Consider the following 57,671-nt stretch of genomic DNA (forward strand, 5'->3'; position numbering starts at 1 on the left):
CAGATGGTTACCGAACCGGTCGCAGTCCTCCGCAAACGACATGATCGTCGCAACCTCTCGTTGAGAGTGTTGCGACGATCATGTGAACCCGCCCTGGTCCGGGGGCCTTTCCCGTAGGGGTGCGAGACCTCCTCGGCGGTCGTGCCTCCGGTGCGACGCTTGTGCGCCGGATGGCGAAGCCGCCTACGCCACCCACCAGGGCCGCAGAGGAACCTGTGGCTTCTTGTCGTCTCCCAGCTTGACCGCGAGTACCTGGTGCAATTGCACGATGTTGCGTTCGAAGCCGAGACGGGAGCCGGCCATGTACAGGCCCCACAGACGTGCCGTGGCCTCACCGACCTCGGCGACGCAGGACTCCCAGTTCGTCTCGAGGTACTCGCACCAACCCTTCAGCGTCAGGGCGTAGTGCTCGCGCAGGTTCTCCTCGTGCACCACCTCGAAGCCGATGTTCTGGGCCTCGGTGATGATGCGTCCCGAGCCGGTGAGTTCCCCGTCGGGGAAGATGTACCGGTCGATGAAACCGCCCGCCTTGACCCGGCCGCGGTTGGTCGGCCGTGTGATGCAGTGGTTGAGCAACATGCCGCCCGCACGCAGCTTCTCGTGCAGGAAACCGAAATAGGCCGGGTAGTTCGCGACGCCTATGTGCTCGGTCAGGCCGATCGACGAGATCGCGTCGAACCCGCCCTCGGAGACGTCGCGGTAGTCGGAGTGCCGAACCTCCGCCAGGTCGCCGAGGCCCTCGTCGAGGATCGCCTTCTGCGCCCACTCGGCCTGCTCACGCGAGAGTGTCACACCGAGCGACTTCACGCCCCGCCGTGCGGCGTAGCGCACCATTCCGCCCCAGCCGCAACCGATGTCGAGCAGGCGATCACCCGGCTTCAACCGCAGCTTCTCGAAGATCAGACGGTACTTGTTCTCCTGGGCGTCCTCGAGGCTGTGGTTCTCGGATTCGAAGACCGCGCAGGTGTACGTCATCGAAGGGCCGAGGACGTACTCGTAGAACTCGTTGGACACATCGTAGTGATGATGGATGACCTCGGCATCGCGTGCTTTCGAGTGCCGCAGGCCTTCGGCGATGCGCCGCCAGCGCGGCAGGTGTTCCTGCGGCGGCGGTGCGATCGGCTTGAGCAATTCCGTGCCCAGCGACTTGGCGATCTGCGCGAGGACACGTGCCGGGGGACGCTCGAAGTGCAGGTCGCCGAGCGACTCGAGCAACCGATAGGGGTTGCCGGGATGCACCCCTTTCACTTCGAGATCACCAGAAATATAGGCGCGCGCCATCCCCAGATCGCCGGGTGCCGTGGCGATATACGTAGCGCCCTTGGGAGTTGCGAGGTGCAGGCCGTAGGGGGCATCCTCCGGACCCGCCGCCGAACCGTCGTACGCGGTGAAGCGCATCGGCATGTCGCCACCGGTCACGATTTCGACGATCTCGGCGAGCGCGAGTTTGTCCTCGCTGGACCGCGTGTTCTCGGCTTTGAATGTAGTCACTTTCGTTGCACCGCCTTCGCGAAGAGGTCCAGTAGACGGGATCGAGGATCGTATTTTTGTTTGAGCGAGGGGTATTCGCCGCCTCCGTAATACAGCTTCTCGAACTCGTCCTTCGAATAATAGGAATCCGAGTAGAGCGATTTGTGCCCGTCGAGTTCGGCGACCTTGTTCTCGATCAACCGGTTGGCGGCACCCTCGGTGGCGCCTGGAACGATGGGAACGGACGACCAGAAACCGACGTTGACGTAGGCACGTTTGGGTTCCAGCGGATACAGCGGCCACGGACGCTGGGCGTCCCACGTATTCGGCCGCTGTGTGTCCGAGGAGGATTCGCCGTCGCGCAATTTCAAGGGGCACAACCAGATGGGCTCGATCGGGATCTCCTCGAGGAACCACTCGACGAATTTGCGGGTCCGTTCGAGCGGAACCTCGATATCCTGCACGACCCGCTCGCGGGGTGGATTGCCCTTGCGTGCCTCGAGCCGGTCGGCCACCGAATACTTGTGGTCGATGGCGATGAGTTTCCAGTAGAAACTGCTGCGCAGCAGACGCTTCGGCCAGAGTCGGCGAATTCTCGGATCCTGGGCGCCGAAAGCTCTCGAGCACCAGAACCAGTCGGTGTCCCAGCGCCACAGATAGTCGCGGATCGTGAGCCGATCATGCTTGGGATGGTTGACCGAGACATGCTGGATCGACCGATAGTAGACGTTCTGCCCGGTGTAGTCGCTGACGGGACCCGACTCGTCGGTCTGCGTGCCGAGGGTCAGGTAGCTCTCGGTCGCAGAGAAGACGACCCCGTCGAGATAGTCGACCGGCACTCCGCCCCATACACGTTCGTCGACGATCTGCGTGAGAGCGGATTGGAGGTCGGAGATCGTGTCGAATCGCAGGTGGCGTAGGGCGACGTACGGCTTCACCGGTTCGAGTTCGATACGCAGGCGCGTCGCGTACCCGAGCGAACCGTAGGAATTGGGGAAGCCGTGGAACAGGTCGGCATGTTCCCCTTCGGGGCGTGCCGTGACGATCTCGCCGGCACCTGTGAGGATGTCCATCTCGAGTACCGACTCGTGGGGGAGCCCGTTCCGGAAGGACGTCGATTCGATGCCGAGTCCGGTGACGGCACCGCCGAGGGTGATCGTCTTCAGTTGCGGAACGACCAGCGGAGCGAGGCCGTACGGCAGGGTGGCGTCGACGAGATCCTCGTAGGTGCACATACCGGCGACATCTGCGGTGCGGGCCTCGGGGTCGACGGAGATGACCCCGCCGAGGCCGGAGACGTCCAGGCCGGGTGCGTCGACCCGGGCACGGGCCCGGAACAGATTGGACGTCTTCTTTGCGAGCCGCACAGGCGCGTCGGCCGGAATCGCGCGGTACGAACGCAGCAGACGCTCGACACCTTCCCGGTGCACGGCCTCCCCGGACGAGTTCTTCACACCTGACGATCTCGGCATCTGCATTCGACTCCTCGGAGCGTGCGCATCGGTGGCACGTCCACAATAGACCCGGTGGTCGCATCCGTCCCGGTACAGGAAGGGCAGGATGGGACCCAGCCGTAACCGGCACATTCGAGTTCCGAAGATGCAGAAGGAGTCGTTCATGGCACAGGTCAGCGCAAGTAGTTCGCTCCAGTTGGGGGCCCCTCCCGAGACGGTGCTCACCGCACTGGCCGACTACGAGACCGTGCGGCCGCGCATCCTCACCGAGCACTACCGCGACTACCGTGTGATCTCCGGTGGTCGCGGTGACGGCACGGTGGTGCACTGGATCCTCCAGGCGACGGAGAAGCGTCAGCGGGACGTACAGGCCACGGTGTCGGTGAAGGGCAGTACCGTCACGGAGACCGATGCGAATTCCTCGCTCGTGACCACCTACAGCGTGGTGCCGAACGGAACGGGTTCGACGGTCGTCGTCCTCACGCAGTGGACGGGCGCCGGGGGTGTCAAGGGCTTCTTCGAGAAGACGTTCGCCCCCCTCGGACTGCGGAAGATCCAGAAGCAGATGCTCGAAAACCTGAAGAAGGAAGTCGACTGACCTCGACGTCGTCCGATTTCTGCGTCGGCACCGGCCACGATGCGTGGCGACTAGGCTGGCGTAAACACTTGCAGAAAGGATGTGCCGTGCAACCCGGTGGAATGCCCGACATGCAGCAACTCCTCGCCCAGGCCCAGCAGATGCAGCAGCAACTCGTCGCCGCGCAGAACGAGATGGCGCAGGCGGAGGTCACAGGTCAGGCCGGCGGCGGTCTCGTCACGGCGACGGTGAAGGGCACTGGCGAGGTCGTATCCGTGAACATCGATCCGAAGGTCGTCGACCCGGACGATGTCGAGACTCTCCAGGATCTCGTGGTCGGTGCGATCGCCGACGCTTCGGCGAAGGCACAGGAGATCGCCGCCGAGAAGCTCGGCCCGCTTGCGGGCGGACTTGGCGGCGGAATTCCCGGGCTGCCAGGTTTCTAGAGGTCGGCGTTGTACGAAGGACCGGTACAGGACCTCATCGACGAGCTGGGCAAGCTTCCGGGCGTCGGCCCGAAGAGTGCTCAGCGCATCGCATTCCACCTGCTCTCGGTGGAGCCGCCCGAGATCGATCGCCTGCAGGCGGCGCTGCAGAGGATCCGCGACGGTGTGCAGTTCTGCGAGGTCTGCGGAACGGTCTCCGATCAACAGCGATGCCGTATCTGCTCCGACCCGCGCCGCGACCGCACGGTGATCTGTGTGGTCGAGGAACCCAAGGACGTGCAGGCGATCGAGCGCACCCGTGAGTTCCGGGGGCGCTATCACGTTCTCGGTGGTGCGCTCGATCCGCTCAACGGGGTCGGACCGGACCAGTTGCACATCCGGGAACTGCTCACCCGGATCGGCAATCAGGAGGACGGTGTCGACGTCTCCGAGGTGATCATCGCGACCGATCCCAACACGGAGGGGGAAGCGACGGCCACCTATCTCGTGCGGATGCTCAGGGACTTCCCGGGCCTGAGCGTCACGCGCCTCGCGTCGGGTCTGCCTATGGGCGGCGACCTCGAGTTCGCGGACGAGCTGACCCTCGGGCGCGCGCTGTCGGGGAGGCGGGCAATGTGACGGTGCGCGGCGCGGACTCGACCGACGGGGGTGAGCCCGAGAAGCGTCGCCGGACCGCGGATGAAACCAGGAAACTGATCATCGATGCGGCCGGAAAGGCGTTCGCGACACGTCCCTACCGCGACATCACCCTCAAGGACATCGCAGAGGAAGCAGGGGTCAGTGCACCGCTGATCATCAAGTATTTCGGCTCGAAGGAGCAGTTGTACGAGGAGCTCGTCGACTTCCAGTACGGCGCGCAAGTGTTGTTCGAAGGGCCCCTCGAAAGTCTGGGGGAGCGCATGGTGGCGATGCTCGCCCGCCCGCTGGAGCCCTACAAGCCGTTGTCGATGAACATCCTGTTCATGAGTGGCGGCAGCGAGGAGAGCAACCGCATGCTCCGCGACAACTACTCCACGCAGATGATCGACGCTCTCGCCGCCCGCCTGTCCGGAACGGATGCCCGTCTGCGGGCGGAACTGGCCATGTCGGCGGTGATGGGTCTGGCGATCATGCGACGGCGCATGATGCAGGAGCGCGCGACCGGCACGATCGAAGAAGTGGTGGCGCTCTACGCACCTCTGGTGCAGGCTCTGCTCGACGGAGACGTCCCTCCGCAGAGCCAATGAGGTTCGTCACTTGCCTTGAGGGTAAATAGCCGTTCACCTAATGTGGTGAACGGCTATTTACCTATCGGAGGAGGGTGTCGGTGTCGATTTCGCTCCCTCTGCGCTTGTACGTACCGGGCAGGTCCGTCTCCGCTCCGGTACACCACGCCCCCGAGACGGCGAGGAAGACACCGCGCGATCTACGGCGCTTCGTCTTCCCTGTTCTCGCCGTCGGTGCCGTCTTCCAGGCCATCATGCAGACGGTCATGGTGCCGCTCCTGCCGAGCATGCCGGGCTTCACGGGGGCCGGCCCCACCGCGGTCTCGTGGCTGGTGACGAGCACCCTCCTCGTCGGTGCGGTGATGACGCCCATCTTCGGCCGTCTCGCCGACATGATCGGCAAGAAGCGCATGCTGCTCGTCGCGTTCGGGCTCATGACTCTCGGTTCGCTCATCTGCGCGCTGACCTCCGAGATCGGCCTGCTCATCCTCGCCCGCGGACTGCAGGGCGCCGGTGCTGCGGTACTGCCGATCGGCATGGCAATCCTCCGCGAGGTCCTGCCGCGCGAGAGCGTGGACCGCTCGATCGCGATACTCAGCTCCACCCTCGGCATCGGTACCGCGGTCGGAATACCGTTCGCGGCGGCCATCGTCCAGTTCGCCGACTGGCACCTGCTGTTCTGGGCGACCGCTGCCATCGGGGCCGGTGTGGCCTTCGGGGCATGGCTCGTCGTCCCGGAGTCGAAGACTCGCACCGGTGGACGTTTCGACACCGTGGGAGCAGCCGGGTTGTCGGCTGCGCTGGTGTGCCTGCTCGTGCCCATAACCCAGGGCAGCATGTGGGGCTGGACGAGTCCCGCCGTGCTCCTGACGTTCGGTGCATCCGTAGTGTTGTTCGCGCTCTGGGGCTTCCAGCAGCTGCGCAATCGCAACCCGCTCGTCGACCTTCGCATCTCGGCCCGTCGGTCGGTCCTGGCGCCGCATCTGTCGGCGCTCCTCGTCGGTTTCGCCTTCTACGGCAACACCCTCATCACCACCCAGTTGCTGCAGGCATCGTCGGCGCACGGGGCCGGATACGACCTGACCATCCTCGAGGCCGCCGCGTGCCAGCTCGCAGCGAGCTTCGCAATGATGATCTTCGCGATCGTGGCCTCCCGGATCACCGAACGATCCGGTCCGAAGATCACGATCATGGCCGGAGCGCTCTTCCTGCTCGCCGGTTACGCCGTTCACGCAGTGCCCGGTAAACCGTTGTGGGCCGTGGTGGTCGCCATCTTCGTCGCGGCAATCGGCACTTCGCTGGTGTACTGCACCCTTCCGGTACTTCTGCTCGGCGCGGTGCCGCTGTCTCAGAACGCCGCGGCGAACGGCGTCAACGTCCTGCTCCGCACCGTGGGCAGCACGGTGTGCAGCGCAGTGGTTGCTTCGGTACTCGCGGCCTACGCACTCGGAGGAGGATCGGGCATCGACACCGCAGGCTTTGTCGTCGCCTACCTGGTGTGCGCCGGTTGCGCCGTGGTGGTCTTCGTGTCGGCATTCGCGCTTCCTTCTCGGCAGTCCCCGCGACCGGTCGCGGACTGATTCTCCGACGGCTACTCGCACGACAGTCACGGCCCCGCATCTCCGGCGATGAACCGGAAATGCGGGGCCGTCCCTCCTGCCCCCCAGGTATCTGTCGTGGTCAGTGCTCCACGCCGAGATCGCTCGGACGGTAGCCGAGGGGGTAACCCGGATACGTCCTGTTCGTCGAATTACCGGCCGAGAGCGACACACGTCGCTTCGGCAGCCGCCGGACGAACGCCGACCGTGCCCGCAACGCTCCCTCGACCACCGCCGTCAACTGCGGTGAGCTCTTGGGGAAACCGAACGCCGAGGCCATACGGTCGTCGATCAGGGCGAAGACGACCTTCTCGATGCCCTTGTTCAGCGCCTTCGGATACCACGACTGGAACAGACGCAGCGTGTAGGTGCCGATCGCGTGATTGTCGTCGGTGTAGGTGAACTTCTCGCGCTCGTATTCGAGCTTGAAGCGATGGAACTCCTGGAACGACTCCGGAATGTCCTTGATACCCATTCGGATGCCGACCTGGCGGTAGAAATGGAAGGACGCCAGTCGCTCGTTCGGGTGCAGGCGGCGCCAGCCGTAGCGGTCGATCCAGTCGAGTGGGTCGTACACGAAGGTCGACAGCACGTACAGCATGTCGTCGTTGTCGATCGAGTACTTGCCGTGCATCCGGTTGATATTGCGCAGCGACTCCCGGCCCCGCTCGGAGTCGTATCCGTGCTCCACCAGCTCGGCCATGAGCAGAGCGGTGTCGTCGTACCGCTTCTGCGGACGCTTCTCGAACTCGCCGGTACGGGCGAGCAATGCCGAGACGGTCGGCACGCAATACGTCCGGAAGAGTGCGAACTCGAGCGATCGCTGGTAGTCCCAAGGAAATTCGTAGCCGGCAGTGATCCGCACGATGTCCTGGTGCCGAGTGACCGGGTCGAGTCCTTCGATGACCTCGACCCAGCCCATCCGTCCCCGCTTGGGGTGCGGATCCCGATTCGGTGGTGGGAACGATCCGGCCTTCTCGATGCGCGCTTCGGGCGCCGCGACGACAGCCGGTTTACGAGTGCGGGCCCGCGGGGGAGTTGTCGTCATCGGCTCACCTTCCGTGCATGAACTTCAACATGGCCTGCGAGATCTTCAGGTCGCGTTCCGGACGTTCGAGGCTCATGAGCTTGAGCGGCGAGCTGAACTTTGCCACCGTGACGGACTTGGGCCGGCTGAATTCGCGCAGACCGTCGGCGCCGTGGATCCGGCCGAAGCCCGATTCACCGATGCCGCCGAAGGGCAGTGATGCGATGGCAGCGAAACCGAGCACGGAGTTGACCGACACCATGCCGTTGCGCAGGCGCTCCGCGAGACGGCGGCCCTTCTTCTTGTCGCGCGTGAAGACGGATGCGCCGAGGCCGTAGTTCGTACCGTTGGCACGTTCGACCGCCTCGTCGAGATCGCGAACCTTGTTGACCACGACGGTGGGACCGAAGGTCTCTTCGCACACCGCGCTCGACGTCTCGGGCACATCGGTGAGGATGACCGGCTCGACGATGCGTTCCTGCACCGATTCGAGCCCGCCGAGCACGGCCGTACCGCCGGACGACAGGGCGTCCTCGATGTGGCTGCGCACGACGTCGACCTGACGCGGAAGAGTCATGGGGCCGTAGGTGGAATCCTCGCCGCCGCCCGGCTTCGCACGCCGGACGGTGGCGGTGAGCTTGTCGAGGAACTCGCGGTAGACAGGTTCTTCGACGTAGATGCGCTCCACGCCCGCGCATGTCTGGCCGGCATTGCCGAAGGCGCCGAAGGCTGCGAACTCGACGGCCTCATCGATGTTGGCGTCGGCTGCGACGATCATCGCGTCCTTGCCACCGCACTCGGCGACGAGCGGGGTGAGGGACTCGGCGCACACGGCCATGACCTTGCGTGCGGTCGGCCCGGAGCCGGTGAACGCGATCTTGTCGACGCCCGAGCGGACGAGGGCCGCACCCGTTTCACCGAGTCCGGTGATCACCTGGAAGACGGGCTGGGTGGGAGCGATCGAGTTCCACTTGTCCTCGAGCCACACGGCGACTCCGGGAGTGAGCTCACTCGGCTTGAACACGACGGCGTTTCCGGCGGCGAGGGAGTAGGCGATCGAGCCCATGGGCGTGTACACCGGGTAGTTCCACGGGCCGATGACGCCGATGACACCGAGCGGCTTGTACTCGAGAGTCGCGGCCTGGTTGAAGCTGGCGACACCCGAGGGCACTTTGCGGGGCTTGAGGACCTTCTTCGCATTCTTGGCAGCCCAGTCGAGGTGCTCGACGGCGAGCATGACTTCGAGAAAGGCGTCGCCGAACGGTTTTCCGGTTTCCTTCGACACCACCGACGCGAGTGAGGTCGCGTCGGATGCGATCGCCTTCTTGAACTCGAGCAGCCATTCCCGGCGGCCACGGAAGCCCTGTGCTTCCCACCAGCGGGCAGCGACGCGGGCGCGCTCGACGGCAGCACCCACAGCGGCTTCGTCGGCGATCGGGTATTCGGCGATCACCTCGCCGTTCCGTGGATCGAGGCTGGCGAACGTGTCGTCGGTCGTCGCGGAGGCCTTGCCCGAGGTGGTCTTCGACTTCGGGCTGGTGAGGTTCTGGGTCATGTTCGACACTTCCTGTGGACCACATCACATATATTTGATGTGATAACTGTAGTGGACATCACACTAGGCGTTCGCGGGCCAATTGGACAACCCCCGTGCGCAGTTGTCCGGATTCCTACAGGAGACATGATGGCGGCACCTACACCCGGTCCCGGGATCACAACCGATCCCGCTGCGGCATCCCGACGTTCGGAGGTGCCCATGCGGCGCCGTCCGCAGCTTTCCGACGAGGTGGCGGTGCACCTTCGCGGTTCGATCATGTCCGGTGCGCTGCGCCCGGGGGATTTCATCCGGCTCGACGAGACTGCTGTCGAACTCGGTGTCAGCGTCACCCCGGTGCGGGAGGCCCTGCTGACGCTGCGCGGCGAGGGGATGGTCGAGTCCGCCCCGAACCGCGGCTATCGCGTCGCACCACTCACGCGCGGCGATATCGACGACATCTTCTGGTTGCAGGGGCAGATCGCCGTCGAACTCGCCCTCCGGGCGGTGGATCGTGCTACGCCGGCCGATCTGGAGCGTCTGGCGGAACTCAACGAGCGGTTGCGCATGCTCGTGGTACTTCCGGAGGGAGTCAGGCCCGACATCGAACGAATCGCGGACGCCGAGTTCGACTTCCACAGAGAACTCAATCGCATCGCGGACAGCCCGAAGCTGGCGTGGTTCCTCAACACCGCCTCGCGCACGATCCCGTACCGCCTCTACGCGCGCGACACCGAGTGGGGCACATTGGCCGTCGAGTCGCACATCAAACTGATCGAGGCGATCGCTGCGCAGGATCACGGCGAGGTGATCACGCAAACGCTCGTGCAGTTCGAGGACGCGGCCGCACGGCTGGTCGCTCACCGTCAGCGAGCGGGGGTCGCCTCCGGCTAGCGGCTGTCCCCCGGAGGTCCGGGTGGGTCCGGTTCGGTACGGCTGCGAGAGCGGTGACGGTCCGCGGCATGATCGGACCAACTTGGGACTTGCCTATCTGAGTACGGGTGTGCACAATTTGAAGTGCAGTGTCGCACCCGTACTTTCGCTCTCAGGAGACTTCCACATGACGACCCACGCCGAAGACTTCGCGCCGAGCGTCGCCGGACACGCCCCGGATGTCGATGCCGACGAGCGTCCCTCGCGCATTGCTGTGCCTGCTCAGGCGGGGTCGGTCGACCTGGCCGCTTTCGTCGGGGAATCGATGCTCCTGCTCGGCGCAGGCGCTACGGTGCTCCTGCAGCTCGCATCACGCGGAGTGGGATACGGCGTCGCCGATCACAGCACCACCCTCCAGCGGCCGCTCGACCGGTTGCGCACCACGATGACCTACGTCTACGCGGTCACCCTCGGTACCCCCGAGGAAAAGAAACAGATCGTCCGCATGGTGAACAAGGCGCATGTTCCGGTGCGCTCGGAGAGCTACAACGCCTTCGACCCCGAACTCCAACTGTGGGTCGCCGCCACGCTGTACCGCAACGGTATCGAGATGTACCAGCGGATGTTCGGCCCGCTCACCGATGCCGAGATCGAACGGATCTACCGCCAGTCCGCGATATACGGCACCGCGCTGCAGGTCAAGGAAGACATGTGGCCCGCCACGCGGGAGGACTTCGACAAGTACTGGGACGAGATGATCGCGACCTTCGAGGTCGACGCGAAGGTGCGTTCCTTCACTCGGAACCTGCTCACCGGCGGTGATGCTCCGCTTCCGGTCCGGGCACTCATGCCCCTGCAGCGGTTCATGACCATCGGTCTGCTTCCGCAGCGCATGCGCGACGAGTTCGCGCTGCCTTGGACTCCGCGCGACCAGCGCCGGTTCGACCTGTTCTGGAAGGTGGTGCCGCCGATCTACCGCGCGGTGCCCAAGCCGATCCGTCAACTGTCGGCCACGTACTACCTGCGCGACATGCGTCGCCGGATGAAGGCCCAGAGGCATCTCATCTGACGCTGCGCAAGGACCGAAGTGGCCGGACCATGCGTCCGGCCACTTCCGCGTTGTCCGCCGCAGGTCCGGGTCACACGGCGGTGTCGCGCTCGAGGCCGAACCAGTAGTGCTCATCGTTGTCGAACACCAGTGAGCCCTTGCCGTTCATCACTCCGACGACCGTGTTGGCGTCGACCTTCTTGAAGTGGTCGAAGACCGGCATTCCGTCGTAGACCATCGTCGCCGTCACCTCACCGCGGAAGACGATCTCCCACAGGCTTGCTTCTCCCCGTCCGGTCTTCGTATCGGAGAACAGCCGGCCGTCCTCGTCGTAGCACACCAACGGCTGTACCTCCGAGGCGGAGACGAAGGTCTTTCCGTACCAACGGGATTTGCCGAGCAGCGTGTGGGTGCGGTGCCCGGTGTCGAAACTGAATCCCTTCCACCGATATCCGACGAGATCGCCGATTCCTGCGGGCGTGAGATGTTCCCACAGGGAATCCAGTTCGCGAGGATCGATCCGTTCGGTTCGAGCACGCAGATCTGCAAGTCGCTGGACGACGTCCATGTATCCCCCTAGATGTCGAAGGTGAGTACTGCCTTGACGACCTCGCCGGACGTGACGGCCGCGAGGGCATCGTCGAACTTCGTGAAGTCGAAGGTCTGCACGAGCTCGTCGACGGGAAAACGTCCGTCGCGCCACAGGGCAGCCAGCTCGGGAAGGAATCGATGGGGATCGATGCCGCCCTCGATGACTCCGGTCAGCGTTCGCCCGGACAACAGGTGTGTCTGGTCGATCGAGACGGGATTGCGCCCGGGACGCAACCCGAGCGTCGCGCAGACGCCGGGACTGGTGAGGGACGACAGGGCCTGGCGGATCACGGCCTCGGTGCCCACGGATTCGATCACGTAGTCGGCACCGCCGCCCGTGATCTCCCGAAGCCGTCGCCCGAGATTCTCCTCGTCCTGGGGAGAGATCACCTCGGTGGCACCGAGTCTGCGCGCCGGACCGTGTCGACGTGGGTTGGGATCGACCCCGATGATGTCCGCGCACTCGGCGATGTGCGCAGCCGTTACCGCGGCCATTCCCACCGCGCCGAGTCCGAAGACGACGACCGACGAGCCGGATTCGGGGCGCAACACGTGGAGTACCGTGCCGGCGCCCGTTGCGAAGCCGCATCCCAGCGGGCCGGCGATCGCCACCGGAACGTCGGCCGGAAGCCGCACGGCGTTGCGTTCGGTGGCCACGACGAGCGACGAGAACGACGACTGTCCGAACCAGTTGCCGTGCACCGGGGCGCCGTGGGCATCGCGAAGCACGGTCGTGCCGTCACCCCGCACTCCGCCGTAGTTGAGCCGGGCGAAATGCGTGCAGTAGGCGTGCCGGCCTCGTACACAGTTACGGCACCTGCGGCACGAGTCGAAGCCGAGGACGACCGGGTCGCCGACTCTGAGGCCGGTCACTGCGGAACCCACTTCGGCGACGACCCCGGCACCTTCGTGTCCCAGCACGGCGGGCGTCGGAAGGGGGACGCCTCCCGCTGCCGCGGTGAGGTCGGTGTGACAGATGCCCACTCCGTGGATCCGTACGAGCACCTCGTCGTCGCGAAGTTCGGGCACGGTGACCGTTTCGAGCCGTAGCGGCGAGCCGTACTCGCGGAGCACCGCCGCGGTCGCAGTGCGGGTCATCGTGCCTCCTCGGGGACGCCCGTCTCTCCGCGCAGGACCGAGAGCATCAACTGCTGCATCCGGCGCTGCCGGGACTCGGTGGGGTGGAAGTGCATCAGACTTCCCGTGTCTAGGACCAGATTGAGTGCCCCGTGGACGAGGAATCGGCATTCGACGGCGGACAGTTCGGGGCGGAGCTCGCCGACCAGCCGGGCCCACTCCTCGATGTTGAGCCGCTGGATGTTCCGGAGGTCGCTGCGGTGGTGCGCGGGAAGATTGCCGACCTCCGCAAAGTACACGGACATGAGTTCGCTGTGTTCGAACGACAGCCGGACGTAGACGTCGGTGAGGACTTCGAGAGCCTGCGCGGGAGTGGTGGACTCGGACAGTGCGGCTGCGATCGCCATCGCTACGCGGTCGCCCGCCCGGTGGAAGGCGGCCGCGAGCAGATCGGCCTTGCTCGCGAAGTGCCGGTAGACGCCGGACGCATTGATACCCGCTGCCGCACCGATCTCTTCGATGCTCACCTCGTGGTAACCGCGAGCATCGAACATCAGCACGGCTTCGTGGAGGAGGACCTCGCGCTTGTTCGCGACGGACAGCCCACGCCGTTCGGGGGTCGGTGCAGGCTCGCCGACGTCGGGTACCAGTTCGGTAGCTGCAACCGCCCTGCATGCCTCGAGGAGCAGTTGCTGCAGACGCCGGTTGGACAGTGGAGCGCGGTGGGTCGTGATCGAACCGATGACGCTGAGCATCGCGCTGCTGAGAAGAATGCAGTCGTCGTCGGTGAGATCGGGACGCAACCGCGAGAGCGTCCGGGCGAGATGGCGGTTGAGCGCTCTCATCTTCGTCCGGATCTCGCTGCGGTCCTCGCCGGTGAGATATCGGCGCTCCCAGCGGTACAGCCCGCCTGTCCGCCGGTTGTCGATGGTGGTGCGGATGAGCGCGAGCAGTTTGCGCTCGAGTTCATCCGCGGGGTCGAGATCGGTACCGTGCGTGACGTCGCTCTGCCGGCCGTGTTCGTCGAACTCGGCGAGAGCGCTTCCGAGCGCGTCGGCCAAGGTGACCACGGCGTGGTGGAACAGCGCGTACTTGTTCGGGAAGTGTCGGTACAGCGCCGGACCGGAGATGCCCACAGCTGTTGCGATCTCGTCGATGCTCACACCGTGATAACCGCGTTCACTGAAGGCTTCGGCCGCGACTGCCGCGATCTGCGCCTTGCGATTCTTCGGCCGGCGCCGCACGGCGGGGGCCGGGGAGTCGACTTTCGCGACGGTTCGAGCCCCGACCTGCGCTTGTTCGGGCACCCTGCCTCCTCGTCGTGCGTTCTGTTCCGGTCGCGATGACGCGGCGAATGTTCATCGGCGTCAAAGGTAACAGTCGAACCCCTTTCGAAGAAACACTACTTTTGAGTAAGAAAGAGCAAAACTGCAGGACAGAGTGTATTGACAAACCGGGTCTCAGCCCGCAAAGTTAACCCCAATTCTTCAGTTTCGTCACCATCGTCCGCATGCGGAACCGTCGCAACAGCGGCACTTTTCGAAGGACCGAGGAGGACTCGTGAGAACCCGATTCACCGAGATTTTCGGGGTCGAGCATCCCATCGTGCAGGGCGGCATGATGTGGGTCGGCCGAGCCGAACTCGTGGCCGCCGTGGCGGAGGCCGGGGCGCTCGGCTTCATCACCGCGCTGACTCAGCCCACACCCGAGGATCTCGTACGCGAGATCCAACGGACCCGCGAGCTCACCGACAAGCCGTTCGGCGTCAACCTCACGATCCTGCCCTCGATCAACCCGCCGCCGTACGCCGAGTACCGCCAGGCGATCATCGATTCGGGTGTGAAGATCGTCGAGACCGCCGGCTTCAATCCCGCCGATCACCTGCCGCATTTCAAGGATGCAGGCATCAAGGTGATCCACAAGTGCACGAGCGTGCGGCATGCGGTCAAAGCCGAGCGTATCGGTGTCGACGCGGTGAGCATCGACGGCTTCGAGTGCGCCGGTCATCCGGGGGAGGACGACGTTCCCGGCCTGATCCTCATCCCCGCCGCGACGAGCAAGCTCACCATCCCCGTCATCGCCTCGGGTGGTATTGCAGATTCCCGTGGGCTCGTCGCGGCACTCGCGCTCGGAGCGGACGGGGTCAACATGGGCACCCGATTCATGTGCACCGTCGAATCGCCCGTCGCCCAGGAGGTCAAGGAGCAGATCGTCCGCCACACCGAACGCGACACCAAGCTCATCTTCCGCACGCTGCGCAACACCGCTCGCGTCGCTACCAACGTGGTCAGTGAAGAAGTGGTCGAGATCGAATCGCGCGGAGCTCGATTCGAGGACATCGCTCATCTCGTCGCCGGTGCTCGGGGGCGGAAGGTGTTCGAGGAGGGCGACATCGACGCCGGCATCTGGACGGCCGGCCAGAGTCAGGGACTCATTCACGACATCCCGACCGTCGCCGAACTCGTCGAGCGCATGGTCACCGAGGCCGAAGCCGTCATCACCGGCCGTCTGAACGACATCGTCGGCGCAGACCGGGCGGTGCGGGCATGACCGCCACCACCACGGAGAGCCTGCGGTCCGAACTCGCCGACGGCATCCTGCGACTGACCATCACGCGTCCGCGCCGGATGAACGCGATCGATCTGCCGACGATGAAGACGCTGAGCGAGGCAGTGAAGGCGGGCGGTGCCGACGAGCGTGTCCGCACGATCGTTCTCACCGGCGAAGGGTCTGCATTCTGTACGGGAGCGGATCTCGTTGCGGGGGCGAAGGATCCTCAGGATCCCGGCGTCGTCATGGACACCGCCAACGAACTGATCCGCACGATCGCGTCGGTTCCCGTGCCCGTCATCGCGGCCGTGAACGGCCCCGCAGCGGGAGTCGGCGTCTCGATCGCCCTTGCCTCCGATCTGACCTACGCGGCGGAGAGTGCCTACTTCCTGCTTGCCTTCGTGAACATCGGGCTGATGCCGGACGGCGGTGCGAGCCTTCTCGTTCCCGCTGCCATCGGCCGTGCGCGCGCGGCAGAGATGGCACTCCTCGGCGAGCGAGTTTCTGCGCAGGACGCCGACCGGTTCGGACTGGTTGCGAGCACCGTGCCCGATGCGGAACTTGCCGCGCATGTCGATGCGATCGCGGCGCGAACGGCCGCAGGTCCGCGACGTGCCCTCGAATTGACCAAGCGAGCTCTCAATGCCTCGACGCTGGGGGAACTCGACGCTGCGCTCGCACGGGAGAAGGACGGTCAGGTCGAACTCCTCGCTTCTGTGGATTTCGCCGAAGGCGCCATGGCGATGCTGGAGAAGCGCCCTGCCCGCTTCGCTTGAGATCCAACCCTCTCCGGAGGATTGCGAATGCACTTCCCGGACGGGAGCAGGGGCCGGCATGCTTGTCGGAGCACACGCTCCCGTCCGGTGAACCCCACGCTCGAACAGTGCTTCTTGCTGTGCGGCACCCGGTTGCCGTCCTGCGGCCACACTGGATCTAGACACCCGGACTTCTCGGAATCTCCGTTAACAAAACCTCTGGTCTAAACCTGCCGCGGCCTGTAATGTGCCTCACACATCGAAGGCTCGGTATCGGCCGTGCCCGCACTCCCGCCCTGTCACGAGAGGATCATCGATGGTTCCCCCTTCTGTCGTTTCCGAAGCGGTCTCGACCGACGCATCCCGCTTCCGTAGCAACAACTGGAACAATCAGGTGGCTCGCCACGCCCTGATGATTCCCGATCGCACGGCCTTCCGATTCCGCGGTGAGAGCATCACGTGGTCGCAGTTGAACACCCGCGTCGAGCAGCTCGCGGACGCGTTGTCGCGTCGCGGCATCGGTTTCGGCGACCGCGTCATCGTCCTCATGCTCAACCGCCCCGAGTACGTCGAGATCGTCCTCGCGGCCAACGCTATCGGTGCCATCGCGGTACCGGTGAACTTCCGCCTCACCGCACCCGAGGTGGCCTTCCTCGTCGGTGACTCCGGTGCGAAAGCGATCGTCGCGGAGGGGCCGCTCGTGCCGCTCGCCGCCGCCGCTCGTGCACAGGCGGAAGGCATCGAATTGTTCGTCACCGTCGGGGCCGAGCCGGAAGGCGACGCGCTCGCGTACGAGGCTCTCGTCGCGGAAGACGGCGAACCGCATTCGCCCGTGGCGATCCCGAACGATACTCCCGCGCTCATCATGTACACCTCGGGCACCACGGGCCGGCCTAAGGGTGCCGTTCTCACCCATTCCAATCTGGAAGCCCAGTCGCTCACCTGTATCCGCGCTTTCCGCCTGTTCGACGAGTCGGGTATCGGCTTCTGCGCATCCCCGATGTTTCACATCGCGGCGCTCGGCTCGATCGCACCGAGCCTGATGCTCGGTACACCCACCGTCATTCACCCGGTCGGCGCATTCGACCCGGACGAACTGCTCGACGTGCTCGAGGCCGAGAACGTCACCAGCCTGTTCCTCGTGCCGGTGCAGTGGCAGATGATGTGTGCCGCGCAGCAGGCGAGGCCGCGGAACTTGAAGCTGCGCAACATCTCCTGGGGCGCTGCGCCGAGTTCCGATACCATCCTGCGCGCAATGGCGGAGACCTTCCCGGACGCCTTCAACGTGGCCGTCTTCGGTCAGACCGAGATGTCGCCCATCACGTGTGTTCTCGACGGTGAGGACGCCATCCGCAAACTCGGTTCCGTCGGCCGGGTAATCCCCACCATCCAGGCTCGCGTCGTCGACGACGAGATGAACGATGTCGCTCCGGGGGAGGTCGGCGAGATCGTCTACCGCGGCCCGACGATGATGCGCGAGTACTGGAACAACCCCACCGCCACGAGTGAAGCCTTCTACGGTGGATGGTTCCATTCCGGCGATCTCGTGCGTGTGGACGAGGAGGGCTTCGTCTACGTCGTCGACCGCAAGAAGGACATGATCATCTCCGGCGGCGAGAACATCTACTGCGCCGAGGTGGAGAACGTGCTCTTCGGCCATCCCAAGGTGCTCGAGGCCGCGGTCGTCGGCCGTCCGGACGCGAAGTGGGGTGAGGTGCCCGTCGCGGTTCTCGCGCTGAAGCCCGGCAACGACGATCTCACCATCGACGAGTTGCAGCCTTATCTCAACGAACACCTCGCCCGGTACAAGCATCCCAAGGAGATCGTGATCGTCGATGCCCTGCCGCGCAACGCGAGCGGCAAGGTCGTCAAGGGCGAACTCCGAGGCGGCCTGCCCGCCGTAACCCAGGGCTGATCTCCGGCGCCGCACCGTCTCCGACGGGGCCGGAACGTAGCAATGAGGTAGGAGGGTGGCAGTGACATTCGAACTGCCCAAGGCGAAGGGGCCGGTACACGACCTGGCGATCCAGGTCGGCGCCCTCGTCGGATTCTCCCTCGAAACCCTTGTGGCTGCGGTCCGCGTCCTCGTCCGGCGGCGGCTGTCGCTGGGCGAGACGATCACCCAGGCGCTGTTCATCGCGAAGGTGTGCAGCGGACCGGCGCTGCTGCTGATGCTTCCCGTGGGCGTGCTGATCGCGGTGTCGGTCGGTTCGCTTGCGGGACAGCTCGGAGCCGGCGCCTATTCGGGCGCGATCGTATCGTTCGTCGTGGTGGGGCAGGCCGCCGCACTGGTGTGTGCGCTCATGCTCGCGGGGGTGGGTGGATCGGCGATCTGCGCCGACCTCGGTTCGCGGACGATCCGCGAGGAGATCGAAGCGATGGAGGTCATGGGCCTCAATGTCGTCGAACGACTCGTCGTTCCCCGGTTGCTCGCGGCGGTCCTGGTCTCACTCATGCTCTGCTCGCTGGTGACCCTCGTCGGAGTCACGGCCTGCTATCTCTACGAGATCTATCTCAACGACGGTTCGGGAGGCGCGTTCCTCCGCACTCTCGGCGAGTACGGGCGCCTGTCCGACTTCGCCACCGCCATGGTCAAATCCGCGTGCTTCGGTATCACGTCGGCGCTCATCGCGTCCTTCAAGGGTCTACACGCGAAGGGCGGACCGAGTGGCGTCGCCGATGCCGTCAACGAAGGCGTGGTGCTCGCGTTCGTCATGGTCTTCGTCGTCAACACCGTGCTGTCCCAGCTCTACACGGTCATGGTTCCGGCGGTCGGCACCTACTGATGATCTCCTACACGGGTTTCGAACGCGCGCGCTCGATCACACGCCGGCCTCTCACCGCCACCGTCGACGGATTCGCCGCGATCGGCCGGCACGTCGTATTCGGGTGCAAAGCCGTCGCCGGAATTCCCACCGCGCTCCGGCGGTACTACAAGCACGTGATGTTCCACATCGGCGATGTGAGCTTCGGTTACGCGTCTCTGCTCGCCGGCGGTGGAACGATCGGCATCGTCTTCGCGATGTCCGCTGTCGCGGCGATGATGGTGGGTGTCGAGACGCAACGTGGGCTCGAACTGATCGGCATGACCTCTCTGTCGGGAATGCTGTCGGCGATCGCCAATACCCGCGAACTCGCTCCTGTCGTTGCCTCGATCGCTCTCGCCGCGAAGGTTGGTACGGGTTTCACCGCTCAACTCGGCGCCATGCGAATCTCGGACGAGATCGACGCGCTCGACGCCATGGCAGTGCGCTCCATTCCTTTCCTGGCGAGTACGAGACTCATCGCTTCCGCAGTGTGCGTGATCCCGATCTACATGGTCGGTCTGCTCGCCTCGTACGTCGCCACGCGCCTGATCGTCGTGAACTTTCAGGGCAACTCGGCAGGAACCTACGACTACTACTTCCATCTCGCGCTCTCACCTTCCGATCTGTGGTACTCGCTCACGAAAGCCGTGGTGTTCGCCATGATCGTCGCGGTCGTCCACTGCTCCTACGGATTCCACGCATCCGGCGGACCCGAGGGCGTAGGGCGCGCGGCCGGCCGGGCGCTGCGGACGAGCATCCTCGCGATCGGCGTCACCGACGTCGTGCTCACCTTCGCGCTGTGGGGTCTGGTTCCCACGATTCCTGGGGTCGGGTTGTCGTGAACACCACCTACCAGCAGCCCCCGCCCGTCGCCTCGCAGACCCGGCCCGGACGGACGAACCGTGGTTTCGGTCCGAGTCGTGCCGTACTAGCTCTGATCGGCGTGATGGCGACGGTCGTCATCGTCGTATCCGGGGGGCTGCTCGTGGCCTCCGGATCCGGCATGCTCTCCCGCGACCCGGAGATCACCGCGAATCTGCCCGCTTCCGCAGGTCTGATCTACGGAGCAGCCGGTGTGCAGTACCAGGGTGTCCACGTCGGCAGCCTGTCGAATCTCGAGGCCGGTGTCACCACCTCACGTCTGACCATGAAGCTCGATCCCGACGCGCTCGCCGAGATTCCCGCGTCGGTGAGTGTGCGCGTCGTGCCTCGCACTCTCTTCGGGGACGTCTTCCTCGAACTCGTGCCACCCGAGAACCCCGAATTCGGTCCCCGGCTCGCGCCGGGCGCCGAGGTTCCGGTCGACACCTCTGCCGCAGCTGCTCAGCTCGCCAATCTCTACTATCGTGCCGCCGAGCTGATGGAACAGCTGCGGCCCCAGCAACTGGCGGTCGCACTCGACGCGATGAGCCAAGCGCTGCAGGGGCGTGGTGCCGCACTTGGTGAGACCATCGATCGCGCCGCGATGCTGGCGCAAGACCTCGGTCCACTGGTCGATGCCGGAATCGTATCCGCGCCCGCGCTCGCCGCCGTCACCGAATCCTTGTCGGCGGCCACGGACGACGTCATCGCGGTTGTCGGGAACGCATCCGACCTGTCGCAGATCGCGCTCGGAAACGAGGACGGTATTCGCCGCCTGCTGACGGGTGGTGCGTCGCTCGGGCAGGAGGGCGCCGAGGTGCTCGCGGCGAACACCGGCAACATCATCTCCGTCGTACGCAACGGGGCGCCGGTGCTCGGCGCATTCGCGGCCGACACGACCGGGCTCGACGACACCCTGCGCTATCTGTCGATCTTCGGCGACGCGGGTGGACGCGTGTTCCAGACCGGACACTTCAACATCACTGCAGCAGTGGATTTCGCGGACCCGATGCCGTACACGTCCGCCGACTGCCCCCACTACGGCCCACTGGCGGGCTCCAACTGCGATGATCCGGTGCAGACCTCGGCCATCACTCGGCAGCCGGTCCTCGCCGCGGCTGCCGAACGCGGCCCGCTCGGATATCTCGAGCAGATCGCGACAGGAGCCGACCCCGACGATCCGGCGCGTCGCGGAGCCGACCCGTCGACCGCGGCGTCGATCCTGCTGGCACCGTTCGTCCGTGGGACGGAGGTCGGCATTCCGTGAATGCACTCACCCTGCAGGCCCTGCGACTCACGGCGTTCTGCGCCGTCGGCGTACTCGCTGCGTTCGTCGTGGGCAACACGCTCGACCAGCCGGTACGCGGGTCGACCCGCGACTACGCCGCGGAGTTTACAGACGTCGAAGGCCTGACGCCGGGCAGCGACGTGACTCTCGCGGGGGTCCGCGTCGGCCGGGTCTCCGGCGTGACCTTCCGGCCTCAGGACGACGGAACCTCCCGTGCCCGCGTCGAGTTCGAGGTGGAATCCGATCACGAACTGACCACCGATGTGACCGCGAAGATCAACTACGGTGACATGATCGGCGTGCGCTACGTTGCCCTGCGCCTGCCGGAGGACGCGACCGGGCAGGTGCTCGAGGAGGGGACGACGATCCCCGTCGAGCGGACGCAACCCCCGGTCGACCTCACTGCCCTCGTCAACGGATTCAAGCCGCTGTTCGAGTCGATCGATCCGGCTCGGGTCAACGCTCTCGCTGCATCCGTGGTCGCAGCATTCCAGGGGCAGGGTGGCACTCTCGAATCGCTTCTGCTGCACGTCGCTTCCGTCAGTACCGACCTCGTCGACCAGGAACAGGTGTTCAACGAGGTCATCGCGAACCTCGAACAACTCGTGACGGTCGTCGACCGCCGCAACGAGGATGTCGCATCGCTCATCTCGGGCCTGGGGGTGGTGAGCGAAGCGCTCGCCGGCGACTCCGCCAGGCTCGCCACGCTGGTCGAGCGCGGCAGCTCCGCGGTTCGTGCGACCGCCGCGCTCATGTCCGGAGCCACGGCGCCCCTCGAGACGGCTGTGTCGGACCTGCGCACGATGACGGATGCATGGATTCCGCAGACCGACCATTTCGACGAAGCGATGGCGAATCTGCCGCAGCTCGCGGACAGTATCAACCGCGTCGGTGACTACGGCGGGTGGCTCAACCTCTATATGTGCAACTTCACGGTCCTGGCCGGCGACTTCGAGGCGAATCTCTTCGGCTCGGCGTACTCGGAGGTGTGCAAGTGAACGTCGTGCGCAAGTCGAAGGAGGCCGTCGCAGCGATCTTCTCGGGTCGGCACGACCGCAATGCCGACCCGATCGTGCTCGGCCTCGTGGGCATGGTGCTCGTCGCCGTGATCATGCTGGTTGCGGTGTCTCTCCCGCGCGTGAGTTATCTGGTCCGAACCGACTCGTACACAGCCGAATTCACCAACGCAGCCGGATTGGCGCCGAACGATCCGGTATTTGTCGCCGGGGTTCCGGCCGGACGTGTCGAGGCCATGGAACTCGCGGGCGACCGCGTGCTCGTGAGCTTCCGGCTCGACCGAGGACAGGACCTCGGCGACCGCACCGGTGCCGAGGTCAAGCTCCGGACGATTCTCGGCAAGCGGTATCTGTCAGTGACTCCCGCAGGCGCAGGGGATCTCACCGACAACCGGATACCCCTGTCCCGCACCGCTGTTCCATACAGTCTGGACGAGCTGACGACCGACGCCCAGAAGATCGCAGACGGACTCGACGTCGAGTCGCTCGAGGCCATGATGAAGACGCTGACCGAGACGATGCCGTCCGATCCCGCACGGCTCTCCGACGCATTGGCGGGCGTCGAGGCCACCTCGCAGATGCTCGTCCGCAACGACGAACGGATCACGTCGCTGCTCCGGTCGGCGAAATCGCTCGGTTCGATCGTCGGCGAGCAGAGCGAGGATGTGGCCCGGCTCGTCGGCAACAGCACCACGGTCGTGTCCATACTCGCGGCCCGGAAGGAAACGCTGGTGCAGCTCGTCGACGACCTGCGGGAACTGCTCGCGACCGCGGAAGGCTTCCTCGCCGACAACTCGGCCGATATCGATGCGCTCCTCGTCAACCTCGAATCGGTGACGGCGACGCTCGAGGGTAACGCGGCCGACATCGACCAGGTTCTCGCGAAGTTCCCCGCAGCTCTTCGTGCCGCGGCCGATGCGTCCGGAAACGGCAACTGGGTCGATGTGCACGCGCCGGCCGGCCCGCTCCCCGACAATTTCCTGTGCTCCATCGGCGTGATGGAGGGATGCAATTGAGTGCCACCACGAAGACCTGGACGATCCGCGGACTCGCGATCCTCGTCGTGCTCGCACTCTGCGCGGCCGGGCTCTGGTACGTCGTGGGACCGGACCGCACGAGGACGGTCGTGGCGCAGTTCGTGTCGGTCAGCGGTATCTACCCCGGCAGCAACGTCGCGGTGCTGGGCATGCCGGTGGGCACCGTCGAGGAGGTGAAGCCCGCTGGTCGTTTCGTCGAGGTGCGCATGAGCATTCCGTCCGAGATCACCCTTCCTGCGGAGGTGTCGGCGTTCGTGATGAATCCCTCCGTCATCAGCGACCGGTTCATCGAGCTCGGCCCCGCCTACCGGGAGGGACCGACCTTCGGCGACGGCGACGTCATCCCCGTCGAACGCAGTCATGCACCGATCAACTGGGACGAACTCCTCGAGAACGTCGACGTGCTCGCCACCGCGCTCGGCCCGGAGGGCGGGGAGATCGGGCGCACGCTCGAGGTCGCCGCGGATGCGACCGCCGGGATGGGCGAGCAGATGAACCGTGCCATCACAGCTCTGAGCCAGGCCACCTCCGTGGTGGGGGTGAAGTCGGAGGACATCGGACAGGTCGTCGACGACCTCGCTGTCGCTCTGGCGGCGATCGAGTCGCGTGAAGGCGACCTGTCCGAACTCGTCCGCGGGATGGGCGAACTGGGAGAAGAGCTGCAGCGACAGAATCTCGATGTCGCCGGACCGGTCGACCAGCTCGCTGCGATCCTCGATCGGCTCGACGTCCTGCTCTCCGACCGCGGAGGCGACATCGACCGGATCATGGCGAACGCGCGGACTCTGACCGACACCTTCGCCGTGCACGTGACGGGACTCGCGGAGATCTTCGACGTCCTGCCGCTCGTCGGGCAGAACATCGACAACGCGATCGGCGAGAACGGGCGTGCGCGAATCCGTCTGAGCGTCTCGACACAGATCGGGCAGTTTCCCCGGGCGCGGGAACTGTGCGAGCGCGAACCACTTCCGCTGTGCACCGGTGCGGGCTTCACCAATCCGATCACGGTGCCGTTCGATCTGTCCGACCCCTACCAGGATCTCGTGCCGGAGTCGCTCGACCGAGCATTGAACGAGGGAGGCACGCGATGACCACCCGTGCCGGTGGTCTGCGCACGGTCGCCGTCCTGGCCGGTGTCGCGGCCTTTACCGCGGGTTGCGGGCTCAGCCTCCAGGAACTTCCCCTCGGACGCAGCGGCTCCGGCGAAACATACGAGGTGACAGCGGTCTTCGACAGTGCCGACCGCATCGATCCCGGTGCCGAGGTGCGCGCGGGCCAGGCGGTCGTCGGTCGCGTACGTTCCCTGCATACCGACGGAAGTCGCGCTTACCTGGAGTTGAGCATGTCGGGTGACGTGGAGTTTCCCGACAACGTCGGCGCGTCGGTCCGGTTGCCGTCCGCGCTCGGCAGTCCGTTCGTCCGGATCGACCTGCCGGAGGATCCGTCAGAAGAGTTGTTGTCGGACGGCGACACCATCGAGCGAACAGAGGTCGGCCCCGATATCGAGACGACCTTCGCGATGCTCGGGCAGGTCGTCAACGGCAGTGGCCTCGACCAATTGCGCACCATCACCACCGAACTCGACGCGGCTTTCAGCGGACGTGGCGAGAAGATCCGCGACATGCTCGTGCGCTTGAACACCACGATGGCGCTGGCCGACGAGAACAGCGAGAGCTTCGAACGTACCCTTGTCGCAGCCGACTCGGTCACCGAGCGGTTGGCGCAGCAGCAGGACCTGCTCGACCGCAGCATCGTCGACAGCGCCCGGATGGTGGACCTGCTTGCCGCACAGCAGCAGGACCTCGCCACGCTGGTCGCGAGCACTGCCACCGTCGTCGAGTCGGTCGACATCGTGATGGCCGAGCAGCAATCCACCATCGGCGGGAGCATCGACGATCTCGCGCAGATCACCGCCGGCATCCGGGATTTCAACAACACGGTGGAAGCGGCACTGGTCAACGTGAACAGGTTCGTGGACGGCTTCAACAGATCGGTCAGGGGCGACTATCTGTTGTTCGACGGGGCGCTCGACATTCCGGGTGCCATCGACCTGCTCGTCACCGGCGGTGTGCCCCTCGATGGAGGCTCACCGGTGAAGTTGCCGCAGGCCGACGTCGCGGCAGGGCTCGCCGACCTCCTCCTCGGAGGTACACGATGAAACGTGCCGTTCTCGTCCAGGTGATCGTGTTCGTCGTTCTCGGCATCGTCACCACCGTTGTCGGTGTGCGCTACGTGCTCGGTCCCCAGAGTCTCGGCGGCGCCATCCACCTGAACGCACATCTCGAGGATGCACGGGGCATCGGAGCAGGTACCTCGGTCACCTACCGGGGTGTCCAGATCGGCGAGGTCGCTTCCTTGTCGATCGCCCCGGGCGGGCGTGGATCCGATGCGGTTCTCTCGATCGATCCGGGGGTGCAGATCCCCGCCGGCAGCACCGGGAGGGTCGTCACCGCGACCGCGATCGGCATCCTCAGCGTCGATATCGAGCCCGATACCGATCAGGGGCCGTACCTCACCGAGGGTGACACGCTGCTCGTTCCCCAGGCGGACCAGGGTCTTCGCCTCGACCAGTTGCTCGTCAACATGACGGGCCTCATCGAGAGCCTGGACGCGGAGTCCCTCGTCACCCTCGGCGAGACGTGGGGGACAGCGCTCGACGGCACCGGCCCGGAACTGCAGGCGCTGCTCGAGAACGCCGACGCGCTCTCGCGCATGGTGGCCGATCGTGCTCCCGCCATCGCGACCCTGCTCGACGAGGGCCTCGGCCTCGTCGGTGCGATGGCGGACAACGCGGATACCTTCCCAGGATCGATGCGTGCGGTGCGAGACGTCTCCGATCAACTGGTGGGCAGCAGGGATTCGCTCGTGTATCTGATGGACCGGTCGCCCGAGGCGCTTGCGCGGACCGAGGAACTCTTCGCTGCGACGCGGGACGACTTCGGTGTCCTGCTGACCAATCTCGTCACGGTCGGGGAGGTGCTCGGTCCCCGCGCCCCGTCCCTGAGCACCGGGCTCGACTCGCTGCCCGCTGCGATGAAGGATCTCACCAGCGTCGTGGAGGGCGACCGCGGCAACTTCGCACTCGTCGCGACGCAGGGGCCGGTCTGTTATTACGACACGCAGCGACGCATGATCGGGGACGAGAGTCCTCGCGAAGCCGATCTGTCGCTCTACTGTCCGCCGGGTGAAGACCTCGCTCAGCGCGGTGCGTACACGGCACCGCGACCGGACGGAACCGGCCTGGCGAACTACACCACCCCGGGGAAGGTCACCGGCCCCGACATGGCAGAGGATCCCTTGCTCATCCCGACCGGGGTGGAAGCGTTGAACTACTGGCAGAAGTTGCTGGAAGGACTGGGCGGATGACTCCTACCGATGCACCGACCGAGAAGGACACCGAGGGTACCGAGTCGAACAGTGCGGAGCCGACCGGCGGTCGGCGCACCCGGGCGGGGCGGAGCCGGTGGATCACCGCCGGTTCGATCGTGGCGCTGCTCGCGGCCTCGGCCTTCTTGGGGTTCCGGTGGTGGCAGGCCGATCAGGATGCCACCTGGAGGGAGGAAGCGGTCACCAAGGCCCGTGAGTACGCCGTCACCCTCGGCACCTACGACTACCGCTCGTTCGACGAGAATCTCGCCGCTGTGTCCGCGAACTCCACCGAGGAATTCGCGGCCGAGTACGACGGGGTGGCAGGAGATCTCCGGGGTCTCGTCGAGAACGGCCGAGGCACCTCGACCGCCCGGGCCGATCATGCCGGTCTCGAGACCTTCGACGGCGATACCGCCACTGTGCTGGTCTTCCTCGACCAGGACGTGAAGAACGTCGTGGTCCCCGAGGGACGCACCGATGCCACACGTTTCGTCATCACGCTGAAACGAGTCGACGGTCGCTGGCTGCTGGACGGGGCCGAGGCACGTTAGACGGGCACCTCGCGGATCACCGTTGCATCTCGCGAGAATGGGACTATCTTTTATGGATAGTAATATTTTCGCGAGAGGTTGTTCCAAATGACTTTGCGGTTCATCTTCCACTACCCGGAGATCAACGGGCCCGACGGTGATGTGCTCGATCCCGGACCGGTCAGAGACGTGGCCGTGGCCGCCGAGAACGCGGGATTCGATGCGTTCGCGTTCAGTGAACATCCCGCGCCCGGCGCTCGGTGGCTCTCCGCCGGAGGGCACCAGACACTCGACCCGTTCGTTGCCCTCGGATACGTCGCGGGTGCAACCGAACGGCTTCGTCTGCTGACCTATCTGGCGGTTGCGCCCTATCGGAATCCGATGCTCCTTGCGAAGGCTGCCGCCACACTGGACAAGATCTCCGGGGGGCGCTTCGTACTCGGACTCGGGACGGGATATCAGAAGAGTGAGTTCCATGCGCTCGGCGTCGACTTCGGCGAACGCAATGCTCTGTTCGACGAAGCACTCGACGTGCTTCCGCTCCACTGGCGAGGAGAACCTTTCGATTATCAGGGACGCCACTTCAGTGCACGCGACATCATCGCCCGGCCGCGTCCCGTGCAGGACCCCATACCGATCTGGATCGGCGGAAACTCCAAGCTCACACGTCGGAGGGTCGCGCATCGTGCACAGGGATGGATGCCGATGTCGGGCGACGGGCAACTGAGTGCCACTGCCCGTACGAACACACTCGGCCCTGTCGAAGAATTGGGGAAGCAGATCGCGGACGTCCGGTCCGAAGCACTCGCGGCAGGCCGGACCGATCACATCGACGTCGTGTATTCGTACGGGAGCGAACTCATGTCCGCGACCGCGGCACCGGATCGACACCGTGAGGTGTTCGCCGATCTGGAGAAGGCCGGCGTGGATTGGGTCTCCGTTTCGTGCCGTATCGAAGGGCTCTCGGCCACAGTCGATTTCCTGGAGGCGTTCGGTGCGACCTATATTTCGTGAGGAGCCCTCGGTGGGATGGTTCGAGCAACGCGCAGGACTCGGTGGCAAGGTCGCCGTGATCACGGGCGGCGCAGGTGGACTCGGAGAGTCGATCGTCCGGGATCTGGCAGCCAACGGAGTGCTGCCGGCTGTGGTGGACATCGACGCGGATGCAGTGGAAGCCCTCCGGTCGGACCTCGCCACTGCCGGTATCGAAAGCATCGTCCGATGCGGTGACGTCCGCGATCCCGACGTCTTGACCGCTCTCTTCGGTGCCGTGGACGAGCGATGGGGGCGCGTCGATCTCCTGGTGAACATCGTCGGCGGAACCTTCCGGGCACCCTTCATCGATACGTCGCAGAAAGGGTGGGATGCACTCGTGCGGACCAATCTGTCGCACGTGCTGCAGGCGTGTTCGCTTGCGGTGCCTCGGATGAGGCAGGGCGGTCGCGGCGGGAGCATCGTGAACATCACGACCATCGAAGCTCATCGGGCGGCTCCTGGCTATGCGGTGTATTCCGCGGCGAAGGCTGCCGTCGAGCAGTTCGCGCGGACTCTCGCTGTCGAGGTGGCGCCCGATCGGATCCGTGTCAACAACGTCGCTCCCGACTTCGTGCCCACACCAGGCTTGGAGAAACTCGCCGTAGGAGAGCACGCCCTGGCCGACGAACGCAGCGCCCGGGTCGCGATCCCGATGGGGCGTGTCGGTCACGTCCATGATGTCTCCGGCTGCGTGGTCTTCCTCGCCTCCGAATTGTCGTCCTTTGTCACCGGCACGACGCTCCACCCCGACGGCGGTGTACTCGCGTCGTCGGGGTGGTTCAACTGGCCAGGTATCGGCTGGGCGAACTATGCGCCGGCGAGCGCCCTCGAAGGTGTTTCGTCGGCGCCGGCAGGCTGAGAGCGTGGAATGGTGAAGGTTGCCGTCACACAAGCGATTGCGATCACGAAGCACACCACGGCATACCAGAGATTGCCGATCGGATCGCCCGCTTCGGTGACTCCGTCGACCGCTGCGAACCAGTCGGGCAGGGCAGCAAACCACAGCACGGCCATCACGGCGAGATAGACGATCGAGTACCAGCGGACGAGGTTGTTCGAATAGGGCCGGTCGGCGGGCGTGCTTCGCAGCCGGGTCCATTGACGCGAGAGCACATAGATCGCGACAGCCGAGAGGATCACGAGTTCCGCGGCGTAGATCGTCGCACGCACGGTTGTGCTTCCCATGCCGATCACGGTCGCCGGCGCCGGGAGGATCACTGTGCCCACGGATGCGAGAAGACCGACCACTATCGTGCGCCAGGTCAACTCGACACCGCTGAATGTACGGCCGGCATCGATATGCCGGCCGACGAAGAACTGTACGCAGAACGCGAGGGACATCGGCCACAGTGCCGCGAAGACCACCACGCTCGGGAGGGGAACCGAATCGAAGAAGGGCTGGTTGATCGGATTGTCCAGAGACCACTCCCACCAACGCAATTGCGGACCGAGGTGATCGAAGATCTCGTAGAAGGCGTGGTGGACGAAGCCCACGCAGGCTGCTCCGACGAAGGTCCCGTACTGCCGGAAGACGCCGAGCATCCGGACGATCTCGAAAGCGATCGTCGCCATCAGCGGGTAGATGGCGATGATGTAGAGCGGCAGTCGTCCCCACATGAACTCCACGGTGAACACGTTGTGCGCGAACATCGTGTCGATGTACTCCTCGACACCGAAAGCGTCCGGGAAGTACAGCAGGGGTTCGATGATGAACAGGAACGCGAGCGTGCCGAGCCACACGACGAGATTGGTGGCGTCACCGGTGCGCCGCAGGCGGACGATCGCGTGCACCAGCATCAGCACGGCACCGAGCACGATGGTCGCCTCGAGGACGGGCAGTGTCCAATTCTCGAGCGCGAGAGGACTGCGCAACTCGAAGATCCCACCGGCCTCCTCACACGAGAATCCGAGGCGGGTCGCGAGGTCCTCGAAGGTGGGGGAGCACAGATCGGACATCAGTTGTTCCTCCCCGCACCGGTTTCCGCGGTGTACCAGTGCGAGACGTCGTAACCCTCGTCGAATCGCCGGAACCACACGTCGGCAAGTGCGGGCAACTTCTCGTGGTCGGGATTGTGCTTGGGCATCTGGCTGCGGACGACGCCCATCAGGGCAACGAGCTGTTCACCGAGAGGTAGGACGTCGAAAGCGCGCGGCATCGGGCCGTGATCCTCGTATCGCAGAAACGGCAGTATGCGTCGCAAGTTCTGCTTGCGCCGGTACGACGCGAACATCGACATTGCATCGATCTTCCGATCTTCGATCGGGATGTGCTCGTTGAATCCGTTGCATGCGATGGCGATGACGTCGAGCACGTGCCGGAAGACCGAGGGTGCCTGCCGCATCCGGTAGATGTCGCTCCCGACCACCGCATCGAAGATGATGAGGGCGGAACTGCGGTGCTCGACTTCCTCGACGAAGTGCCAGATGAACAGCGATGCGACGCGGTCGTCGCCCGGGCGGAACAGTGCGGCCTCGTTGTCGAGCATGAGTTTGAAGACCGGCGTGAAGGTCGCCTCGAGATCGGCGGTGTACGCGAGGCGGTATTCCGCCGACGTTTCCGCCGTCAGTTCGTCGAAGGCACCGACGACCTGGTCGAGCGTCTCCTGGAGCCCGGGATAACGCTTGATCAGGGCCTTGACGTGCTGGCGGTGTGCCGTCGAGTGCTGACCCTCCTGGTACATGAAGGCGTTCGCTTCCTCGAGGATCGCGGGGTCGGTGATCCGCGGAGTTATCTCGCGGATCATGTTCACGATCATCTTCTCGAAACCGATCGCGAGGAACGAGACGGCGTTGGCCATGCTCGAGAAGGCGGGATTCTCCTCGTTCCACAGAAAGGGCACGTCGTAATCCGCGAATGCGAAACGCATCTTCCGGACCTGCAGATTCGTCATCGGGCGCTACCTCGTCTCCTCGACACCGGGCTGAGCCGGAGCACGGATGGGAGGGCCTCGGAGGAGCTGGGAGGCCCCGGTCGGCGTGACCATACACGAAATACGTCATGTGTATGATAGGTGTCCCATTCGCTCGCGGGAACAGTTTCGGGCGGCATCTGCTGAGGTCGTGCGTGTTACCGTCGGGCTTTCTCCAGACGACGGTTCGAGGATGCGAGAAGTGGCACGCAGACGTGGGTGGGGTGGAAGTCCTCCAGCCAGCGATCAGGAGGCTTCGCAGCGGATCGTCGCCGCTGCCGTCCAGCTCATCGATCGGACCGGCACGGAGATCAGCATCGCCGACGTCGCGCAGTCGCTGGGTGTGATCCGCCAGACGGTGTATCGCTACTTTCCGAGCGCGGATGCCTTGATGCGTGCCGCTGCCATGGCTTCGGTCGAAGGCTTCCTCGAGCGACTGACCCGGCAGGTCGCGGGGATCGGTGATCCGGTCGAGGCCATGACGGAAGGTGTCGTCTACACGCTCGCGGAAGTGCGTCGCACTCCGCACCTCGGCATCCTGCTGTCGAGCAGCTATTCGAACCCGCACCCCGAGGCGCTGGCCTCGGAGGAGGCGTGGATGTTCGGTATGGCGATGATCAAGCGGTTCGATGTGGACTGGGAACGCTACGGCTACGACGACGACTCGCTCGCCGAGCTGGTCGAGTACGTGCTGCGCACGATGCAATCGTTCTTCGTCTCGCCCGGAACACCGCCACGCTCGGACGACGAGCTGCGCCGTTACCTGCGTCGCTGGATGGGGACGGCGATCCTCGCCCAGTGGGAGTGGGAGCGCCGCGTCCCGCGGGAAAGCGGCCGAGGCCCCGTAGAGTCCGGTTCGTGACGAACGAGAAGCAGCAGATCCGGCGGGCCGACCGTACGCGCCAAGATGACCCGCAGAACGTCCCGCGGCCGGCGGAGGGTGAAGCCGATCGTGTGGTGGTGGAGACCACCTGGGGTGAGGTGCAACCCCTCCACGTGGAGGCGGGAGTGGCGACCGTCGGCGAACTCGAGGTGATCGAACTGCTCGACGGAGGTGCGGTACTGGTGGACACACGGGTGCCGGATTCCAGAAGCGGTGTGACCCTCCCCGGTGCCGTGAACATCCCGCACGACGACATCGTCGCGCGGAAGGACGAACTCGACACCGCACGGACGACGATCGTTTTCTGCAACGGTCCTCAATGTCCCCAGTCGCCGGACGCGATCCGGAAGTTGATCGAGGCCGGATATCCGGCGTCCGCGCTCGTCTACTACCGCGGTGGGCTACACGATTGGGCGACCCTGGGGTATCCGCTCGCCTCGGTATGAACGGCGCTGCCGAAGGTTGCATCCATGATGTGATGTAGCTAACATCGAAGGTGCGAATCGAGCTCGAGACGTCCGCGGACGACATGGAAGAGCTCGTGAAGCAGAGATCCGGCCCGGAGAACGCGAAGGCGAAATCCCCGGGCCGAACCCCTGTCCGGAGGTAGATTCGCTACCGAGCGTCAGACCGTGGTGCCGGACAGCTGGGAGGAACACCGATGGGGGAACGGATCACGACCGTCGAACGAGACGGGTTGCGATTCGATGTGCGGGACGAGGGTCCACTGGACGGGGAGCCGATCGTCCTGCTCCACGGATTCCCGCAGGACTCACGGTCGTGGAGCGAGGTCGCCCCTCGTCTGCATGCGGCCGGCTATCGCACCTTCGCACTCGATCAGCGCGGTTACTCGCCCGGTGCCCGTCCGCGTCGCCGGCGCGACTACCACATCGACCTCCTGGTCGACGACGTCGTGGCGCTCGTCGAGTCGGTACCGGGCGGGCGCGCACACGTCGTCGGTCACGACTGGGGAGCGATCGTCGCCTGGGCTCTCGCAATGCGCCGGCCGAATCTCGTCCGCGCCCTCACGGCCGTGTCCGTTCCGCATCCGGGCGCGTTCCTGCGCTCGTTCGCCACGAGTCTGCAGTTGCTTCGCTCGTGGTACATCCTCGCCTTCCAGCTGCCCTGGATCCCCGAGATCCTGTTGAGCAGCAAGAAGATTGCAACCGTCGTATTGCGTCGTACCGGGCAGCCGGCCGAGGCAGCCGAACGGGATGCGGCGCGGCTGACCGATCCGGCGGCGGTTCGCGGTGGCGTGCACTGGTATCGGGCGGTGCCGCTGTGGAAGCCGAGGGCGGCGCTGAAAACCGTCACGGTGCCCACCCAGATGATCTGGAGCGACAACGATGTCGCAATCGGGCCGGTGGGCGTCGAGGCGACCGGCCGTTACGTGAGCGGCCCCTACCGAGCAAGTATCCTTGCCGGCACGAGTCACTGGATCCCGGACGAGGAGCCGGAAGAACTCGCGCGACTGGTGATCGAGCACGTCGCCGCACACGGCTGAAGCTCAGGCGCGCAAGCGCTCCTGCCTGAGCAGGTCGACCTCGGGAAGGTCCAGGGCCGGCAGCGAGTCCACGCCCAGAGCGCGCATCAGGAGATGGTCGGCGAGCTCGGGGTTGCGGGCGAGCACGGGACCGTGCAGATAGGTTCCGATCACCGAACCTTGCACCGCGCCTTCGAGTCCGTCGCCGACTCCGTTTCCGACACCGCGTTCCACGCGACCGAGTCCGGTCGCGTCGGGTCCGAGAGTCGTTCCCCCGCGGTGGTTCTCGAATCCCGTCAGCGGCAGGCTGAGCCCGGAGAGGGTGGGCCGGATGATGATTTCCCCGATCGAACGCGTCGACTGCGGCGAGGTGGTCGCATCGAGCATCCCGACACCGTCGACGCGTTCGCCCGAGGACGTCTCGTACCAGTGCCCGAGCACCTGGATCGCGGCGCAGATCGCCAGGACCGGCGCTCCGCGCTCGGCCGCGCGCTGCAGCCCCGGATAGCGCAGCAGGTGCCGTGTGGCCAGTCGCTGCGCGGCATCCTCGGCCCCACCGAGTGTGTAGAGGTCGAGGGACTCGGGAACGGGATCGTTCAATCCGATCTCGACGATCTCGGCATCGTGGCCACGCATCCGGAGACGCTGCCTCAGCACCAGGGCGTTACCCCCGTCGCCGTAGGTGCCCATGACGTCGGGCAGGACGAGTCCGATACGGACGGTCGACTCAGACATGGGCAGCTCTCCTCGCGATTGCGGTGTTGAGATCGCGGAACGCGGTGTAGTTGGCAAGTACCTCCACGCGACCGGGAGGGCACGAGGCGATGGCCTTCAGCGGATCCGGCACGAGAGTGTGCTCGACCCCCGCATAGGTCAGGCGGACCGCGAGATCGGTGCCGCGTTCGCCGGCCGCCACCACCTGCACGCCTTCGAAGTGCTCGAAGCGTACGTCCCACAACCACGACAGATCCTCGCCGTCGGGCACCTGTCCGTTGACGGCGATGACCAGGCCGTCGACGGTGGGGTCGATCATCGACAGGGCTTCCTGCCAGCCGGCCGGATTCTTCGCGAGCAGCATGTGCACCGAGTGCGGCCCCACCTGCACGGTCTTGTAGCGGCCGGCGACCTCTTCCACGACCGATGCCGCCGCAGCGGCCTTGGCGGGATCGGCGCCGAGAGCCACAGCGGCAGCGACCGCCTGGGCGGCATTGCCTCGGTTCGCGCGGCCGGGAAGGGTGAGAGTCAGCGGAAGGACGAGACCGTCCGGGCCGTAGAGGTTCTCGTCGTCGACCCACCAGTCGGGCGTCGGTCGTGCGAAATCCGAACCGGTGCTGTACCAGTGGTTGCCCTCCCGGACGATGGGTTCGCCCGAGCGGGGGCAGCTCACGGAGTCGTTGGCCCAGCCCGCGCCTGCGGCGACCCACACGACGTTCGGATTGTCGTAGGCCGCAGAGGTGACGAGGACATCGTCGCAGTTCGCGATGATCACGGCGTCGGGGTGTCGTTTCAGACCCTCGCGCAGCTTCCGTTCGATCATGTTGATCTCACCGACGCGGTCGAGCTGGTCGCGGGTGAGATTGAGCAGCACGATCGCCCGGGGGTCGAGAGCGTCGGCGACGTGCGGGGTGTGGAGTTCGTCGACCTCGATCGCGGCGAGGGGTGCCGCGAGGTCGGTGGCGAGAGCGGCGACGATCCCGGCATCCATGTTCGCGCCGTCGGCCTGGGTGACGACCGAATCGATGGTCTCGAGTGCGGCGGCCGTCATGCGGGTGGTCGTGGACTTGCCGTTGGTGCCGGTGACGAGCACGGTTCGCCGGCCTCGGCCGAGTTGTCTCATGAGTTCCGGATCGATCTTGAGGGCGACGAGCCCTCCGATCATCGAGCCCTTACCGCGTCCGGCCTTCTGGGACGCCCACGCGGCGGCCTTGGCTGCCCGAAGTGCGAGTCGGCCGCGTGCGGTGATTCCGGTGCTGGTTCCCACGTCGGCGAGTGTTTCACAGCCCCGGGGAGGCCGTGTCGCCGGAGGTCGATCACTCGGGTCGCCGAGCCATTCGTCCGCGGCGGGGACGGGATCCAGGGACGACGAATGCGGTGGACCGGGAAGGTCCACCGCATTCGTGTGAGAAAGGGTCAGCGATGTGCGCGGTTCACTGCGGAGACCACCGCGCGCAGCGACGCCGTGGTGATCGACGGGGCGATACCCACACCCCACACCAGTGTCGTCGTGCCGTCGGGGCGGGTGATGTCGGCCTCGACGTAGGCGGCAGCGTTGGCGTCGTCGCCTGCGGACATGGCGTGCTCGGCGTAACCGCGGACGGCCACTCGATATCCCAGCGTCTCGAGAGCGTCGACGAAGGCCGCCAGCGGGCCGTTGCCGGCGCCGGAGATCTCCTTCTCCACGCCATCGACCTTCAGCACCGCAGCGATGGTGTCCTCACCGTCGTCGGTCTCGGCCGCGGTGACCTTCTGCCGGATGCGCTCGAGCGGTGTGATCGGGGCCAGGTACTCCTCGTGGAAGATGTCCCACATCTCCTTGGGGCTGACCTCGCCACCTTCACCGTCGGTGACCTTCTGCACGGCCTGTGAGAACTCGATCTGCAAGCGGCGCGGGAGGTTCAGGCCGTGGTCGTGCTTCATGATGTACGCGATGCCGCCCTTACCGGACTGCGAGTTCACGCGGATCACGGCTTCGTAGGTGCGGCCGACGTCCTTCGGATCGATAGGCAGATAGGGCACGGCCCAGGTGTGATCGTCGACATCGACACCCGCGGCCTCCGCGTCGACCTTCATCATGTCCATGCCCTTGTTGATCGCGTCCTGGTGGCTGCCGGAGAACGCGGTGTAGACCAGGTCGCCACCGTAGGGGTGACGCTCGGGGACGGGCAGCTGGTTGCAGTACTCGACGGTGCGGCGGATCTCGTCGATGTCCGAGAAGTCGATCTGCGGGTCGATGCCCCGGCTGAACATGTTCATGCCCAGGGTGACCAGGCACACGTTGCCGGTGCGCTCACCGTTGCCGAACAGGCAGCCCTCGATGCGGTCGGCGCCGGCCTGGTATCCCAACTCGGCAGCAGCGACACCGGTGCCGCGGTCGTTGTGGGGGTGCAGCGACAGGATGATCGAATCGCGCTTGGCCAGGTTGCGGTGCATCCACTCGATCGAGTCGGCATAGACGTTCGGCGTGGCCATCTCGACAGTGGCCGGCAGGTTGATGATGACCGGATTCTCGGGGGTCGCGCCGAGGGTCTCGACGACTGCGTCGCAGACCTCCTTGGCGTACGACAGTTCGGTACCCGTGTACGACTCGGGGGAGTACTCCCAGCGCCAGTTGGTGTCGGGGTGGTTCTTCGCTTCCTCGAGTACCAGCTCGGCGGCGTCGGTCGCGATCTTCTTGATCGTCTCCTTGTCGGCCCGGAACACGACGCGCCGCTGCAGGATCGACGTCGAGTTGTAGAAGTGCACGATCACGTTCTGCGCCCCGGCGCACGCCTCGAAGGTGCGCTTGATCAGTTCGGGGCGGGACTGCGTCAAGACCTGGATGGTGACGTCGTCGGGGATCGCGCCGTCCTCGATGATCTCGCGGACGAAATCGAAGTCGGTCTGGCTCGCGGACGGGAAGCCGACCTCGATCTCCTTGTACCCCATGCGCACGAGCAGATCGAACATGCGGCGCTTGCGGGCAGGGCTCATCGGGTCGATCAGCGCCTGATTGCCGTCGCGCAGATCCACGGCGCACCACGCCGGAGCGCGATCGATGATCTTGTCGGGCCAGGTGCGGTCGGGCAGCGAGATCGGCTCGACCTCTTCGGCGAACGGCCGGTACCGGTAGGTCGGCATCGAGGAGTTCTTCTGCTTGTTCCACGACGGCTGATCGGCCGGAGCGGGCTTGCTCGGGGGCGTGATGGTGCGCGAGCCGGAGGTGAAAGCGTCGGCGGGTGACATGACGTACTCCAAAGAGAAAGGGGACCTGTGGGCCCAGATCGAGGATCGACCGGCGCGTCGAAACCCCGCGACGGGAAGCCGGTCTGGTCAGTTCCCGCCGCGGCGGCCGAGGAGAAGCACGCGCTGCATGACGTGAAGTGTATCGCGCCCATCGACGAGGTGGCCAAGTGGCTCCTCCCGAATCGACGCCCATCCGCAGGTCCGGGCCCTGCTGCGGAAAGCAGCGATTCCGTGATCGGTTCGATACGAAGTCGGCGGACGTAGCGGCTGTCGTGCCCTTAGCGTGATCGAGTGCAACTCGGAAACCATGAGTAACACCGGAAACATCTGTAACGCTCGGGCGAGGGTGAAGGGTGCATCGATGGGATCGTTGCGGACGATCGTTGCCGGGGCGTGCAGTGCGTTGCTCGCGGCCGGACTCGTGTCGGTCACGGCGCCGGAGGCGGAGGCCGAGCCGTGTGGCTCGGGTCCGCTCGGTTCCGGGTCCTTCGGGACGGGTTCGTCCGGCCCCCGGATCGGAAGTAGCGGGTCGGGAGGCGGGGGAGGCGCGCCCGAAGGACCGCAGGGGCCGCTTCCCGTACTCGGCGCCGGCCCGACGCGTACGGTGGCCTGGGTCACCGGTCCCCGCAGCCACAATCGGACCTACGACCGGTTCTCGATCTCCGGAACCGATCTCGGCATCATGTGGGACAACGGCGCGCAGGGCGACGACCGCCAGGTCCTGATGGCCTTCGGCGACACCTTCGGAAACTGTTCGTTGCCGAACCAGCAATGGCGGCACAACGTCCTGATGCGTACCTCCGACGACGACCTCTCGGACGGCATCGACGTTCCCGGTCCGGTGCCCGGCGACCCGCGTGCAGGCTCACCCGTGCTGCCGTGGGCGCCCGACACCTCACGCGAACTGGTGGGCAGTCTCGGCATCGACGGTCTCGAGATCACCGTCGTCCCCACGGCCGGTATCGCCGTCGACGGCATTCAGTACGTCAACTTCATGTCGGTACGTTCCTGGGGAGATCACGGGCACTGGCAGACCAACGCGTCGATGATCGCGAGTTCGAGGGACAACGGTGAGACCTGGCAGATCGCACCGGAGACCGCACGGATAAATCTGCCCCTCGACGTACCCACAGTGCAGCAGGTGTCGGTGGGCAACGGGAACTTCCAGCAGCACGCGTACGTCCGCCACGAGGGGTATGTCTACGACTTCGGTACACCGCAGGGCCGGTTCGGGGCGGCCTTCGTCTCGCGCGTACCCGAGGCCGCCGTCCTCGATCTGGCCGCGTACGAGTACTGGAGCGGTAGCGGATGGATCCCCGGCGACGCCGCCGCGGCGATACCGGTCGTGCCACCCACCGTGGGGGAGCTGTCGGTGCAGTTCCTCGACGGCAGATTCGTCATGCTCTACGGCAACGAGGGCCGCGGCGCGATCGAGATGAGGACGGCCCCGCGACCGGAAGGACCGTGGAGCGAGGCGCGCGTGCTCGTCACCCATCGGCAGATCGGCGGTCTCTACGCCCCGTTCATCCACCCCTGGTCGTCCGGCTCGGATCTCTACTTCACCGCCTCGCGATGGAGCGACTACAACGTCATGCTGTTGCACACGACACTTTCCTGACATGCCTGGGCTAGGCGAAAGCCACGGTCGGTAAGCTGGGCCACTGGACTTGTTACCCGAGACCCGGAGGTTGGCCAGCGTGGCACTCGTCGTCCAGAAGTACGGAGGATCCTCGGTCGCGACGGCCGAGCGGATCCGGCGCGTCGCTGAAAGGATCGTCGAGACCAAGAAGGCGGGCCACGACGTCGTCGTCGTCGTCTCCGCTATGGGAGATACCACCGACGAATTGCTCGACCTCGCCGAACAGGTGTGCCCGGCCCCGCCGGCCCGTGAGATGGACATGCTCCTCACCTCGGGCGAGCGCATCTCGAACGCTCTCGTCGCGATGGCGATCCATTCGCTCGGTGCCGAGGCCCGCTCGTTCACCGGTTCGCAGGCCGGCGTGATCACCACCGGTAGCCACGGCAAGGCGAAGATCATCGACGTCACCCCCGGCCGTGTGCGCACCGCCCTCGACGAGGGCAGCATCGTGCTGGTGGCCGGCTTCCAGGGTGTCAGCCAGGACAGCAAGGACATCACGACTCTCGGTCGTGGCGGTTCGGACACGACCGCCGTCGCGCTCGCCGCCGCGCTCGACGCCGATGTCTGCGAGATCTACACCGACGTCGACGGCGTGTTCACCGCGGACCCGCGCATCGTCAAGGACGCTCAGCGGCTCGAGAAGGTCTCGTTCGAGGAGATGCTCGAGCTCGCCGCATGTGGCGCGAAGGTTCTCATGCTGCGGTGCGTGGAGTACGCCCGCCGCTACAACGTGCCCGTGCACGTTCGTTCGTCGTACACCACCAAGCCCGGCACCATCGTGTCCGGATCGATGGAGGACATCCCCGTGGAAGAGGCCCTGATCACCGGCGTTGCGCACGATCGCAGCGAAGCCAAGATCACTGTCGTCGGTATTCCCGACACCCCCGGTTACGCCGCGAAGGTGTTCCGTGCCGTCGCCGATGCCGAGATCAACATCGACATGGTGCTGCAGAACATCTCCAAGGTCGAGACCGGCAAGACCGACATCACCTTCACGTGCCCGAAGAGCGACGGACCGCGCGCGGTGGAACTGCTCACCAAGCAGCAGGGCGAGATCGGCTTCACCCAGGTGCTCTTCGACGATCACATCGGCAAGGTCTCCCTCGTCGGTGCCGGTATGAAGAGCCATCCCGGCGTCACCGCCAAGTTCTGCGAGTCTCTCGCCGACGCCGGAATCAACATCGACCTGATCTCGACGTCGGAGATCCGCATCTCCGTGCTCGTCGACGACAACGAACTCGACGACGCCGTGCGCGCACTGCACGCAGCATTCGAACTCGGTGGCGACGAGGAAGCCGTCGTGCACGCCGGAACGGGACGGTAGATCATGACCACGATTGCGGTAGTAGGCGCGACCGGCCAGGTCGGCATCGTCATGCGCACCCTCCTCGAGGAGCGCAACTTCCCCGCCGACAATGTGCGGTTCTTCGCGTCGGCCCGGTCGGCCGGTAAGAAGCTGTCGTTCCGCGGTGAGGAGATCGTCGTCGAAGACGTCGCGGCGACCTCCGACGAGGATCTGAAGGGCATCGACATCGCCCTGTTCTCGGCCGGCGGCACCCTCTCGAAGGAGCAGGCTCCGCGGTTCGCGGCGGCTGGTGCGATCGTCGTCGACAACTCCTCGGCATGGCGCAAGGACCCCGAGGTTCCGCTCGTCGTGAGCGAGGTCAACCCGGAGCAGGTGAAGAATCCGCCGAAGGGCATCATCGCCAATCCGAACTGCACGACGATGGCTGCGATGCCGGTGCTCAAGGTGCTGCACGACGAGGCCGGGCTCACGCGTCTGATCGTGTCGAGCTACCAGGCGGTCTCCGGTAGCGGACTCGCGGGCGTCGAGGAACTCGTCGGTCAGGTCCGTGCCGTCGCCGACGATGCCGACAAGCTCGTCCATGCGGGTGACGCCGTCGATTTCCCGGCCCCGAACAAGTACGTCGCCCCCATCGCGTTCAACGTGGTGCCGCTCGCCGGATCGATCGTCGACGACGGATCGGGTGAGACCGACGAAGACCAGAAGCTGCGCAACGAGTCGCGCAAGATCCTCGGTCTGCCGGACCTGCTGGTGTCGGGCACGTGTGTGCGCGTTCCCGTCGTCACGGGCCACTCGCTGTCGATCAACGCGGAGTTCGAGCGTCCGCTGTCGGTCGAGCGAGCGCAGGAATTGCTGGCGAACGCTCCCGGCGTCCGTCTCGTGGACGTCCCCACTCCGCTCGCCGCAGCGGGCGACGACGTTTCGCTCGTCGGTCGTATCCGCCAGGATCCGGGTGTCCCCGAGGGGCGTGGGCTCGCCCTGTTCGTCTCGGGTGACAACCTGCGCAAGGGTGCAGCTCTGAACACGATCCAGATCGCGGAGCTTCTCGTCTAGCATTCCGAGTCTTCCGACCCGGGCGAGCGGGTGGACCTCTTTCCGAGGGCCACCCGCTCGTTTTGTTACCGGGAGGAGGCGAATGTCCGGGTTCTCGAGAATTATTTACAAGCAGTCTGGACTGTTTGTTGCACGGCGGTTACGATCCTGACGTGATCCAGGACACTGCGCCGCACGGAACTCGCACCCAGGCGCAACGAACGGCCGCCACCCGAGCGAAGCTGCTCGACGCCGCGGTCGACTCCCTCGTCGAGCACGGCTACTCGGGCACGAGTACTCAGGGCATCGCCAAACGTGCCGGAGTTTCGCGAGGTGCCCAGCTCCACCACTTCCCGACGAAGGAGAGCCTCGTCGTTGCGGCGGTCGAGCATCTCGTCGACAAGCGGCTCAGGGAGATCCTCGAAACGCGTCCCGAGCCCGAGCGTGGTTTCGAGGCGCTGATGGAGGCCTTCTCCGGGCCACTGTTCTATGCGGCGCTCGAGTTGTGGGTCGCGGGCCGGACGGATCCGTCCCTGCACGAGGCGATGATTCCCCTCGAACGCAAGGTGTCCGATGCGCTGCGCGTCGGGTGCCTGGAGATCATGGGCGACCTGGTATCGCCCGAGGCGATCGACCTGAGCATCGAGCTGGCACGAGGTTTCGCGGTGTCGGCTCTGATGCGCACGCCCGAATCCGATCGAGAGTTCCGGGAGCGCCTGCTCCCCGTCTGGAAGGCTCTGGTGATGAAATGAGTCTCGCACTGCTTCCCGATCACGTGCACACGCTCGTCGTCGGTGCGGGTTTCGGTGGTATCGGCATGACCGCAACACTGTTGCGCGAGAACCCCGATGCCGACGTCCTCGTTCTCGAGCGTGGTGACGACGTCGGGGGAACGTGGCGCGTGAACACCTATCCCGGTGCTGCGTGCGACGTTCCCAGCGCGCTGTACTCGTTCTCCTTCGCTCCCGAGCCCGACTGGTCGCGAGCGCACGGCACCCAGCAGGAGATCTACGCATATCTGCGTCGTGTCGCGCGTGAGCAGGGCGTGACCGACCGGACCGTCTTCGGATGCGAACTGCGAGAGGCGCAGTGGGATCCCGAACGCGCCGTGTGGCGGATCTCCACCTCACGTGGTGACCTGACCGCCGACGTGCTGGTCGCGGCGACCGGAGCTCTCTCGACTCCCACCTATCCGAAGGTTCCCGGACTGGAGTTGTTCCAGGGCAAGAAGTTCCACTCGGCCGAGTGGGATCACGACCACGATCTCACCGGCGAGCGCGTCGCCGTCATCGGCACAGGAGCCTCGGCGATCCAGTTCGTGCCGGCGATCGTCGACCGCGTCGAGCGGCTCACACTCTTCCAGCGCACTCCTTCGTGGGTGATGCCCAAGCGCGACCATGCGATCGCCCGATCGGTGCGCAAGCTCTACCGGCGTTTCCCCGTGACCCAGAAGATCATGCGCGGAGCAGTGTACGGCCAGAAGGAGATCTACGTCGTCGGCATGACGAAACCCTTCGCCCGCAAGAACTTCCTGCCCTTGTTCGAGATCCGGGCCCGTCAGGTACTGCGCAAGAGCGTGCGCGATCCCGAACTGCGCAAGCGCCTGACGCCGGACTTCGCGATCACCTGCAAGCGCATCCTCCTGTCCAACGACTGGTTCCCCGCCATCACGCGGCCGAACGTGGACGTGGTGTCCTCCGGCCTGGCGGCGGTCACCGAGAACGGTGTCGTCGACGACAAGGGAACCGAGTACCCCGTGGACACCATCATCTTCGGTACCGGCTTCACGCCTACCGAACCGCCTGTCGCGCACCATATCCGCGGCACCGAGGGTCGTACCCTCGCCGAGACCTGGGACGGCAGCCCCTCGGCCTACCTCGGTATCACCGTGCCCGGCTTCCCGAACCTGTTCCTCATGTACGGACCCAATACCAACCTGGGCCACAGCTCGATCGTGTACATGCTCGAATCCCAGGCGAACTACATCGCCGATGCGATGCGCACGATGGACCGGCGAGGCGTCACGGCCGTGGAGGTGCGCGACGACGCGGTGCGCCGCTATACCGCCGACCTCGACCCGGCACTGAACAACACCGTCTGGAACCAGGGCGGCTGCAGCAGCTGGTACATCGACGAGAAGGGCCGCAACTCCGTGATGTGGCCGGCCTTCACGTGGCAGTACCGGGCACGAACCAAGCAGTTCGACCCCGAGAGCTACATCGAACACCGCGCGACGGCGGGAGCGGGAGCATGACCCACTACGACGTCCTGGTGATCGGATCAGGATTCGGTGGCAGCGTCGCAGCATTGCGAGCCACGGAGAAGGGCTACCGAGTAGGAGTTCTCGAGGCGGGTCGGCGTTTCGAGGACGACGAGCTGCCGAAGACGAGTTGGCGCCTCCGCAAGTACCTGTGGGCGCCGCAACTCGGTTGCTACGGAGTGCAGCGCATGCACCTGCTGCCCGACGTCCTCGTCATGGCCGGAGCCGGCGTGGGCGGCGGATCGCTGAACTACGCCAACACCCTGTACAAGCCGCCCACTCCCTTCTTCCGCGATCCGCAGTGGGGTCACATCACCGACTGGGAAGCAGAGCTGGCGCCGTACTACGACCAGGCGGCGCGCATGCTCGGGGTGCGTCCCAACCCCACCACGAGTCCAGCGGACGAGGTGATGCGTCAGGTCGCCGAGGAGATGGGGGTCGGCGACACCTACACGACCACCCCGGTCGGCGTGTTCTTCGACGAACCCGGGAAGACGGTTTCCGACCCGTTCTTCGGTGGGGCCGGGCCCGATCGCACCGGCTGCACCGAATGCGGTAGCTGCATGACGGGTTGCCGCGTGGGAGCGAAGAACACGCTCGTCAAGAACTATCTGTACCTCGCAGAGAAGGCCGGCGCGCGGATTCACGCCCTCACGACAGTGACACGTGTGGTTCCGCGGCCGGGCGGCGGATACGAGGTCCACACTCGCAGCACCAACGGAATCAAGAAGCGCCGTAAGGTCTTCACGGCCGATCAGGTGGTGATCGCGGCCGGCACCTACGGCACTGCGCGACTGTTGCTCGCAAGCCGCGAGACGGGCGACCTTCCGAATCTCTCGTCCACCCTCGGCACCGTGGTGCGGACCAACTCCGAGGCAGTGCTCGCCGCAACCGCGCAGGACCGCACCGTCGACTACACCAAGGGCGTGGCCATCACCTCGTCCTTCCACCCCGACGACCACACGCACATCGAACCGGTGCGTTACGGCAAGGGCAGCAACCTGATCGGGCTCCTCCAAGCCTTGCTCGTGGACGGCGGGACCAGGATGCCGCGGCTGCTGAAGTTCTTCGGTGTCGCCGCGAAGAATCCGGGGGCCTTCCTCCGGTCGCTGTCGGTGCGGAACTGGTCCGAGCGGACGGTGATCGCACTCGTGATGCAGACCGACGACAACTCGCTCGAACTCGCCACTCGTCGTACGCCACTCGGCCGTGGCCTGACCAGCAAGCAGGGGCCGGGCACCCCGCCGCCCGAATGGATCCCGGTCGGGCACGAGGCGGTCCGACGTATCGCCGACAAGATCGACGGTGATGCGGGTGGTTCGATCGCCGACCTGTTCAACATCCCGATGACCGCGCACTTCCTCGGTGGCTGTGCGATCGGGGATTCGCCGCGCACCGGCACCGTCGACCCCTATCTGCGCGTGTACGGGCACGAGGGGTTGCACGTCGTCGACGGTTCGGCCGTCAGTGCCAATCTCGGCGTGAACCCGTCTCTCACCATCACCGCGCAGGCCGAACGTGCGCTGGCGCTGTGGCCCAACAAGGGGGAGAGGGACAACAGGCCCCCGCTCGGTTCGGCCTACGAAGCCGTGCAGCCCGTCGAGCCGGTACGACCGACGGTGCCCGTCGGGGCGCCCGCGGCGCTGCGGCTTCCCATCATTCCCGTTCGGAAGGAGAACGCACGTGCTCTGGACAGTGCCTGAGTGCGAGGACGAACGCACCGACTATCCGGTGTCGCCCCCACCGCCCTGGCCGGCTACCGTGCGGGCCACCCTGTGGTGGCATCGCAGCACCCCGGAAGCTGCCGAATACGGCCCGTCCGGGCCGGTACTCCCGGTCACGCTCGCGATGATGGTCGACTATCTGGACTCGCCGGTCGGTCCGTACCGCGAGGTGCTGGCCAGCCCGGTTCTGCGTCGTGGACTGATCCCCGCCATGGCGGTGCCGTTCATCGCCGTGGACTCCGAACCGTCGGTGCACGGTGGTCGTGAGCACTGGAAGTTGCCGAAGGTACTCGCGAAGTTCGACGGTGACGTGCTCGGGAACTTCTCCGCGACGGGCGCGCGATGGCGGGTCACCACCTCGGCCACCCCGAAGGGTCCGGAGCTGCCGATCGCCGGCGGGCTGACCTTCGCTCAGCCGATTCCCGGTGGTGCGGTCGAGCGTGCGTCGGCCCGGCTGCGGGGAAAGTTTCGCTACGCACGGGTCACGGTCGCCGCAGAGGGCCCGACCCTGGGGCGCTGGCTCCGGCCGGGTACCCACCACGGGATCGTGATCACGTCCGGGCGGATGTCGACAGGTCCGGCGAAGATCGTGGGCCGGCCGGTGTGACACCGTGTACTCTCCCCGGATCACGGGGAGAGGGCGCGACAGATCGAATCTCTTCGCAGGACCCAGCGCAGATCGTCCGACGTCGATGTCGGTTCTCCACCAACTCGATTCTTCTCAGAGGAGTTGTCATGGCCCGTCCTGTACGACCTGCATCCGACGGATCCTCGTCCGATGAATTGACCGCGCACGACCTCGATATTGTTGTGAGGGCACTGACCGGCCGGTCGCCGAGCGTCGAGGACGTGGGCGTCGCGCGACCTGTCCGCGAATCTCCGCCCGGAGGCCGGGACCGGCCGCCCGAGCCGCGCTGACGGAAGAGGCACCGAACCCCGAGTGCGGATCGGCGGCGATCGTCACCCGAGGCCGGTGGTGACGGACACCATTCCCCTATTCTTGACTTATTCCAGAAAACGGGCATACTTGGGGACATGCAACAAGGACACGAGCATCACTTCGACCCGAAAGAGCAATTGCGCTCCGTGGGTTTGCGGGTGACAGCTCCCCGCGTTGCCGTACTGAGAACCGTTGCCGAGCATCCGCATTCGGATGCGGATCGGATCGCAGCTCATGTGCGAGACGAACTCGGCTCGGTGTCGACGCAGGCCGTCTACGACGTACTCAAGGCGTGCGTGGGGAACGGGTTGCTCCGCAAGATCGAACCTGCCGGATCGCCCGCTCGGTACGAGGCCCGCATCGGCGACAATCACCATCACCTCGTATGCCGTGCATGCGGCACGGTCGTCGATATCGATTGCGTCGTCGGGGCCGCCCCCTGTCTGACGCCGTCCGACGACCACGGCTTCGTCATCGACGAAGCAGAGGTCACCTTCTGGGGCATGTGCCCCGGCTGTCGCCAGAGCTGATTCCTGCTCACTTCGCCGGTAACCCGGCCCGTCACGGGCCGGGCTGCCGGATTCGTGTCCCGAGACCCGGAACACATGTATTCGGAGGTCACCCATGTCGAATGCCCGCTACACCACGAACAATGTCGGTATCCCCGTCGCGAGCGACAACGAGTCGCTGACCGCCGGCACCCAAGGTCCGATCCTGCTCCACGACCACTATCTGGTCGAGAAGCTCGCACACTTCAACCGGGAGCGGGTGCCCGAGCGTGTCGTGCACGCCAAGGGGGCCGGTGCCTTCGGTGAACTCCTCGTCACCGAAGACGTCTCCGCCTACACGAAGGCCAAGCTGTTCCAGCCCGGTGCGAAAACCGATATGCTGGCACGCTTCTCGACCGTTGCAGGCGAGCAGGGCAGCCCCGACACCTGGCGCGACCCGCGGGGTTTCGCGTTGAAGTTCTACACCGAGGACGGAAACTACGACCTCGTCGGCAACAACACCCCGGTCTTCTTCATCAAGGATCCGATCAAGTTCCCGGACTTCATCCACTCGCAGAAGCGACTGCCCGGCTCCGGCCTGCGCGACCACACGATGCAGTGGGACTTCTGGACCCTGCGGCCCGAGACGGCGCATCAGGTCACCTGGCTGATGGGCGACCGCGGCCTGCCGCGCACATGGCGTCACATGGACGGATTCGGGTCGCACACCTACCAGTGGATCAATGCGGCCGGTGAACGCTTCTGGGTGAAGTACCACTTCAAGACCGACCAGGGCATCGAGTTCCTCACCCAGGCCGAGGCCGACCGGCTGGCCGGCACGGATCCGGACTACCACCGGGCCGATCTGTACAACGCTGTCGAGCGCGGCGAGTTCCCGAGCTGGACGCTCCACGTGCAGATCATGCCGGTCGCGGAGGCCGAGAGCTACCGGTTCAATCCGTTCGACCTGACCAAGGTGTGGTCGCAGAAGGACTACCCCCTGATCAAGGTCGGCGTCATGACTCTGAACCGCAACCCGCGCAACTTCTTCGCGGAGATCGAGCAGGCTGCATTCGCACCGTCGAACGTCGTGCCGGGCATCGGTTTCTCGCCCGACAAGATGCTGCTCGGTCGCGTTTTCTCCTACGCCGACGCACATCGCTACCGCATCGGTGTGAATCACGCGCAGTTGCCGGTCAACGCCCCGAAGAGCCGTGTCGACTCCTACAGTAAGGAGGGCAACATGGCCTACAGCTTCAACGACCCCGAGACGCCGGTGTACGCACCGAACAGTTTCGGTGGCCCGCACGCTGATCCGGAGCGCGCAGGTGACGAGGGTCTGTGGGACTTCGGCACCGAAGCAGTTCGCGCCGGATACGTGCAACACCCGGAGGACGACGACTTCGGCCAGGCGGGCACGCTCGTCCGCGAGGTCATGGACGACGAGGCGCGGGAGCGACTCGTGAACAACATCGTCGGTCACGTCCTCGGCGGTACCTCGGAGGCGCTCTACGAGCGGATCTTCGAGTACTGGCGCAACGTGGACGAGGAACTCGGCAAGCGCGTCGAGGCCGGAGTGCGCGCCGGGTCCTGATCCCGCTGCGCGACCGATGTGGTGAGCCGGTGAGCGGTCAGAGCAGACCCCACAGATAGATCAGGGTTGCCAGGGCCAGCACGATCCACGTGGTGTCCATGATGCCGATCTCCCTCCGGTCGACGAACTACAACTCCATCATCCGTCACGAACGACGGTTGCCGTACACGGGGCAGGGTCGCCCACCGATCGCGGTGGGCGACCCTGCCCCGTGTACTCGCTCTGCCTTCCTTCGAACATGCGTGTGACGAGGGTGCCCACCGTGGTTGTTAGGTTGGAGATCCGACCCCGACAACGCCTCGCCGGGTCGGATTCGCGCGGTTCGTCGAAAGGTGTTGTCCGACATGGTGATGGGTCCTACCCATGCAGTATCCGGAGCGCTGGTGGGCCTCATCGTCGCCGATGTGCTTCCCCCCGAGTGGGGTGCGCCCGCGTCCACCGCTGAAACGTTCGCCTTCGCGGCGGTGTGCTCGGGAGCTGCCCTCCTTCCCGATCTCGACACAAGCCAATCGACTGTCGCGCGGTCGTTCGGTCCCGTCAGCCAGGCCTTCGCGAAGGGCGTCGACGCCATCTCGCTCGGGTACTACTCGCTCACGAAGGGCAGCCGTGATCGGAAGCGGCGAGGCGGGCACCGCACCATGACACACACCGCGCTGTTCGCGGCTCTGCTGGGTGCCGGAGTCTCGGTGCTCGTCGCGAACTTCGGCAGAGCGGCGATCATCGGGGTCCTGTTCGTCACTCTCGGTCTCGCGCTGCGAGGCCTGTTCGGGTCGTGGGCGAAGAAGCGAGGCTGGGTGGTCGTCACCCTGAGTGCGGCGGTTCTGTCGATCCTGTCCTGGACGTGGTTTCCCCAGGAGGTCGCATCCACCGGTCTCGGTATCGCGGTCGCACTCGGATGCGTGACGCACTGTCTCGGCGATGCGGTCACCAAGGAGGGCATCCCGTTCCTCGCGCCCTTCGTGCCCTGGCGTAAATCTCGCTGGTGGGAGATCAAACTGCCCTCGCTGCTGTCCATCCGTGCTGGCGGCCCGTTCGAACTCGGCATCCTGGGGCCCGCTCTCACGATTGCGGCTGTCGCGATGGGGATCTGGTCGATCGACGGAGCGCCCGAGCACATCATGGGCACCCTGGAGGCGTCAGGACTCTCGTTCTGGGATGACACCACCGCAAACCGGTAGCGACACTGGAACAAGAAGAGAACTTGTTCTATTTTCGACGGGATCCGTGCCCGCCGAACAGAACGGAACTCGCCCTCGTGAGCGCTCGTGTCTCAGGCCCCACACTCAGTCGTCGTGGTCTTCTCGGAGCTGCCGCAGGAGCGGCTGTCCTTGCAGGTACGGGATGGTCGCTCGCGGGCGCAGTGCCGCTCGGTGACCCGGCCGCCACGATTCCGGCGCCCCCGGAGTTTCCGGCCGACATCCCGCTCTCGCAACAACAGTTCGTCAACTGGGCGAAGACCATTCAGTTCGACGCGGTGTGGACCGCGACGGCTCGTACCGCGGACGATGTCGTCCGCCTCGCGAACTGGGCGCACACCCACGGCTTCCGCATCCGCCCGCGTGGATCGATGCACAGCTGGAGCCCCCTCACGCTCGAAGCCGGGCAGGACATCGGGAACGTCGTGCTGGTCGACACCATGTCGCAGCTGAACAGCGTCGTCGTCGATGCGGGCGCCGCACCTCCGCGCGTGACGGCCGGTGGTGGTGCCGGCATCGAAGCAATCCTCACCGCGCTCGAAGCCGAGGGGCTGGGCTGGGCGAACTCGCCGGCCATCGGCGATATCTCCATCGCGGGCGCACTGTCGATCGGGGCCCACGGAGCCACCTACCCGGCAGCGGGGGAGACTGTGATTCCGGGCCAGTCGTTCGGCTCCCTCTCCAACCTCGTCCTCGCACTGACCGCCGTGGTGTGGAATGCATCGGCCGGGGTCTACGAACTCCGCGAATTCCGCCGGGCTGACCCGGAGATCGGACCTCTGCTCGCCCATCTCGGACGCACCTTCGTCACCTCGGTGACCTTGCAGGCAGGGGCGAACTACCGGTTGCGCTGCCGGAGTTTCACCGACATCCCGTGGCGCGAATTGTTCGCGCCGCCCGGATCTCCGGGACGAACGTTCGAGCGATACGTCGAGGAGCACGGACGCGTCGAGGCGATCTGGTTTCCCTTCACCGAGACACCCTGGCTCAAGATCTGGTCGGTAACCCCGGAGAAGCCCGCCGAATCCCGTGAGGTGCAGGGCCCATACAACTATTACTTCTCGGACAGCCTGCCCGAAGAACTCACCGACCTTCTGGGACAGGTCGTGCGCGGCGCCCAGGCCGTCACACCGGCTTTCGGTGCCTCGCAGTTCGGCGCGGTGGCGACAGGGCTCGCGGCGACCGGAACGAACGATCTGTGGGGGTGGTCCAAGGACTTGTTGTTCTACCTGCGTGCGGCGACCTTGCGCGTGGTGGCGGGGGGCGGTGTCGTCGTGACGAGACGCGACAACATCGCCCGTGTCATCAACGAATTCACGACCTGGCTGCACGAGCGGATGACGCACTACGCCTCGCTCGGGCAGTATCCCGTCAACATGCCGTTCGAGGTGCGTCTGTGCAAGGTCGACGACGCCGGTGAGGTGCTCGTCGATGCGGCGGGAGTGCCCGACCTGTCTCCGGTGCGGCCCCGGCCGGACCGGCCGGATTGGGACACGGCGATCTGGCTCAATGTCGTGTCGATCCCCGGTACCGCCGGAATGCCGGCCTTCTTCCGGGAGATGGAGCAGTGGATGGCTGCCCACTTCTCGGGGGAATACGCGACGTTCCGATCCGAATGGTCGAAAGGATGGGCGTTCGACGACGAGGGCGGTTACCGGGACCCGGGCTTCCTCGAGGGCACGGTGCCGGCGATGTACCGCACGGGGCTGCCGTCCGGGCAAGGATGGGATGCCGCGCTGGCGGCCTTCGAAGAACACGACCCGCATCGCGTGTTCAGCAACCGGTTCCTCGATCGATTGCTGCCCTGACAGCCGGCGTCAGCAACCTGTGTGTGACAAGGCTCGTGCGTAACCCGCGGTCTGGTAGGCGTAGGCCCAGACCCAGTACGACAGCGAGATATCGGCCGGGCTGGCAGCCATGACGAGTTCGCCGTCGAAACATCGCTCGAGGATGAAACGCGCACGAGAAATGTGTGGCACGAAGGTCACCACGATGACGCTCGTCCACCCGTTGAGGGCCGCGAGGCGGCGCAGTTCCTGCGCTTCACCGCGCGTGGTCGGCGGGTTCGGTTCGAAGCAACTGACCGGGAAGTCGTAGCGTCGGTGACTGCACAGGTCTGTCAGCCAGATGTCCTCGGCGCCATCGGGGTTCGACACGACGACCTGGGGTGCGAAGCCTTCCATCGCGAGTGCGAGCGCGTAGGGATAACGCTCGTAGACCGCGCCGCCGAGTACGAAGATGGCGTCTGCGCGGCGATACGGACTCATGTACTCGATCTCGATCTGCGGGGTCACGTAGACGGGAACGCCGGCAGCGAGCAAGGCGCACAGCGCGAGTACGGCGATGGTGACCCACCGCCGTCGGCGGCGACGTGCCCCGGCAGGGAAGGCGGCGCCGTCGAAGGCTTCGGACGAACTCTTCCGGGCGGCCCTGCGTCGTCGCATCATGTGCCGATCCGTTCCTGCCCGACCGCCGTCGTGGCGTCTCGCGAGTGAAGTGCCGCGTAGCAGTTTACGGCAGCAAAGTATTTTTTTCGCGGAGAAAAAGACTTTGAGAATCTTTTCTCGGGGGTCGTGCCCTTGCCTTCTGTCGTCTACCGGAACGGGCCGGCTCGTGCGTTTCCCCGGTGTTCCTGCAGGGAACCCCAGGTCGTGTCCTGCAGGGGGTTTGCTCCGGGGAAGGGATCACGATGACTCGGATGGGTAAAAGCCGGAGAACCGGCCTCCTGCGCGTCAAGTCGGTGGAGCAGTCGATCCGCGACACCGACGATCCCGATTCGAGGTTGCGTAGGGATCTGACAGCCTGGGATCTCATCGTGTTCGGCGTCGCGGTCGTCGTCGGTGCCGGCATCTTCACCCTTACCGCCCGAACTGCAGGCAACGTAGCCGGGCCATCGGTATCGCTGGCCTTCGTCTTCGCCGCGATCGCGTGTGCGCTCGCGGCCCTGTGCTATGCGGAGTTCGCGTCGACCGTGCCCGTCGCCGGTAGTGCGTACACCTACTCGTTCGCGACATTCGGTGAGTTCGTCGCATGGATCATCGGGTGGGATCTCATCCTCGAGTTCGCCCTCGCGGCAGCGGTGGTCGCGAAGGGTTGGTCTCTCTACCTCGCCGAGGTCATGACCGTTTCCTCGAGTTTCATGATCGGATCGCTCAAGGTCGACTGGGGTGCGGTCCTGATCGTCGCGGCGATCGCCGTGTTGCTCGCAACGGGAACGAAGATTTCGTCCCGGGTGTCCTTGGTCATCACGTCCATCAAGGTTGCGGTAGTGGTGTTCGTGGTCGTGCTCGGCGCCTTCTACGTCAAGGCGGAGAACTTCGCTCCGTTCGTTCCACCCTCGGAATCCGGCGAGACCGGTGAGGGTTTGCACCAGTCGTTGTTCTCGTACGTCACCGGTGCGGGTGGCAGCACCTTCGGGTGGTACGGACTGCTGGCCGCGGCAAGCCTGGTGTTCTTCGCGTTCATCGGATTCGACGTCGTCGCCACGACGGCAGAGGAGACCCGGCATCCCCAGAAGGCGGTGCCCATCGGCATCCTCGGTTCACTGGCGATCGTGACGGTGTTGTACGTGGCCGTCAGTCTCGTGCTCACCGGCATGGTGAACTACACGGCCCTCGAAGGGGACGAGTCGACGCTCGCGACGGCGTTCGCGCTCAACGGTATGGACTGGGCGAAGAATCTGATCTCGATCGGTGCCCTCGCGGGTCTGACGACGGTGGTGATGGTGCTGATGCTCGGCCAGACCAGGGTGCTGTTCGCGATGGCACGCGACGGGCTCGTGCCGCGCAGACTCTCCCGCACGGGCACGCGAGGAACACCGGTGCGTACAACGGTCTTGGTGTCGGTGGTCGTTGCCCTGCTCGCCGGTCTCGTTCCGCTCGGCGCGCTCGAGGAGATGGTCAACATCGGCACGCTCTTCGCGTTCGTACTCGTGTCGATCGGCGTGATTGTCCTCCGCCGCACACGACCGGACCTCGAACGCGGGTTCCGGGCACCTTTGGTGCCACTGGTTCCGATCCTGTCGGTGCTCGCGTGCTTGTGGCTCATGGTGAACCTGTCCGTCGAGACGTGGATCCGGTTCGTGGTGTGGATGCTCATCGGCCTGCTCGTCTACTTCCTCTACGGCCGGAACCACTCGGTCCTCGCGAACCGGGGCCCGGCACGCACCGGATCGGAAACGTAGTCAGGGCACCTTCTCCGAGAGGAGAAAGTGCCCTGACGAGTTCTTCGCGAGTCGGGGTGGCGGGATTCGAACCCACGACCTCTTCGTCCCGAACGAAGCGCGCTACCAAGCTGCGCCACACCCCGTGATGAACCTCGGTCAGCTTACAGCACGTGCGCGCCGAAGTTTAAATCGGCTGGTCAGCGACGTGATCCCGCACTCTCCGTCTCATTGCCGCTGGCACGCTGCGCACTGTCGCGCGATGCCGGAACGAGGGTGAGCAGAGTGGCCTCCGGGCGGCAGAAGAACCGCGCGGGAGCGAAGGGCGAAGTGCCGATGCCCGCGGACACGTGCAGTCGCATGTGTGCGCCCCACCGCGACGCCCCCTTCACCCGAGACCGGTCGATTCCGCAGTTGGTCACCAGTGCGCCGTAGAAGGGCAGACACAGCTGACCCCCGTGTGTGTGACCGGCGAGAACGAGGTCGTATCCGTCCTCGGCGAAACGGTCCAGCACTCGCGGTTCGGGCGAGTGGGTCATACCCAGACGCAAGTCGGCGGACGGGTCGGCTGCGCCGGCGATCGTCTCGTACCTGTCGCGGTCGAGATGCGGGTCGTCCACCCCACCGACCGCGATGCGCACGCCGCCGATCTCGATGTCGCGGCGAACGTGCGTCATGTCCTGCCAACCACGTTCGGAGAAGGCAGCGCGCAGATCGCCCCACGGGAGCGGAGGGCCGTAGACGCGGTCGTGATTCTTGTCGAAGTAGGCGAGCGGGTTCTTCACCACCGGCGCGAAATAGTCGTTGCTTCCGAAGACGAACAGACCCGGACGGCCGAGGAGCCCGTCGAGTGCTTGGACTACGGCGGGCACGGCCTTCGGATGCGACAGGTTGTCGCCCGTGTTGACGACGAGATCGGGCTCGAGGCTGTCCAGTTCGCGCAACCAGTTCTGCTTGAGCTTCTGGTTGGGAGTCATGTGCAGATCGCTGATATGCAGGACCCGCAGTGTCGACGCGCCCGGTGCGAGGACCGGAACCGTGACCTCGCGAAGAGTGAACGCGTTCCGTTCGATCAGCGTGGCGTAGCCGAGGCCGAGGGCGGCGGCGCCGGCAGCGCCGAGGGATGCGCGGCGAAGTGAAGACAGGTCAGGCACTTCTTCAGCCTACCGCCGCGCGTGGTCCCCGCACGTGGTTCGCCTGCTCCGCGTAGCGTTTCCCGCATGACCGACACCACACCCTCCCTCGAATCCCGGCTGCGCACCGACCTGACGGCAGCGATGAAAGACAAGGACAAGCTGCGCACCGAGACGCTCCGAATGCTGTTGGCCGCGGTCCGGAACGAGGCGGTCGCGGGTAAGCAGGCGCGGGAACTCTCGGACGACGAAGTGCTGAAGGTCCTCGCACGCGAATCGAAGAAGCGTGGTGAGGCGGCCGAGGTCTACACCGAGAACGGCCGCGGTGAACTTGCGGCGAAGGAGCACGCCGAGGCGCGGATCATCGACGAATACCTCCCCACGCCGCTGACCGACGCCGAACTCGTCGATGTCGTGGACACGGCGCTCGCGCGCGTCGCGGAGGAAATCGGAACCCGCCCGGGCCCCAAGAACATGGGCCAGGTGATGAAGGCGGCTACCGAGATCGCAGCAGGAAAGGTCGACGGTAAGCGGCTGTCGACCGCGGTTCGTTCACGTCTCTGACATCGGAACGCCGCCGGCTCAGTTGTCCGGACGACTCGGCGTCGTGGTGGGCGTGGAGTCCTCGTCCGCCGGAGGGTTCGACTCGGTCTGCGCCGGCTCACGGCCCGGGAGCGGCGCGGGTGTCGACCGTCGGGTGGTGTCGGGGACTTCGCGATCTCTCGGGCGCGCCGGGGTGCCGCTCGTGGTGGGAGCCACTCGTACCGACCCGTCGCTGATGAACAACGTGACCGTCGAACCGGGCACTGCCGATCCGCTCGGTGACGTGCCGGTCACTGTTCCTGCACGTTCCTCACCGGCGATGGTCGCCTCCGATACCGAGAATCCGGCGTCCCGCAGTCGCTGCGTCGCGCGGTCCTTCGACAGCCCGGTGACGTCCGGAACCTGGGCGTTGCCTGCGCCGCGGACGTATCGGGGATCGGGAGCGGGAAGCTCGACGGGGCCGAACTTGTTGGCGACGGGCAGCATGGCCGAGAACCAGGTACGCGCAGGTTCGGTACCGCCGAAGAGGTTGCCGTCGTAACAGGGGCGAACAGGACCGGAGCAGATCTGGCCCGGGGTCGGGGAGTCACCATAGGTGTAGACGACCCCGGCGTACCGGTTGGTGTATCCGAGGAACGCCGACGACATGTGCGACTCGGTGGTACCGGTCTTCGCGGCCACCGGCAGATTCCAGCCCACCGAACCTGCGGCACCGGCCGCGGTACCCCCGGCGGAGGTGTCCTTGCTCATGGCCGTCGTGAGGGTATCGGCGAGACCGGGCTCGACCACCTGTTCACAGGCCTGTTGCGTGATCGGCACGGGCTTGCCCTCACGGTCGAACACTCCCTCGATCGGGGTGGGCGGGCACCACTTGCCGTGCGACGCGAGCGTCGCCGCGACATTCGACAATTCGAGCGCGTTGATCCAGGTCGGGCCGAGAGTGTACGAGCCGAGGTGCTGCTGCTTCTGCATCTCGGCCATCGACTGGTCACCGAAGCCGGAGGTCCGGGGTTGCAGATACGACCGCAGCCCCAGGCGCACCGACATGTCGACGACCGCGTCGACGCCGGTGGCCTCGATGAGCTTGACGAACGCCGTGTTCGGCGACTGTGCCAGCGCGTCGGTCACCGACAGTCGTGAGGGGTACGGTGCGGCGTTCTCGACGCAGTAGTAGTTGGCCGGGCAGCCGCGGGCACCACCGTCGCCGAGGCCCCGGGCGTCGTAGCGGGACGGGACGTCGAGCACGGCCGAGGTACCCAGACCCTGCTCCATCGCAGCCGCGACGGTGAACACCTTGAAGATCGACCCCGCGCCGTGACCGGCCAGCGAATAGGGCTGGGGCTGGACCGTCTCCTTGGCGTCGGCGTCGAGCCCGAACTTGCGGCTCGATCCCATGGCGAGCACCTTGTGCGAATCCTGGCCCGGTTCGATCACGTTCATCACCGAGGCCACGTCGTCGACGGTGGGGCTCGTGAACTTGTCGAGGGAGGACTTCACGGAATCCTGGACTTCGGGGTCGAGGGTGGTGCGGATGAGATATCCGCCCCGGTCGATCTGTTCGCGGGACAGCCCGGCGTTCTCGAGATACTGCAGGGCGTACTCACAGAAGTAGCCCCGGTCGTCGGCCGCGATGCATCCGCGGGGGAGCGTGTTCGGTTCGGGAAGCACGCCGAGCGGCAGATCCTTCGCGGCACGGATCTCGTCCGCACGCTCGGGGATGTTCTGGATCATCGTGTCCAGTACGACGTTGCGACGGGCGAGAACGCCGTCGGGATTCGTGTACGGGTTCAGTGCCGAGCTCGACTGCACCATGCCCGCGAGCATCGCGGACTGTGGAATGTTCAGGTCCTTCGCGTCGATGCCGAAGTAGGTCCGGGCGGCGTCCTGGATGCCGAACGAGCCGTTGCCGAAGGGGACGAGGTTGAGATAGCGGGTGAGGATCTCGTCCTTGGTGAGCTGGTCGTCCAGAGTCAGCGCCATCCGGATCTCGCGGATCTTGCGGGCAGGCGTCGTCTCGATCGCGGCGCGACGTTCGGCGTCGGTCTTCGCGATGACGTGCAGGAGATAGTTCTTGACGTACTGCTGGTCGATCGTGGACGCGCCCTGCTCGACCTGGCCGCTCGTGGTGTTGGTGAGGAACGCGCGGATGGTGCCCTGCCAGTCGACGCCCTCGTGCTCGGGGAAGCGCTTGTCCTCGATCGAGACGATCGCGAGTTTCATCTCGTTGGAGATCTGATCGCTCGGCACCTCGAAGCGCCGCTGGTCGTAGAGCCACGCAATGGGTTCGCC

Annotated in this window: 52 protein-coding genes and 1 tRNA gene (1 of these 53 running past the window's edge); 37 read left to right on the forward strand and 16 right to left on the reverse strand. The window is 65.6% G+C overall.

Annotated elements, in window-relative coordinates; translation table 11 throughout:
- Positions 1 to 183 precede the first annotated feature (183 nt).
- Positions 184 to 1,491 carry a class I SAM-dependent methyltransferase gene (locus ABZ789_RS19325; protein WP_358427088.1) on the reverse strand — a complete coding sequence of 436 codons (1,308 nt, stop codon included), beginning with the start codon at positions 1,489 to 1,491 and terminating at the stop codon, positions 184 to 186.
- Positions 1,488 to 2,948, reverse strand: a complete 1,461-nt coding sequence (locus tag ABZ789_RS19330) for an FAD-binding oxidoreductase (RefSeq protein ID WP_358427091.1) — start codon at positions 2,946 to 2,948, stop codon at positions 1,488 to 1,490. The genes ABZ789_RS19325 and ABZ789_RS19330 overlap by 4 nt, the downstream gene beginning before the upstream one ends.
- Before the next feature lie 139 nt (positions 2,949 to 3,087).
- Between ABZ789_RS19330 and ABZ789_RS19335 the strand changes: the two genes are divergently transcribed.
- The 5 genes from ABZ789_RS19335 to ABZ789_RS19355 all read left to right on the forward strand — a co-directional run bounded on the left by ABZ789_RS19335 (position 3,088) and on the right by ABZ789_RS19355 (position 6,732).
- Entirely contained in the window at positions 3,088 to 3,522 is a 435-nt protein-coding gene (locus ABZ789_RS19335) for an SRPBCC family protein (RefSeq protein ID WP_358427094.1), read from the forward strand.
- A 101-nt stretch (positions 3,523 to 3,623) separates the two neighbouring features.
- Positions 3,624 to 3,947, forward strand: coding sequence for a YbaB/EbfC family nucleoid-associated protein (locus ABZ789_RS19340; RefSeq protein ID WP_241387324.1), 324 nt, complete (start codon positions 3,624 to 3,626; stop codon positions 3,945 to 3,947).
- Positions 3,948 to 3,956: 9 nt separating this feature from the next.
- Positions 3,957 to 4,565 carry a recombination mediator RecR gene (recR, locus tag ABZ789_RS19345; RefSeq protein WP_016693177.1) on the forward strand — a complete coding sequence of 203 codons (609 nt, stop codon included), beginning with the start codon at positions 3,957 to 3,959 and terminating at the stop codon, positions 4,563 to 4,565.
- On the forward strand, positions 4,562 to 5,173 hold the full coding sequence (locus tag ABZ789_RS19350; protein WP_358427097.1) for a TetR family transcriptional regulator: 612 nt from the start codon (positions 4,562 to 4,564) through the stop codon (positions 5,171 to 5,173). Before recR ends, ABZ789_RS19350 begins: the two co-directional genes overlap by 4 nt.
- 74 nt (positions 5,174 to 5,247) lie before the next feature.
- Positions 5,248 to 6,732 (forward strand): MFS transporter, encoded by a 1,485-nt coding sequence (locus ABZ789_RS19355; RefSeq protein WP_358427100.1) that lies wholly within the window; start codon positions 5,248 to 5,250, stop codon positions 6,730 to 6,732.
- Positions 6,733 to 6,832: 100 nt separating this feature from the next.
- Here ABZ789_RS19355 and ABZ789_RS19360 read toward each other — a convergent pair whose 3' ends face one another.
- Together ABZ789_RS19360 and ABZ789_RS19365 are read right to left on the reverse strand one after the other, a co-directional pair.
- Positions 6,833 to 7,798, reverse strand: coding sequence for an oxygenase MpaB family protein (locus ABZ789_RS19360; protein WP_358427103.1), 966 nt, complete (start codon positions 7,796 to 7,798; stop codon positions 6,833 to 6,835).
- Between the two features lie 4 nt (positions 7,799 to 7,802).
- Positions 7,803 to 9,332: an aldehyde dehydrogenase family protein gene (locus tag ABZ789_RS19365; RefSeq protein WP_358427106.1), complete on the reverse strand. Its 1,530-nt coding sequence runs from the start codon at positions 9,330 to 9,332 to the stop codon at positions 7,803 to 7,805.
- A 201-nt stretch (positions 9,333 to 9,533) separates the two neighbouring features.
- Between ABZ789_RS19365 and ABZ789_RS19370 the strand changes: the two genes are divergently transcribed.
- Complete coding sequence (locus tag ABZ789_RS19370; RefSeq protein ID WP_358427109.1) at positions 9,534 to 10,205, forward strand: GntR family transcriptional regulator; 672 nt, start codon at positions 9,534 to 9,536, stop codon at positions 10,203 to 10,205.
- 166 nt (positions 10,206 to 10,371) lie between these two features.
- Positions 10,372 to 11,253: an oxygenase MpaB family protein gene (locus tag ABZ789_RS19375; RefSeq protein ID WP_358427112.1), complete on the forward strand. Its 882-nt coding sequence runs from the start codon at positions 10,372 to 10,374 to the stop codon at positions 11,251 to 11,253.
- Positions 11,254 to 11,323: 70 nt separating this feature from the next.
- Here ABZ789_RS19375 and ABZ789_RS19380 read toward each other — a convergent pair whose 3' ends face one another.
- From ABZ789_RS19380 to ABZ789_RS19390, 3 genes are read right to left on the reverse strand one after another with little or no spacing between them, the layout of a single operon-like run.
- Positions 11,324 to 11,800 (reverse strand): DUF4334 domain-containing protein, encoded by a 477-nt coding sequence (locus tag ABZ789_RS19380; RefSeq protein ID WP_358427115.1) that lies wholly within the window; start codon positions 11,798 to 11,800, stop codon positions 11,324 to 11,326.
- Between the two features lie 8 nt (positions 11,801 to 11,808).
- Entirely contained in the window at positions 11,809 to 12,921 is a 1,113-nt protein-coding gene (locus ABZ789_RS19385) for an NAD(P)-dependent alcohol dehydrogenase (RefSeq protein WP_358427118.1), read from the reverse strand.
- Entirely contained in the window at positions 12,918 to 14,207 is a 1,290-nt protein-coding gene (locus tag ABZ789_RS19390; protein WP_358427121.1) for a TetR family transcriptional regulator, read from the reverse strand. The genes ABZ789_RS19385 and ABZ789_RS19390 overlap by 4 nt, the downstream gene beginning before the upstream one ends.
- Before the next feature lie 253 nt (positions 14,208 to 14,460).
- Between ABZ789_RS19390 and ABZ789_RS19395 the strand changes: the two genes are divergently transcribed.
- The 14 genes from ABZ789_RS19395 to ABZ789_RS19460 all read left to right on the forward strand — a co-directional run bounded on the left by ABZ789_RS19395 (position 14,461) and on the right by ABZ789_RS19460 (position 29,007).
- Complete coding sequence (locus tag ABZ789_RS19395) at positions 14,461 to 15,450, forward strand: nitronate monooxygenase family protein (protein ID WP_358427124.1); 990 nt, start codon at positions 14,461 to 14,463, stop codon at positions 15,448 to 15,450.
- Positions 15,447 to 16,226 (forward strand): enoyl-CoA hydratase, encoded by a 780-nt coding sequence (locus ABZ789_RS19400; RefSeq protein ID WP_358427127.1) that lies wholly within the window; start codon positions 15,447 to 15,449, stop codon positions 16,224 to 16,226. Before ABZ789_RS19395 ends, ABZ789_RS19400 begins: the two co-directional genes overlap by 4 nt.
- Before the next feature lie 295 nt (positions 16,227 to 16,521).
- Positions 16,522 to 18,120, forward strand: a complete 1,599-nt coding sequence (fadD5, locus tag ABZ789_RS19405) for a fatty-acid--CoA ligase FadD5 (protein ID WP_358427130.1) — start codon at positions 16,522 to 16,524, stop codon at positions 18,118 to 18,120.
- 61 nt (positions 18,121 to 18,181) lie between these two features.
- Positions 18,182 to 18,991: an ABC transporter permease gene (locus tag ABZ789_RS19410; RefSeq protein ID WP_358427319.1), complete on the forward strand. Its 810-nt coding sequence runs from the start codon at positions 18,182 to 18,184 to the stop codon at positions 18,989 to 18,991.
- Positions 18,991 to 19,854: an ABC transporter permease gene (locus tag ABZ789_RS19415; RefSeq protein WP_358427133.1), complete on the forward strand. Its 864-nt coding sequence runs from the start codon at positions 18,991 to 18,993 to the stop codon at positions 19,852 to 19,854. Before ABZ789_RS19410 ends, ABZ789_RS19415 begins: the two co-directional genes overlap by 1 nt.
- Positions 19,851 to 21,140 carry an MCE family protein gene (locus ABZ789_RS19420; protein ID WP_358427136.1) on the forward strand — a complete coding sequence of 430 codons (1,290 nt, stop codon included), beginning with the start codon at positions 19,851 to 19,853 and terminating at the stop codon, positions 21,138 to 21,140. The genes ABZ789_RS19415 and ABZ789_RS19420 overlap by 4 nt, the downstream gene beginning before the upstream one ends.
- Positions 21,137 to 22,159, forward strand: a complete 1,023-nt coding sequence (locus ABZ789_RS19425; protein WP_358427139.1) for an MCE family protein — start codon at positions 21,137 to 21,139, stop codon at positions 22,157 to 22,159. The genes ABZ789_RS19420 and ABZ789_RS19425 overlap by 4 nt, the downstream gene beginning before the upstream one ends.
- Complete coding sequence (locus tag ABZ789_RS19430; RefSeq protein WP_358427141.1) at positions 22,156 to 23,193, forward strand: MCE family protein; 1,038 nt, start codon at positions 22,156 to 22,158, stop codon at positions 23,191 to 23,193. The genes ABZ789_RS19425 and ABZ789_RS19430 overlap by 4 nt, the downstream gene beginning before the upstream one ends.
- Positions 23,190 to 24,305 (forward strand): MCE family protein, encoded by a 1,116-nt coding sequence (locus tag ABZ789_RS19435; protein WP_358427144.1) that lies wholly within the window; start codon positions 23,190 to 23,192, stop codon positions 24,303 to 24,305. The genes ABZ789_RS19430 and ABZ789_RS19435 overlap by 4 nt, the downstream gene beginning before the upstream one ends.
- On the forward strand, positions 24,302 to 25,372 hold the full coding sequence (locus ABZ789_RS19440) for an MCE family protein (protein ID WP_358427147.1): 1,071 nt from the start codon (positions 24,302 to 24,304) through the stop codon (positions 25,370 to 25,372). The genes ABZ789_RS19435 and ABZ789_RS19440 overlap by 4 nt, the downstream gene beginning before the upstream one ends.
- On the forward strand, positions 25,369 to 26,580 hold the full coding sequence (locus tag ABZ789_RS19445) for an MlaD family protein (protein ID WP_358427150.1): 1,212 nt from the start codon (positions 25,369 to 25,371) through the stop codon (positions 26,578 to 26,580). The genes ABZ789_RS19440 and ABZ789_RS19445 overlap by 4 nt, the downstream gene beginning before the upstream one ends.
- Entirely contained in the window at positions 26,577 to 27,134 is a 558-nt protein-coding gene (locus tag ABZ789_RS19450; RefSeq protein WP_358427153.1) for a hypothetical protein, read from the forward strand. Before ABZ789_RS19445 ends, ABZ789_RS19450 begins: the two co-directional genes overlap by 4 nt.
- 87 nt (positions 27,135 to 27,221) lie before the next feature.
- The gene (locus ABZ789_RS19455; RefSeq protein WP_358427156.1) at positions 27,222 to 28,127 is read left to right on the forward strand and encodes an LLM class F420-dependent oxidoreductase; all 906 of its coding nucleotides are present in this window, start codon (positions 27,222 to 27,224) and stop codon (positions 28,125 to 28,127) included.
- Positions 28,128 to 28,137: 10 nt separating this feature from the next.
- A complete protein-coding gene (locus ABZ789_RS19460) occupies positions 28,138 to 29,007 on the forward strand; it encodes an SDR family NAD(P)-dependent oxidoreductase (RefSeq protein ID WP_358427158.1) in 870 nt (289 codons plus the stop codon).
- On the opposite strand, the gene ABZ789_RS19465 is transcribed toward ABZ789_RS19460, so the two are convergent.
- Positions 28,956 to 30,104, reverse strand: coding sequence for a hypothetical protein (locus tag ABZ789_RS19465; protein WP_358427161.1), 1,149 nt, complete (start codon positions 30,102 to 30,104; stop codon positions 28,956 to 28,958). The genes ABZ789_RS19460 and ABZ789_RS19465 overlap by 52 nt on opposite strands.
- On the reverse strand, positions 30,104 to 31,039 hold the full coding sequence (locus tag ABZ789_RS19470; protein ID WP_358427163.1) for a metal-dependent hydrolase: 936 nt from the start codon (positions 31,037 to 31,039) through the stop codon (positions 30,104 to 30,106). The genes ABZ789_RS19465 and ABZ789_RS19470 overlap by 1 nt, the downstream gene beginning before the upstream one ends.
- A 220-nt stretch (positions 31,040 to 31,259) precedes the next feature.
- On the opposite strand from ABZ789_RS19470, the gene ABZ789_RS19475 reads away from it, so the two are divergent.
- The 3 genes from ABZ789_RS19475 (at position 31,260) to ABZ789_RS19485 (ending at position 33,444) form a co-directional block, all read left to right on the forward strand.
- Entirely contained in the window at positions 31,260 to 31,919 is a 660-nt protein-coding gene (locus ABZ789_RS19475; RefSeq protein WP_358427166.1) for a TetR/AcrR family transcriptional regulator, read from the forward strand.
- Complete coding sequence (locus tag ABZ789_RS19480) at positions 31,916 to 32,386, forward strand: rhodanese-like domain-containing protein (RefSeq protein WP_358427169.1); 471 nt, start codon at positions 31,916 to 31,918, stop codon at positions 32,384 to 32,386. Before ABZ789_RS19475 ends, ABZ789_RS19480 begins: the two co-directional genes overlap by 4 nt.
- Positions 32,387 to 32,601: 215 nt before the next feature.
- Entirely contained in the window at positions 32,602 to 33,444 is an 843-nt protein-coding gene (locus ABZ789_RS19485; RefSeq protein ID WP_358427172.1) for an alpha/beta fold hydrolase, read from the forward strand.
- A gap of 3 nt (positions 33,445 to 33,447) precedes the next feature.
- On the opposite strand, the gene ABZ789_RS19490 is transcribed toward ABZ789_RS19485, so the two are convergent.
- From ABZ789_RS19490 to leuA, 3 genes are all read right to left on the reverse strand, one after another.
- The gene (locus ABZ789_RS19490) at positions 33,448 to 34,158 is read right to left on the reverse strand and encodes a glutamine amidotransferase (protein WP_358427175.1); all 711 of its coding nucleotides are present in this window, start codon (positions 34,156 to 34,158) and stop codon (positions 33,448 to 33,450) included.
- A complete protein-coding gene (locus ABZ789_RS19495) occupies positions 34,151 to 35,404 on the reverse strand; it encodes a MurT ligase domain-containing protein (RefSeq protein ID WP_358427178.1) in 1,254 nt (417 codons plus the stop codon). Before ABZ789_RS19495 ends, ABZ789_RS19490 begins: the two co-directional genes overlap by 8 nt.
- 149 nt (positions 35,405 to 35,553) lie before the next feature.
- The gene (leuA, locus tag ABZ789_RS19500; protein ID WP_358427181.1) at positions 35,554 to 37,365 is read right to left on the reverse strand and encodes a 2-isopropylmalate synthase; all 1,812 of its coding nucleotides are present in this window, start codon (positions 37,363 to 37,365) and stop codon (positions 35,554 to 35,556) included.
- Between the two features lie 361 nt (positions 37,366 to 37,726).
- Here leuA and ABZ789_RS19505 point away from each other — a divergent pair, with 361 nt between their 5' ends.
- From ABZ789_RS19505 to ABZ789_RS19555, 11 genes are all read left to right on the forward strand, one after another.
- Complete coding sequence (locus ABZ789_RS19505; protein WP_358427184.1) at positions 37,727 to 38,983, forward strand: DUF4185 domain-containing protein; 1,257 nt, start codon at positions 37,727 to 37,729, stop codon at positions 38,981 to 38,983.
- 79 nt (positions 38,984 to 39,062) lie between these two features.
- The gene (locus ABZ789_RS19510; protein ID WP_358427187.1) at positions 39,063 to 40,328 is read left to right on the forward strand and encodes an aspartate kinase; all 1,266 of its coding nucleotides are present in this window, start codon (positions 39,063 to 39,065) and stop codon (positions 40,326 to 40,328) included.
- Between the two features lie 3 nt (positions 40,329 to 40,331).
- A complete protein-coding gene (locus tag ABZ789_RS19515) occupies positions 40,332 to 41,363 on the forward strand; it encodes an aspartate-semialdehyde dehydrogenase (protein ID WP_358427190.1) in 1,032 nt (343 codons plus the stop codon).
- Positions 41,364 to 41,515: 152 nt separating this feature from the next.
- On the forward strand, positions 41,516 to 42,094 hold the full coding sequence (locus tag ABZ789_RS19520; RefSeq protein WP_358427193.1) for a TetR/AcrR family transcriptional regulator: 579 nt from the start codon (positions 41,516 to 41,518) through the stop codon (positions 42,092 to 42,094).
- Entirely contained in the window at positions 42,091 to 43,596 is a 1,506-nt protein-coding gene (locus ABZ789_RS19525) for an NAD(P)/FAD-dependent oxidoreductase (protein WP_358427196.1), read from the forward strand. Before ABZ789_RS19520 ends, ABZ789_RS19525 begins: the two co-directional genes overlap by 4 nt.
- Positions 43,593 to 45,305, forward strand: a complete 1,713-nt coding sequence (locus tag ABZ789_RS19530; protein WP_358427199.1) for a GMC family oxidoreductase — start codon at positions 43,593 to 43,595, stop codon at positions 45,303 to 45,305. The genes ABZ789_RS19525 and ABZ789_RS19530 overlap by 4 nt, the downstream gene beginning before the upstream one ends.
- Positions 45,298 to 45,933 (forward strand): acetoacetate decarboxylase family protein, encoded by a 636-nt coding sequence (locus tag ABZ789_RS19535; protein WP_358427322.1) that lies wholly within the window; start codon positions 45,298 to 45,300, stop codon positions 45,931 to 45,933. The genes ABZ789_RS19530 and ABZ789_RS19535 overlap by 8 nt, the downstream gene beginning before the upstream one ends.
- Positions 45,934 to 46,361: 428 nt before the next feature.
- Positions 46,362 to 46,796, forward strand: a complete 435-nt coding sequence (locus ABZ789_RS19540; protein ID WP_358427202.1) for a Fur family transcriptional regulator — start codon at positions 46,362 to 46,364, stop codon at positions 46,794 to 46,796.
- Positions 46,797 to 46,890: 94 nt separating this feature from the next.
- Positions 46,891 to 48,348, forward strand: a complete 1,458-nt coding sequence (locus tag ABZ789_RS19545; protein WP_358427204.1) for a catalase — start codon at positions 46,891 to 46,893, stop codon at positions 48,346 to 48,348.
- 344 nt (positions 48,349 to 48,692) lie between these two features.
- Positions 48,693 to 49,526, forward strand: coding sequence for a metal-dependent hydrolase (locus ABZ789_RS19550; RefSeq protein ID WP_358427207.1), 834 nt, complete (start codon positions 48,693 to 48,695; stop codon positions 49,524 to 49,526).
- Positions 49,527 to 49,603: 77 nt separating this feature from the next.
- Entirely contained in the window at positions 49,604 to 51,352 is a 1,749-nt protein-coding gene (locus ABZ789_RS19555; protein ID WP_358427210.1) for a cholesterol oxidase substrate-binding domain-containing protein, read from the forward strand.
- A gap of 9 nt (positions 51,353 to 51,361) precedes the next feature.
- Here the strand turns inward: ABZ789_RS19555 and ABZ789_RS19560 are convergent, their stop codons facing one another.
- Positions 51,362 to 51,991 carry a YdcF family protein gene (locus ABZ789_RS19560; protein WP_358427213.1) on the reverse strand — a complete coding sequence of 210 codons (630 nt, stop codon included), beginning with the start codon at positions 51,989 to 51,991 and terminating at the stop codon, positions 51,362 to 51,364.
- A 251-nt stretch (positions 51,992 to 52,242) separates the two neighbouring features.
- Here ABZ789_RS19560 and ABZ789_RS19565 point away from each other — a divergent pair, with 251 nt between their 5' ends.
- Positions 52,243 to 53,727 (forward strand): amino acid permease, encoded by a 1,485-nt coding sequence (locus ABZ789_RS19565; protein ID WP_358427216.1) that lies wholly within the window; start codon positions 52,243 to 52,245, stop codon positions 53,725 to 53,727.
- A 51-nt stretch (positions 53,728 to 53,778) separates the two neighbouring features.
- On the opposite strand, the gene ABZ789_RS19570 is transcribed toward ABZ789_RS19565, so the two are convergent.
- A tRNA-Pro gene (locus ABZ789_RS19570) sits at positions 53,779 to 53,852 on the reverse strand.
- Positions 53,853 to 53,906: 54 nt separating this feature from the next.
- Entirely contained in the window at positions 53,907 to 54,860 is a 954-nt protein-coding gene (locus tag ABZ789_RS19575) for a metallophosphoesterase (protein ID WP_358427219.1), read from the reverse strand.
- 66 nt (positions 54,861 to 54,926) lie between these two features.
- Here ABZ789_RS19575 and ABZ789_RS19580 point away from each other — a divergent pair, with 66 nt between their 5' ends.
- Positions 54,927 to 55,403 (forward strand): GatB/YqeY domain-containing protein, encoded by a 477-nt coding sequence (locus tag ABZ789_RS19580; protein ID WP_358427222.1) that lies wholly within the window; start codon positions 54,927 to 54,929, stop codon positions 55,401 to 55,403.
- Between the two features lie 18 nt (positions 55,404 to 55,421).
- On the opposite strand, the gene ABZ789_RS19585 is transcribed toward ABZ789_RS19580, so the two are convergent.
- On the reverse strand, positions 55,422 to 57,671 hold the 3' portion of the coding sequence (locus tag ABZ789_RS19585; protein ID WP_358427325.1) for a transglycosylase domain-containing protein. 177 nt of this gene lie beyond the right edge of the window; only the last 2,250 of its 2,427 coding nucleotides appear in the window; its start codon lies off the right edge, out of view; the stop codon is at positions 55,422 to 55,424.

The sequence above is a fragment of the Rhodococcus sp. NPDC047139 genome, from assembly GCF_040643435.1.
Lineage (GTDB): Bacteria > Actinomycetota > Actinomycetes > Mycobacteriales > Mycobacteriaceae > Rhodococcus.

What these genes read in the sequence shown, in the direction of transcription:
- ABZ789_RS19330 (WP_358427091.1), bottom strand. Translation starts at nt 2,948, where the DNA reads ATGCAGATGCCGAGATCGTCAGGTGTGAAGAACTCGTCCGGGGAGGCC.
- ABZ789_RS19335 (WP_358427094.1), top strand. Translation starts at nt 3,088, where the DNA reads ATGGCACAGGTCAGCGCAAGTAGTTCGCTCCAGTTGGGGGCCCCTCCC.
- ABZ789_RS19340 (WP_241387324.1), top strand. Translation starts at nt 3,624, where the DNA reads ATGCCCGACATGCAGCAACTCCTCGCCCAGGCCCAGCAGATGCAGCAG.
- ABZ789_RS19360 (WP_358427103.1), bottom strand. Translation starts at nt 7,798, where the DNA reads ATGACGACAACTCCCCCGCGGGCCCGCACTCGTAAACCGGCTGTCGTC.
- ABZ789_RS19365 (WP_358427106.1), bottom strand. Translation starts at nt 9,332, where the DNA reads ATGACCCAGAACCTCACCAGCCCGAAGTCGAAGACCACCTCGGGCAAG.
- ABZ789_RS19370 (WP_358427109.1), top strand. Translation starts at nt 9,534, where the DNA reads ATGCGGCGCCGTCCGCAGCTTTCCGACGAGGTGGCGGTGCACCTTCGC.
- ABZ789_RS19375 (WP_358427112.1), top strand. Translation starts at nt 10,372, where the DNA reads ATGACGACCCACGCCGAAGACTTCGCGCCGAGCGTCGCCGGACACGCC.
- ABZ789_RS19380 (WP_358427115.1), bottom strand. Translation starts at nt 11,800, where the DNA reads ATGGACGTCGTCCAGCGACTTGCAGATCTGCGTGCTCGAACCGAACGG.
- ABZ789_RS19385 (WP_358427118.1), bottom strand. Translation starts at nt 12,921, where the DNA reads ATGACCCGCACTGCGACCGCGGCGGTGCTCCGCGAGTACGGCTCGCCG.
- ABZ789_RS19400 (WP_358427127.1), top strand. Translation starts at nt 15,447, where the DNA reads ATGACCGCCACCACCACGGAGAGCCTGCGGTCCGAACTCGCCGACGGC.
- fadD5 (WP_358427130.1), top strand. Translation starts at nt 16,522, where the DNA reads ATGGTTCCCCCTTCTGTCGTTTCCGAAGCGGTCTCGACCGACGCATCC.
- ABZ789_RS19415 (WP_358427133.1), top strand. Translation starts at nt 18,991, where the DNA reads ATGATCTCCTACACGGGTTTCGAACGCGCGCGCTCGATCACACGCCGG.
- ABZ789_RS19440 (WP_358427147.1), top strand. Translation starts at nt 24,302, where the DNA reads ATGACCACCCGTGCCGGTGGTCTGCGCACGGTCGCCGTCCTGGCCGGT.
- ABZ789_RS19445 (WP_358427150.1), top strand. Translation starts at nt 25,369, where the DNA reads ATGAAACGTGCCGTTCTCGTCCAGGTGATCGTGTTCGTCGTTCTCGGC.
- ABZ789_RS19450 (WP_358427153.1), top strand. Translation starts at nt 26,577, where the DNA reads ATGACTCCTACCGATGCACCGACCGAGAAGGACACCGAGGGTACCGAG.
- ABZ789_RS19455 (WP_358427156.1), top strand. Translation starts at nt 27,222, where the DNA reads ATGACTTTGCGGTTCATCTTCCACTACCCGGAGATCAACGGGCCCGAC.
- ABZ789_RS19465 (WP_358427161.1), bottom strand. Translation starts at nt 30,104, where the DNA reads ATGTCCGATCTGTGCTCCCCCACCTTCGAGGACCTCGCGACCCGCCTC.
- ABZ789_RS19470 (WP_358427163.1), bottom strand. Translation starts at nt 31,039, where the DNA reads ATGACGAATCTGCAGGTCCGGAAGATGCGTTTCGCATTCGCGGATTAC.
- ABZ789_RS19485 (WP_358427172.1), top strand. Translation starts at nt 32,602, where the DNA reads ATGGGGGAACGGATCACGACCGTCGAACGAGACGGGTTGCGATTCGAT.
- ABZ789_RS19490 (WP_358427175.1), bottom strand. Translation starts at nt 34,158, where the DNA reads ATGTCTGAGTCGACCGTCCGTATCGGACTCGTCCTGCCCGACGTCATG.
- leuA (WP_358427181.1), bottom strand. Translation starts at nt 37,365, where the DNA reads ATGTCACCCGCCGACGCTTTCACCTCCGGCTCGCGCACCATCACGCCC.
- ABZ789_RS19505 (WP_358427184.1), top strand. Translation starts at nt 37,727, where the DNA reads ATGGGATCGTTGCGGACGATCGTTGCCGGGGCGTGCAGTGCGTTGCTC.
- ABZ789_RS19515 (WP_358427190.1), top strand. Translation starts at nt 40,332, where the DNA reads ATGACCACGATTGCGGTAGTAGGCGCGACCGGCCAGGTCGGCATCGTC.
- ABZ789_RS19525 (WP_358427196.1), top strand. Translation starts at nt 42,091, where the DNA reads ATGAGTCTCGCACTGCTTCCCGATCACGTGCACACGCTCGTCGTCGGT.
- ABZ789_RS19530 (WP_358427199.1), top strand. Translation starts at nt 43,593, where the DNA reads ATGACCCACTACGACGTCCTGGTGATCGGATCAGGATTCGGTGGCAGC.
- ABZ789_RS19540 (WP_358427202.1), top strand. Translation starts at nt 46,362, where the DNA reads ATGCAACAAGGACACGAGCATCACTTCGACCCGAAAGAGCAATTGCGC.
- ABZ789_RS19545 (WP_358427204.1), top strand. Translation starts at nt 46,891, where the DNA reads ATGTCGAATGCCCGCTACACCACGAACAATGTCGGTATCCCCGTCGCG.
- ABZ789_RS19550 (WP_358427207.1), top strand. Translation starts at nt 48,693, where the DNA reads ATGGTGATGGGTCCTACCCATGCAGTATCCGGAGCGCTGGTGGGCCTC.
- ABZ789_RS19560 (WP_358427213.1), bottom strand. Translation starts at nt 51,991, where the DNA reads ATGATGCGACGACGCAGGGCCGCCCGGAAGAGTTCGTCCGAAGCCTTC.
- ABZ789_RS19565 (WP_358427216.1), top strand. Translation starts at nt 52,243, where the DNA reads ATGGGTAAAAGCCGGAGAACCGGCCTCCTGCGCGTCAAGTCGGTGGAG.
- ABZ789_RS19580 (WP_358427222.1), top strand. Translation starts at nt 54,927, where the DNA reads ATGACCGACACCACACCCTCCCTCGAATCCCGGCTGCGCACCGACCTG.